The 57,405-nt window shown below is 62.6% G+C and carries 48 protein-coding genes and 1 other RNA gene (1 of these 49 only partly in view); 29 read left to right on the top strand and 20 right to left on the bottom strand.

Annotation, left to right across the window (positions count from 1 at the left end):
• Nucleotides 1-658, bottom strand: partial view of a transglutaminase family protein gene (locus AC07R0_RS24485; RefSeq protein ID WP_495106842.1) — the beginning only. It extends 2,918 nt beyond the left edge of the window; 658 of the gene's 3,576 nt are visible here — the first part of the coding sequence; it begins with the start codon at nt 656-658; its stop codon lies beyond the left edge, outside the window.
• 117 nt (nt 659-775) lie between these two features.
• Between AC07R0_RS24485 and AC07R0_RS24480 the strand changes: the two genes are divergently transcribed.
• The 4 genes from AC07R0_RS24480 to AC07R0_RS24465 all read left to right on the top strand — a co-directional run bounded on the left by AC07R0_RS24480 (nt 776) and on the right by AC07R0_RS24465 (nt 9,178).
• Complete coding sequence (locus AC07R0_RS24480) at nt 776-3,250, top strand: DNA internalization-related competence protein ComEC/Rec2 (RefSeq protein ID WP_495106841.1); 2,475 nt, start codon at nt 776-778, stop codon at nt 3,248-3,250.
• Between the two features lie 127 nt (nt 3,251-3,377).
• A complete protein-coding gene (locus AC07R0_RS24475; protein WP_495076571.1) occupies nt 3,378-4,883 on the top strand; it encodes a circularly permuted type 2 ATP-grasp protein in 1,506 nt (501 codons plus the stop codon).
• A gap of 32 nt (nt 4,884-4,915) precedes the next feature.
• Nucleotides 4,916-5,875 carry an alpha-E domain-containing protein gene (locus tag AC07R0_RS24470; RefSeq protein WP_495076570.1) on the top strand — a complete coding sequence of 320 codons (960 nt, stop codon included), beginning with the start codon at nt 4,916-4,918 and terminating at the stop codon, nt 5,873-5,875.
• 96 nt (nt 5,876-5,971) lie between these two features.
• The gene (locus tag AC07R0_RS24465) at nt 5,972-9,178 is read left to right on the top strand and encodes a bifunctional diguanylate cyclase/phosphodiesterase (protein ID WP_495106840.1); all 3,207 of its coding nucleotides are present in this window, start codon (nt 5,972-5,974) and stop codon (nt 9,176-9,178) included.
• A gap of 33 nt (nt 9,179-9,211) precedes the next feature.
• Here the strand turns inward: AC07R0_RS24465 and AC07R0_RS24460 are convergent, their stop codons facing one another.
• Complete coding sequence (locus tag AC07R0_RS24460) at nt 9,212-9,814, bottom strand: TIGR00645 family protein (protein WP_495106839.1); 603 nt, start codon at nt 9,812-9,814, stop codon at nt 9,212-9,214.
• A 150-nt stretch (nt 9,815-9,964) separates the two neighbouring features.
• On the opposite strand from AC07R0_RS24460, the gene acs reads away from it, so the two are divergent.
• Nucleotides 9,965-11,962, top strand: a complete 1,998-nt coding sequence (gene acs / locus AC07R0_RS24455) for an acetate--CoA ligase (RefSeq protein WP_495106838.1) — start codon at nt 9,965-9,967, stop codon at nt 11,960-11,962.
• A 116-nt stretch (nt 11,963-12,078) separates the two neighbouring features.
• Here the strand turns inward: acs and AC07R0_RS24450 are convergent, their stop codons facing one another.
• Nucleotides 12,079-12,399 (bottom strand): c-type cytochrome, encoded by a 321-nt coding sequence (locus AC07R0_RS24450; RefSeq protein WP_495106837.1) that lies wholly within the window; start codon nt 12,397-12,399, stop codon nt 12,079-12,081.
• Nucleotides 12,400-12,484: 85 nt separating this feature from the next.
• Here AC07R0_RS24450 and AC07R0_RS24445 point away from each other — a divergent pair, with 85 nt between their 5' ends.
• Nucleotides 12,485-12,727, top strand: coding sequence for a TIGR04438 family Trp-rich protein (locus tag AC07R0_RS24445; protein WP_495106836.1), 243 nt, complete (start codon nt 12,485-12,487; stop codon nt 12,725-12,727).
• Nucleotides 12,728-12,793: 66 nt separating this feature from the next.
• Here AC07R0_RS24445 and ilvD read toward each other — a convergent pair whose 3' ends face one another.
• A complete protein-coding gene (gene ilvD, locus AC07R0_RS24440; protein ID WP_495076564.1) occupies nt 12,794-14,488 on the bottom strand; it encodes a dihydroxy-acid dehydratase in 1,695 nt (564 codons plus the stop codon).
• Nucleotides 14,489-14,594: 106 nt separating this feature from the next.
• Here ilvD and AC07R0_RS24435 point away from each other — a divergent pair, with 106 nt between their 5' ends.
• From AC07R0_RS24435 to AC07R0_RS24420, 4 genes are all read left to right on the top strand, one after another.
• On the top strand, nt 14,595-15,497 hold the full coding sequence (locus AC07R0_RS24435) for a LysR substrate-binding domain-containing protein (protein ID WP_495106835.1): 903 nt from the start codon (nt 14,595-14,597) through the stop codon (nt 15,495-15,497).
• Nucleotides 15,498-15,624: 127 nt separating this feature from the next.
• On the top strand, nt 15,625-16,437 hold the full coding sequence (gene lgt / locus AC07R0_RS24430; RefSeq protein WP_495076562.1) for a prolipoprotein diacylglyceryl transferase: 813 nt from the start codon (nt 15,625-15,627) through the stop codon (nt 16,435-16,437).
• Between the two features lie 248 nt (nt 16,438-16,685).
• On the top strand, nt 16,686-17,999 hold the full coding sequence (locus tag AC07R0_RS24425) for a cyclic di-GMP phosphodiesterase (RefSeq protein ID WP_495106834.1): 1,314 nt from the start codon (nt 16,686-16,688) through the stop codon (nt 17,997-17,999).
• A complete protein-coding gene (locus tag AC07R0_RS24420) occupies nt 17,996-20,419 on the top strand; it encodes a sensor domain-containing protein (RefSeq protein ID WP_495106833.1) in 2,424 nt (807 codons plus the stop codon). Before AC07R0_RS24425 ends, AC07R0_RS24420 begins: the two co-directional genes overlap by 4 nt.
• Nucleotides 20,420-20,438: 19 nt before the next feature.
• On the opposite strand, the gene ssrS is transcribed toward AC07R0_RS24420, so the two are convergent.
• From ssrS to AC07R0_RS24405, 3 genes are all read right to left on the bottom strand, one after another.
• Nucleotides 20,439-20,618: non-coding RNA, 6S RNA (gene ssrS, locus AC07R0_RS24415), on the bottom strand.
• A 47-nt stretch (nt 20,619-20,665) separates the two neighbouring features.
• Nucleotides 20,666-20,986, bottom strand: coding sequence for a cell division protein ZapA (locus AC07R0_RS24410; protein WP_490593883.1), 321 nt, complete (start codon nt 20,984-20,986; stop codon nt 20,666-20,668).
• Entirely contained in the window at nt 20,983-21,228 is a 246-nt protein-coding gene (locus AC07R0_RS24405; protein WP_495076559.1) for a DUF904 domain-containing protein, read from the bottom strand. Before AC07R0_RS24405 ends, AC07R0_RS24410 begins: the two co-directional genes overlap by 4 nt.
• A gap of 150 nt (nt 21,229-21,378) precedes the next feature.
• Here AC07R0_RS24405 and cobU point away from each other — a divergent pair, with 150 nt between their 5' ends.
• From cobU to AC07R0_RS24355, 10 genes are all read left to right on the top strand, one after another.
• Nucleotides 21,379-21,960 carry a bifunctional adenosylcobinamide kinase/adenosylcobinamide-phosphate guanylyltransferase gene (gene cobU / locus AC07R0_RS24400; protein ID WP_495106832.1) on the top strand — a complete coding sequence of 194 codons (582 nt, stop codon included), beginning with the start codon at nt 21,379-21,381 and terminating at the stop codon, nt 21,958-21,960.
• Nucleotides 21,957-22,814 (top strand): ABC transporter substrate-binding protein, encoded by an 858-nt coding sequence (locus AC07R0_RS24395; protein ID WP_495106831.1) that lies wholly within the window; start codon nt 21,957-21,959, stop codon nt 22,812-22,814. Before cobU ends, AC07R0_RS24395 begins: the two co-directional genes overlap by 4 nt.
• An 8-nt stretch (nt 22,815-22,822) precedes the next feature.
• Nucleotides 22,823-23,818: a FecCD family ABC transporter permease gene (locus AC07R0_RS24390; RefSeq protein ID WP_495106830.1), complete on the top strand. Its 996-nt coding sequence runs from the start codon at nt 22,823-22,825 to the stop codon at nt 23,816-23,818.
• Entirely contained in the window at nt 23,815-24,585 is a 771-nt protein-coding gene (locus AC07R0_RS24385; protein WP_495106829.1) for an ABC transporter ATP-binding protein, read from the top strand. Before AC07R0_RS24390 ends, AC07R0_RS24385 begins: the two co-directional genes overlap by 4 nt.
• Before the next feature lie 5 nt (nt 24,586-24,590).
• Nucleotides 24,591-25,262 (top strand): 5,6-dimethylbenzimidazole synthase, encoded by a 672-nt coding sequence (gene bluB, locus AC07R0_RS24380; protein ID WP_495106828.1) that lies wholly within the window; start codon nt 24,591-24,593, stop codon nt 25,260-25,262.
• Nucleotides 25,263-25,267: 5 nt separating this feature from the next.
• Nucleotides 25,268-25,696, top strand: coding sequence for a GNAT family acetyltransferase (locus tag AC07R0_RS24375; RefSeq protein ID WP_495106827.1), 429 nt, complete (start codon nt 25,268-25,270; stop codon nt 25,694-25,696).
• A gap of 26 nt (nt 25,697-25,722) precedes the next feature.
• Nucleotides 25,723-26,103, top strand: coding sequence for a cupin domain-containing protein (locus AC07R0_RS24370; RefSeq protein WP_495106826.1), 381 nt, complete (start codon nt 25,723-25,725; stop codon nt 26,101-26,103).
• A gap of 4 nt (nt 26,104-26,107) precedes the next feature.
• Nucleotides 26,108-27,085 carry an adenosylcobinamide-phosphate synthase CbiB gene (cbiB, locus tag AC07R0_RS24365; RefSeq protein WP_495106825.1) on the top strand — a complete coding sequence of 326 codons (978 nt, stop codon included), beginning with the start codon at nt 26,108-26,110 and terminating at the stop codon, nt 27,083-27,085.
• 94 nt (nt 27,086-27,179) lie between these two features.
• A complete protein-coding gene (locus AC07R0_RS24360) occupies nt 27,180-28,133 on the top strand; it encodes an SAM-dependent methyltransferase (RefSeq protein WP_495106824.1) in 954 nt (317 codons plus the stop codon).
• A gap of 94 nt (nt 28,134-28,227) precedes the next feature.
• Nucleotides 28,228-29,187, top strand: coding sequence for an aminotransferase class I/II-fold pyridoxal phosphate-dependent enzyme (locus AC07R0_RS24355; protein ID WP_495106823.1), 960 nt, complete (start codon nt 28,228-28,230; stop codon nt 29,185-29,187).
• Nucleotides 29,188-30,832: 1,645 nt separating this feature from the next.
• Here AC07R0_RS24355 and AC07R0_RS24350 read toward each other — a convergent pair.
• A complete protein-coding gene (locus AC07R0_RS24350; RefSeq protein WP_495106822.1) occupies nt 30,833-31,885 on the bottom strand; it encodes a Gfo/Idh/MocA family protein in 1,053 nt (350 codons plus the stop codon).
• Between the two features lie 97 nt (nt 31,886-31,982).
• On the opposite strand from AC07R0_RS24350, the gene AC07R0_RS24345 reads away from it, so the two are divergent.
• A complete protein-coding gene (locus AC07R0_RS24345) occupies nt 31,983-32,909 on the top strand; it encodes a LysR family transcriptional regulator (protein WP_495106821.1) in 927 nt (308 codons plus the stop codon).
• Between the two features lie 9 nt (nt 32,910-32,918).
• On the opposite strand, the gene AC07R0_RS24340 is transcribed toward AC07R0_RS24345, so the two are convergent.
• Nucleotides 32,919-35,204, bottom strand: a complete 2,286-nt coding sequence (locus tag AC07R0_RS24340) for a coiled-coil domain-containing protein (protein WP_495106820.1) — start codon at nt 35,202-35,204, stop codon at nt 32,919-32,921.
• 327 nt (nt 35,205-35,531) lie between these two features.
• Here AC07R0_RS24340 and nosP point away from each other — a divergent pair, with 327 nt between their 5' ends.
• The gene (gene nosP / locus AC07R0_RS24335) at nt 35,532-36,689 is read left to right on the top strand and encodes a nitric oxide-sensing protein NosP (protein WP_495106819.1); all 1,158 of its coding nucleotides are present in this window, start codon (nt 35,532-35,534) and stop codon (nt 36,687-36,689) included.
• Nucleotides 36,682-37,821, top strand: coding sequence for a sensor domain-containing diguanylate cyclase (locus AC07R0_RS24330; RefSeq protein WP_495106818.1), 1,140 nt, complete (start codon nt 36,682-36,684; stop codon nt 37,819-37,821). Before nosP ends, AC07R0_RS24330 begins: the two co-directional genes overlap by 8 nt.
• A gap of 155 nt (nt 37,822-37,976) precedes the next feature.
• Here the strand turns inward: AC07R0_RS24330 and AC07R0_RS24325 are convergent, their stop codons facing one another.
• The 3 genes from AC07R0_RS24325 to aroQ form a co-directional block, all read right to left on the bottom strand.
• On the bottom strand, nt 37,977-38,939 hold the full coding sequence (locus tag AC07R0_RS24325; RefSeq protein ID WP_495106817.1) for an AEC family transporter: 963 nt from the start codon (nt 38,937-38,939) through the stop codon (nt 37,977-37,979).
• Between the two features lie 79 nt (nt 38,940-39,018).
• A complete protein-coding gene (locus AC07R0_RS24320; protein WP_495106816.1) occupies nt 39,019-39,852 on the bottom strand; it encodes a shikimate dehydrogenase family protein in 834 nt (277 codons plus the stop codon).
• 9 nt (nt 39,853-39,861) lie between these two features.
• The gene (gene aroQ / locus AC07R0_RS24315) at nt 39,862-40,311 is read right to left on the bottom strand and encodes a type II 3-dehydroquinate dehydratase (RefSeq protein WP_495106815.1); all 450 of its coding nucleotides are present in this window, start codon (nt 40,309-40,311) and stop codon (nt 39,862-39,864) included.
• 186 nt (nt 40,312-40,497) lie between these two features.
• On the opposite strand from aroQ, the gene AC07R0_RS24310 reads away from it, so the two are divergent.
• Nucleotides 40,498-41,352, top strand: coding sequence for an amidohydrolase family protein (locus AC07R0_RS24310; RefSeq protein WP_495106814.1), 855 nt, complete (start codon nt 40,498-40,500; stop codon nt 41,350-41,352).
• On the opposite strand, the gene AC07R0_RS24305 is transcribed toward AC07R0_RS24310, so the two are convergent.
• From AC07R0_RS24305 to AC07R0_RS24290, 4 genes are all read right to left on the bottom strand, one after another.
• The gene (locus AC07R0_RS24305; protein ID WP_495106813.1) at nt 41,349-42,236 is read right to left on the bottom strand and encodes a VOC family protein; all 888 of its coding nucleotides are present in this window, start codon (nt 42,234-42,236) and stop codon (nt 41,349-41,351) included. The two genes, AC07R0_RS24310 and AC07R0_RS24305, sit on opposite strands and share 4 nt — an antisense overlap.
• 210 nt (nt 42,237-42,446) lie before the next feature.
• A complete protein-coding gene (locus AC07R0_RS24300; RefSeq protein WP_495106812.1) occupies nt 42,447-43,496 on the bottom strand; it encodes a M48 family metallopeptidase in 1,050 nt (349 codons plus the stop codon).
• Between the two features lie 4 nt (nt 43,497-43,500).
• Nucleotides 43,501-44,679 (bottom strand): YjgN family protein, encoded by a 1,179-nt coding sequence (locus AC07R0_RS24295; protein ID WP_495106811.1) that lies wholly within the window; start codon nt 44,677-44,679, stop codon nt 43,501-43,503.
• Between the two features lie 152 nt (nt 44,680-44,831).
• On the bottom strand, nt 44,832-45,410 hold the full coding sequence (locus AC07R0_RS24290) for a DinB family protein (protein ID WP_495106810.1): 579 nt from the start codon (nt 45,408-45,410) through the stop codon (nt 44,832-44,834).
• Nucleotides 45,411-45,799: 389 nt separating this feature from the next.
• On the opposite strand from AC07R0_RS24290, the gene AC07R0_RS24285 reads away from it, so the two are divergent.
• The gene (locus tag AC07R0_RS24285; protein ID WP_495106809.1) at nt 45,800-46,741 is read left to right on the top strand and encodes a TIGR01777 family oxidoreductase; all 942 of its coding nucleotides are present in this window, start codon (nt 45,800-45,802) and stop codon (nt 46,739-46,741) included.
• Nucleotides 46,742-46,750: 9 nt separating this feature from the next.
• On the top strand, nt 46,751-47,422 hold the full coding sequence (locus AC07R0_RS24280) for a nucleoside/nucleotide kinase family protein (RefSeq protein WP_495106808.1): 672 nt from the start codon (nt 46,751-46,753) through the stop codon (nt 47,420-47,422).
• Between the two features lie 12 nt (nt 47,423-47,434).
• Here AC07R0_RS24280 and AC07R0_RS24275 read toward each other — a convergent pair whose 3' ends face one another.
• Nucleotides 47,435-48,082, bottom strand: a complete 648-nt coding sequence (locus AC07R0_RS24275; RefSeq protein WP_495106807.1) for a choice-of-anchor R domain-containing protein — start codon at nt 48,080-48,082, stop codon at nt 47,435-47,437.
• Nucleotides 48,083-48,114: 32 nt separating this feature from the next.
• Complete coding sequence (locus tag AC07R0_RS24270; RefSeq protein ID WP_495106806.1) at nt 48,115-50,322, bottom strand: phosphocholine-specific phospholipase C; 2,208 nt, start codon at nt 50,320-50,322, stop codon at nt 48,115-48,117.
• 146 nt (nt 50,323-50,468) lie between these two features.
• On the opposite strand from AC07R0_RS24270, the gene AC07R0_RS24265 reads away from it, so the two are divergent.
• From AC07R0_RS24265 to AC07R0_RS24255, 3 genes are all read left to right on the top strand, one after another.
• Nucleotides 50,469-51,389 carry a GGDEF domain-containing protein gene (locus AC07R0_RS24265; RefSeq protein WP_495106805.1) on the top strand — a complete coding sequence of 307 codons (921 nt, stop codon included), beginning with the start codon at nt 50,469-50,471 and terminating at the stop codon, nt 51,387-51,389.
• A 121-nt stretch (nt 51,390-51,510) separates the two neighbouring features.
• Nucleotides 51,511-52,971, top strand: coding sequence for a cobyric acid synthase (locus tag AC07R0_RS24260; protein ID WP_495106804.1), 1,461 nt, complete (start codon nt 51,511-51,513; stop codon nt 52,969-52,971).
• A gap of 90 nt (nt 52,972-53,061) precedes the next feature.
• The gene (locus tag AC07R0_RS24255; protein ID WP_495106803.1) at nt 53,062-55,356 is read left to right on the top strand and encodes a putative bifunctional diguanylate cyclase/phosphodiesterase; all 2,295 of its coding nucleotides are present in this window, start codon (nt 53,062-53,064) and stop codon (nt 55,354-55,356) included.
• Here the strand turns inward: AC07R0_RS24255 and AC07R0_RS24250 are convergent.
• Nucleotides 55,349-56,125, bottom strand: a complete 777-nt coding sequence (locus tag AC07R0_RS24250; protein WP_495106802.1) for an ABC transporter ATP-binding protein — start codon at nt 56,123-56,125, stop codon at nt 55,349-55,351. The two genes, AC07R0_RS24255 and AC07R0_RS24250, sit on opposite strands and share 8 nt — an antisense overlap.
• A gap of 18 nt (nt 56,126-56,143) precedes the next feature.
• Entirely contained in the window at nt 56,144-57,262 is a 1,119-nt protein-coding gene (locus tag AC07R0_RS24245) for a succinylglutamate desuccinylase/aspartoacylase family protein (RefSeq protein WP_495106801.1), read from the bottom strand.
• Between the last annotated feature and the right edge of the window lie 143 nt (nt 57,263-57,405).

Below are 57,405 nucleotides of genomic sequence, written 5' to 3'. Positions count from 1 at the left end.
CGCTGGGGCCGTCCAGGGCTTTCACGTCGGGGGTCAGCTGGATCAGGTAGCCAGATACGAAGCGTGCCGCCAGGCCGCAATGGCGCAGCAACTGCACCAGCAGCCAGCCGGAGTCGCGGCAGGAGCCACTGGCTTTCTCCAGGGTTTCTTCTGGCGTTTGCACACCGGGCTCCATGCGGATCAGGTAGTTGATGTCGTGCTGGACCTGTTGGTTGATGGAGACCAGAAAGTCATTGGTCGGCTGCTTCTCCAGATTCAGCTTATCCAGATAGGCCTGCACCAGTGGCGTGACAGGCTCGGTTGCCAGATAGGGAGAGAGTTCTTCCTTCAGGCCGTCCTTGTACTTGAAGGGGAAGTGCTGGGCCTCGGGCTCCAGGAAGTAGTCGAAGGGGTTGTACACCGCCATTTCGACCACAAGGTCGACGGTGACCTTGAATTCGGTGGTTTTCTCGGGAAACACCAGGCGAGCCTGGTAGTTGGCGAACGGGTCCTGCTGCCAGTTCACGAAATGGTTGGCGGGTTCGATTTTCAGCGAGTAAGAGATGACATTGCTGCGGCAATGGGGGGCAGGGCGCAGACGGATGACTTGGGGGCCGAGGTTGACCGGGCGGTCGTACTTATAGTGCGTAACGTGGTTCAGTGCGGCGTGGATCGACATGTATGTGTCTCTTGGTAGCTGGAAAGTTCTGGCCAGACAACGTCTTGGCCTGCCCGCATACTAGCAAGTCCTGAGCCACGAGAATGTGTAGATACTGTGGCAGTTCAACATAACTCTATGCAAAACCCATGGCCGTCTGAGATTAAACGCGTGGTGCTGGTGGCTCCTGGCTTGGCAGGCTGGGTGGCGGGTACGGCGTTGCAGCTCGGGCAGGCGCAGCTGTGGTCTTGGCAGGTTTATGTGTTGATCGTGCTGCTAGCGCTTGTTTTGATTGCGTGTGTAGCTATCAAAAGAATAGCTTTTGCAGCGCCTTGGATGCATGGGATGGCCCGATGGGCCTTGGCTTTTCTGGGTGCCTTGCTGCTGGCCTTTGGGTCGTGTGGCCTGCGCTGCTCGGCCTTTGTCCAAACCGCACTGGCCCCCGCGCTGGAGGGGCGAGACATCACGGTGGTCGGGATGGTGGCGCAGATGCCACAGCGTACCGAGTCGGGCCTGCGTTTTCGGCTGGAAGTGGAGTCTGCCCGCATGGGCAATGCGCCGGTTGCCGTGCCGCCGCGCATCGATCTGTCCTGGTATGACGGCGTGCTGGCTTTTGGCGCGGGTGGCAGTGCTACGCAATGGGAGCTGCAGCGCCAGCTGCCAGACCTGCGCGCCGCCCAACGCTGGCAGATGACACTGCGCTTGAAGGCGCCGCACGGCGGGCGCAATCCCCATGGATTCGACTTCGAGCTGTGGCTGTGGGAGCAGGGCGTGCAGGCCACCGGCTATGTGCGTGCCGGCCCCAATGATGTAGCGCCGCAACTGCTGGACAGCACCTGGTGGCATCCGGTGGAGCGGGCGCGCCAGGCAGTGCGTGACGCCATTTATTTGCATGTGGCGGACCGCCATTTGGCCGGCGTGATTGCGGCCCTGGTGGTGGGTGACCAGGGTGCCATCGAACGAACCGATTGGGATATGTTCAGAGCCGCTGGCGTAGCCCATTTGATGTCCATCTCCGGGCTTCACGTGACCATGTTTGCCTGGCTGGCTGCGGGCTTGGTGGGTTGGCTATGGCGGCGCAGCGATGTGCTGGGCTGGCGCGCCGGCCTGTGGCTGCCGGTGCCGCAGGTGGCTTTGGTGGGTGGGTTGATGTTGGCGCTGGTCTACGCGGTATTCAGTGGCTGGGGTGTGCCCTCGCAGCGCACGGTATGGATGCTGGCGACGGTGGGCGTATTGCGCTTGAGCGGCCGCAGCTGGCCCTGGCCCTCCGTGTGGCTGCTGGCTTGTGCGGTGGTGGTGGCGATTGATCCCTGGGCCTTGCTGCAGGCGGGGTTCTGGCTGAGTTTCGTCGCGGTGGCCGTGCTGTTTGCTACAGATTTGGGAGCTGCTGGCGCAGGTGATACCAGCGCTGGAGGCCGATTCCGCTCCATGTTGCGTGAGCAGTGGACGATTACGCTGGCACTCACGCCCTTGACGCTGCTGCTGTTCCAGCAGGTCTCGGTGGTGGGCTTGCTGGCCAATCTGCTGGCCATTCCCTGGGTGACGCTGGTGGTCACGCCCTTGTGCATGCTGGGGGTGCTGCTGCCGCCGGTGTGGCAGCTGGCTGCCGGCAGTATCGATGGCCTGGGCTGGGTTTTGCAGTATCTGGTGCAGCTGCCATTTGCTACGGTTTCGGTAGCTGCTCCCGCACTGTGGATAGGCGCTGCAGGCGTTTTTGGCGGTGTGGTGCTGGTGTTGCCGGTACCCTGGAGTGTGCGTGCGCTGGGTTTGCCTATGTTGTTGCCGGTGCTGTTGTGGCAGTCGCCGCGTCCGCCTGAAGGTCAATTTGAATTGCTGGCGGCCGATATCGGCCAGGGCAATGCCGTGCTGGTGCGCACGGCCCACCACAGCCTGCTATACGACACGGGCCCGCGCTGGGGCCAGGACAGCGATGCCGGTCAGCGGGTGCTGCTGCCTTTGCTGCGCGCCATGGCCGAGACGCTGGACACGGTGGTGGTCAGCCACCGCGACAGCGACCACAGCGGCGGCGCGGCCTCGGTGCTGGGGCTGCAGCCGCAGGCGGAATTGCTGAGCTCCATTGAATCCGGCCACCCTTTGCAAACGCTGCGCTCGGTCACACGCTGCGCCGCCGGGCAGGGTTGGGACTGGGATGGCGTGCGGTTTGACGTACTGCATCCCCTGGCGGGCGACTACGCCGGCCCCGCAAAACCGAATGCGCTGAGCTGCGTGCTACGCGTGTCGAACGGCGCACATACCGCCCTGTTGGTGGCCGATATCGAGCAACCCCAGGAGGCGCGTTTGGTGGGTGGGGCGGACACCCTGCGGGCCGATGTGCTGCTGGTGCCCCACCACGGCAGCAAGACTTCCAGCAGCCCGGCGTTTCTGGACGCGGTGCGACCCCGTTTTGCGCTGGTGCAAGCGGGTTACCGCAACCGCTTTGGCCACCCCGCGCCGCCCGTGCTGGCGCGCTACCAGAAGCGCGGCATCCAGGTGGTGGACAGCAGCCACTGTGGGGCGGCCACTTGGCAGTCGGTGGCGCCGCAGCGCGTGGTCTGCGATCGGCAGCAAGCGCCGCACTACTGGCAGCACCAGTTGGCGGATGGAGCGCTCTGAAATGTCGTTACGATGGATGCGGCGAACATAGGTCCCAGCGTTGTGCGCTTAATTTGTGCGAGTTGCGCATTTACACATCAACATGGCTCGTTACTTGCTATTCTTTGGTTTCAGGAGATGAAAACTTATGCAGAAATTTGACGAAATGTATACAGCGCTACCGTATGAGTTTTTCTCTAAGGGAAAGCAGATCCGGGATCACTACAAGATCTATGACGCATGGCTGGCCAAGCAGCCGGGCGACATGATGGCCAAGCGGCGCGAAGAGGCCGAGATGATCTTTCGCCGCGTCGGCATCACCTTTGCCGTGTACGGTGCCAAGGACGAGGACGGCTCGGGCACCGAGCGCCTGATCCCGTTTGACCTCATCCCCCGCATCATCCCTGCCCACGAGTGGGGCAGCATGGAAAAAGGTCTGGTACAACGCGTCACTGCGCTGAACCGCTTCATCCACGACGTCTACCACGACCAGGAAATTCTGAAGGCCGGCATCATCCCGCGCGAGCAGGTGGTGAACAACGCCCAGTTCCGCCCCGAGATGATGGGCGTGGACGTGCCGAACAACATCTACTCGCACATCTCCGGCGTGGACATCGTGCGCGCCCCCGATGCCCAGGGCAACGGTGAGTACTACGTGCTGGAAGACAATCTGCGCGTGCCCAGCGGCGTGAGCTACATGCTGGAAGACCGCAAGATGATGATGCGCCTCTTCCCCGACCTCTTCAGCAGCCACCGCGTGGCACCCGTGGCCCACTACCCCGACCTGCTGCTAGAGACCTTGCGTGCTTCTGCACCCGCTGCCACGGCCGACCCGACGGTGGTGGTGTTGACCCCCGGCATGTACAACAGCGCCTACTTCGAGCATGCTTTCCTGGCGCAGCAAATGGGTATCGAGCTGGTGGAAGGTCAGGACCTGTTCGTCAAGGACAACTTCTGCTACATGCGCACCACGCGTGGCCCGAAGCGGGTGGATGTGATCTACCGCCGCGTGGACGACGATTTCCTGGACCCGCAGGTCTTCCGCCCGACCTCCACCCTGGGATGTGACGGCCTGATGGCCGCCTACCGTGCCGGCAACGTGACCATCTGCAACGGCGTGGGTACTGGCGTGGCAGACGACAAGTCCATCTATCCCTATGTGCCCAAGATGATCGAGTTCTACCTGGGTGAAAAGCCCATCCTGAACAACGTGCCCACCTTCATGTGCCGCAACAAGGACGACCTGGCCTACACCCTGGCTAACCTGAAAGACCTGGTGGTCAAGGAGGTGCATGGCGCCGGCGGCTACGGCATGTTGGTGGGGCCGGCATCGACCAAGGCAGAGATCGAGGAGTTCCGTGCCGCGCTGTTGGCCAACCCTAGCGGCTATATCGCCCAGCCCACGCTCAGCCTGTCGAGCTGCCCGACTTTTGTGGAGTCTGGCATTGCGCCGCGCCACATCGATTTGCGGCCGTTTGTGCTGTCTGCCAAGGAAGTGCAGATGGTGCCCGGTGGTTTGACCCGCGTGGCCCTGAAAGATGGCTCGCTGGTGGTGAACTCGTCCCAGGGCGGCGGTACCAAAGACACCTGGATTCTGGAGGACGACTCCGTACCCGCGACCGTGCCTGCCGTGCACAGCCAATCCCAATCCTAGACACGTAGACACACAGAACAAGGAACGATCTCATGCTGTCACGCACCGCTGACCATTTATTCTGGATGTCCCGTTACACCGAGCGCGCGGAGAACACAGCGCGCATGTTGGATATCAACTACCAAACAGCGCTGCTGCCCCAGTCCAACGCAGTGGCCCAGGTGGGCCTGCAAGGCCTGTTGTCCATCAGCGAACTGTTGCACCCCTACACCGAAAAGCACGGCGCCATCACCTCCCAGTCGGTAATGGAGTTCATGGTGAAGGACGAAGAAAACCCATCCTCCATCATCTCTTGCCTGCGCGCGGCGCGTGAGAATGCCCGTGCGGTGCGCGGCACCCTGACCACCGAGGTCTGGGAGACGCTGAACACCACCTGGTTGGAAGTCAACCGCATGCTGAAGTCCGGCGAGTTTGAAAATGACCCGGCGCAGTTTTTCGAATGGGTCAAGTTCCGCTCGCATCTGTCGCGCGGCGTGACCCTGGGCACCATGCTGCAGGACGAGGCATTTCACTTCCTGCGCTTGGGTACATTCCTGGAGCGGGCCGACAACACTGCGCGCCTGGTGGATGTCAAGTTCCATGCGGTGCAAAGCGACTTCTTTGGCACTGCCAATGAGAAGGACCAAGAGTACGACTTCTACCACTGGAGCGCTATTTTGCGCAGCGTCTCGGGTTTCGAGGTGTACCGCAAGGTGTACCGCGATGTGATCAAGCCAGAGCGTGTCGCCGAGCTGCTGATTCTGCGCGCCGACATGCCGCGTTCGCTGCACGGCAGCTTGAACGAGGTGCTGAACAATCTGCTGCTGGTGTCCAGCGACCCGGGCAGCGAGACGCTGCGCCGCGCCGGCAAACTGCGTGCCGATTTGCAGTTTGCCCGTATCGATGAAATCCTGGCCACCGGCCTGCATGCTTTCCTGACCCAGTTCCTGGACCGGGTGAATGAGCTGGGCGCGTACATCAGCCGAGAGTTTTTGGTTCCTACCGCCAACTGAGCGGCGGAGAGCTGGCATCTTACTTAGCTCTACTGGAAAGGACTGCCCACCAGGGCAGTTCTTTCCACGTCTTGATTCCGGAGCCCGCCTAACGCCATGGCGTTGACCAACACGTTCACCCGTTGGCTAGGGCGCTTGAGCGTGGGGCGCAAACTTACGCTGATTTACCTGCTGGACCTGACCGCGGTCATTTATGTGTCCGGCATCCTGATCCACGAAAAGTACCTGTCCATTGATTTCACCCGCAAGGAGATCAGAGGCACGGCGTACAGCGTTGCGGTACGAGATGTATTGATGTTGCCCTTTCTGCCATCGCAGAGCGGGCAGAGTGACATTGCGTTGCAACGCTTTCAGCAATTGCGCGAAAGCCTGGACGAAGAGCTGAAAACCACCCAGGCCAGCCAGGAATTCATTTCCGCCTGGCGTATCGCCGCCCGAGTGGACGAGGTGGAGCGCCAAAATGCCTTGAAAGGCATGGTGCGGCAAGGCCGCGAGCTGCTCACCACGGTGGGCAACCAGTCGAATTTGATTCTGGACCCGGACCTGGATAGCTACTACGCCATGTCCCTGGTGGTGCTGCGCTTTCCCGAGTTGCTGGAGGTGCTGAACGACACGGTACGCATACTTCCCAAGGCACCCGCAGCAGACAAAATTCCGTCGGGCGTGACAGACCGGCGCACCGAGCTGTTGATATTGGCTGGCCGACTGGATGCCGTGGCCTTGGGTATTCGTTCCGACTACAACCAGGCATTTGCCGCAGGCACGCCGGTGCAGCGCGCAGCGCTGGAGAATGGACGCAAGCTGCTGGAGCAAAGGCTGGGCGCATTCTTGACTGCCGTGCAGGAGCTGGCCGATGGCAACTCTGATCCCCAGATACTTGCGCAGCTGGGCATCCATTACACCGAGACGCTGGATGCGATGAGCACGGCTTGGGCGAGCACGGCAACCGATCTGGACCGCCTGCTGCATGACCGCGTGGATATGCTGTTCAGTCGCATGTGGCTGGACCTGGGCACGGCACTGCTGCTGTTGTCCTGCATTCTCAGCCTTGTGTATGCGGTGGCCCGGCAGATCTCGCGGCCGCTGAAGCAGCTGGCTTTGGTGGCTGATGCCGTGCGCCAGACCGGCGACCACACGCGGCGCGCTGTGTGGCACAGCCGGGATGAAATAGGCCAATTGGTCACCGCTTTCAATGGCATGCTGGCGCAGCTGGACGAACAGCGCATGGTGCAGCAGGAGACGGCGGCCCGTACCCGTGCAGCCCAGGCGCAGCAGGCTTTGGTGGAGGCTATCCCGATCGCCCTTGTGGTGACTGCCGTACCCGACCACGAGGTACTGCATGCCAATGCACCGGCCCAGCTGTGGCTAGGGGGCAGCACCCGTGACCCCTGGGTAACAGGTCTGGAGCATGGCGTGCGTGCGCGTTTTTTTCAGCACCTGTCCGACCAGGGCAAGGTGGATGAATTCGAGGTGCGCTGGCAGGGTGCTGCCGAGCCGTCCTGGGCCGTGTTGTCAGCGCGTCGCTTGCAGTTTCAAGGGCGGGATGCGGTGCTGACGGCGTTTACCCCCGTCAATGTGCTGAAGGTGATGGAGAAGCGCCTGGAGCTGTGGGCCAAGGTGTTCGAGGCCTCGTCGGAGGGCATCATCATCATGGATCCCAAGCAAAAAATACTCAGTGTGAACCGCGCGTTTTGCCGCAGCACTTCTTACGATTTTTATGAGGTGATTGGTGAGCACTTGGGGTTTTTGATCGAAGGGCCGCAGGCCGCAACCTTGGGGCAACACCTGGATGGCTTTTTACAGGAGCGTGATGCCTGGCAGGGCGAGGTGAATTTTCTCAAGCGTTCGGGCGAGACTTATCCGGCCTGGCTGATGGTGTCGGCCGTACGGGACGGCTCGCGTCTGGGGGCGGTGTCGCAGTACATCGGCATATCCGTAGACATCACCGACCGCAAGCGTACCGAAGCCCGGGTGCAGTATCTGGCGCAGCACGACGTATTGACGGAGTTGCCCAACCGCGCCCTGTGCGTGCTGAGGTTGGAAGAAGCCCTGCAAGCAGCGCGGCGCGACGGCGATCGCGTCGCAGTGCTATTCATTGACCTGGACCGCTTCAAGATCATCAACGACACCTTGGGCCACCATATTGGCGATGGCGTGCTGCGGTCCGTGGCCAGCAGGCTGACACGGGTGGTGCGGGCTGGCGATACGGTCAGTCGGCTGGGTGGCGATGAATATGTGATCGTATTGCGCGGTATTGTCGAACGTAGTGAGGTGCAAGAGATGGTCGAACAGCGGCTGATACCGCTGATTCGGCAGACACACCATGTGGAGGGCAATGCCTTGCATGTGTCTTGCAGTGTGGGTGTGGCGCTGTACCCTGAAGACGGTACGGATCTGGATGAACTGATGCGGCGGGCCGATGCCGCCATGTATGTGGCCAAGAATGCGGGGCGCGATATGCTGCGCTTCTACGAGCCCGAGATCGAACAATTGGCCCAGCACCGGCTGGTATTGGAGCAGCACTTGCGCCAGGCGTTGGCATTGGGCGAGTTCAGCCTGCAGTACCAGCCCAAGGTGAATGCCAATACCCTGGACGTTGTGGGTGTGGAGGCTTTGCTGCGCTGGGACAACCCGGAGCTGGGGGCTGTGCCATCTGCCAGTTTTATTTCCTTGGCCGAAGAGACAGGCCTGATCCGCCCGATCGGAGTCTGGGTGCTGCAAGAGGCTTGTTCGCAGTTGGCACGCTGGCACGGGCAGGGACTGAGCAGCCTCAGTGTGTCGGTCAATCTGTCTGCACTGCAGTTGGCCGACGGCGATCTTGCCGAGCAGGTGCGCCATTGTCTGCAGCAGCACGGTGTCATGCCTGCGGCGCTGGAAATCGAGATCACGGAGTCCGTGCTGATGGGCAACACCAACCTGGCCGAGGAGCAGCTGGTGGCGCTCAAGGCTTTGGGCATCCAGCTATCGATCGATGACTTTGGGACGGGCTATTCCAGTCTGGCGTACCTCAAGCGTTTTGCGATCGACAAGCTGAAAATAGACCAGTCTTTTGTGCGCGACATGTTGACCGATCCGACCGACCTGGCGATTGTTCGCGCCATCATTGCCTTGGGCCATACCCTGGGCCTGAAGGTGGTGGCGGAAGGGGTGGAGGGGGAGCAGGTGGCCGGTCAATTGAGGGCCTTGGCTTGTGACGAACTGCAGGGCTACTATTTTGCGCGTCCTATGGCGGCTGAGGAGCTTGCGAAGTGGTTGATTGAGCGTAAGCAAGGGGCCGAGCGGCGGCGTAGTCTTCTTGTGTGAGCCCGCCCTCGGCGATCGTCAATATGCTTGGACTTAATGTCGAGCGTTGTGGGTGGCCGTCAGCAGCTTGTCGGTGTAGGCGATGGCCAGCGCGCTGAGTAGAAATACGGCGTGGATGATGGTCTGCCACATCAGAACTTTTACCTCGTAATTTGCCGCGTTGATGAAAGTGCGCAGCAAATGTATCGATGAAATACCGATGATGGCGGTCGCCAGCTTGACCTTCAGCACCGAGGCGTTCACATGGCTAAGCCATTCTGGCTGGTCAGGGTGGCCGTCCAGGTTCATGCGGCTGACAAAGGTTTCATAGCCCCCCACAATGACCATGATCAGCAGGTTGGAGATCATCACGACATCGATGAGCGCCAGAACGACCAGCATGATGATGGTTTCATTCAACGCAGTCGGAACGGTCGTGTTTTTGTAGCCCACGCTGGTAACGAGGATCTGTAGCGCATCCTGGTCGCCCAAAGTGGCCTGTATCAGATGCATTAACTCCATTAAAAAATGCACCACGTACACCGCTTGTGCGGCAATCAGGCCGAGGTAGAGCGGCAGCTGTAGCCAGCGGCTAGCAAAAATAAAGCTGGGTAAGGGGCCGAGCGGAGCGTTTTTTGAGGAAGTGGGTTCGGACATATGTGCGCAGAATATTGGTAACTTTACGGCTGGATTGTAGGATTGGGGATACTGTCGATCATTGCCTACTTTGCATGTCAGCGGCGTGTAAGAGCCAAGATTCACATTACCGCCCAGTACATACCAACTACACCCTGAGGAGACAAATCCATGACCAGTTCCAGCTCTGCGATCGAATCCGTGTTGATCGAGAACCGTGTATTCCCCCCTAGCGACGCAATGGTGCAGTCGGCCCGTATTTCAGGTATGGCCGGCTACAACGCTTTGTGTGCCGAAGCCGAGCAGGACTTCGAAGGCTTCTGGAGTCGCTTGGCGCGTGAAAACCTGCAATGGAGCAAGCCGTTCAGCCAGACGCTGGACGAGTCCAATGCGCCGTTTTACAAGTGGTTTGCCGATGGCGAATTGAACGCGTCGGCCAATTGCCTGGACAAGCACATGGGTACGCCCACCGAAAACAAAACCGCGGTGATTTTCGAGGCGGATGACGGCAAGGTGACACACACCAGCTACAAGGAGCTGCTGGCGCGTGTCAGCCAGTTCGCGAATGCGCTGAAGGCCGAAGGCGTTCAAAAAGGCGACCGTGTGCTGATTTACATGCCCATGACGCTGGAAGGTGTGATCGCCATGCAAGCCTGCGCCCGTATTGGCGCGACCCACAGCGTGGTGTTTGGTGGCTTTTCGGCCAAGGCCTTGAACGAACGCATCATCGACGCGGGTGCCGTGGCGGTCATCACCGCCAACTACCAGATGCGCGGCGGCAAGGAACTGCCGCTCAAGGCCATCGTGGATGAGGGTCTGGCTCAGGGCGGTTGCGAGTCGGTGAAATCTATCCTGGTGTACGAGCGTACCCCCACGGCCTGCAATATGGTGGCCGGGCGCGACAAGACCTTTGCCCAGGCAATTGCTGGCCAGAGCAGCGATTGCCCGCCCGTGACGGTGGGGGCTGAACACCCGCTGTTCATCCTCTACACCTCGGGCTCCACCGGCAAACCCAAGGGTGTGCAGCACAGTACCGGCGGCTACTTGCTGTGGGCCAAGCTGACCATGGACTGGACCTTCGACCTGCGTTCTGATGACGTGTTCTGGTGCACCGCCGACATTGGCTGGATCACCGGCCACACCTATGTGGCCTACGGCCCGCTGGCGGCGGGCGCCACGCAGATCATTTTTGAAGGCATTCCCACCTACCCGAATGCGGGCCGCTTCTGGCAGATGATCGAGCGCCACAAGTGCAGCATTTTCTACACCGCGCCTACGGCCATCCGCTCGCTGATCAAGGCAGCCGAATCCGATCCCGCCGTGCACCCGGACCGCTCCAACCTGGACAGCCTGCGTATCCTCGGCTCGGTTGGCGAGCCCATCAACCCCGAGGCCTGGATGTGGTACTACAAGAATGTGGGCCACGAGCGTTGCCCGATTGTGGATACCTTCTGGCAGACCGAAACCGGTGGCCACATGATGTCGCCCATGCCCGGCGCCACACCATTGGTGCCCGGTAGCTGCACCTTGCCGTTGCCCGGCATCATGGCTGCCATCGTGGACGAGGTGGGTAATGACATTCCCAACGGCACGGGTGGCCTGCTGGTGGTCAAACGTCCCTGGCCCAGCATGATCCGCACTATCTGGAACGACCCTGAGCGCTACAAGAAGAGTTATTTTCCCGAGGAAATGGGCGGCAAGATCTACCTGGCCGGCGATGGCGCCGTGCGCAGTGCAGACCGTGGCTACTTCCGCATCACCGGCCGTATTGACGACGTGCTGAACGTGTCCGGCCACCGCATGGGCACGATGGAGATTGAGTCGGCCCTGGTGTCGCACACCTCCCTGGTGGCCGAAGCCGCCGTGGTGGGTCGCCCGGATGATCTGACCGGGGAAGCCATCTGCGCCTTCGTGGTGCTCAAGCGCGGCTGCCCGACGGGTGATGAAGCCAAGCAGATCGCCAACGAGCTGCGCGCCTGGGTGGGCAAGGAAATTGGCCCCATCGCCAAGCCCAAGGACATCCGCTTCGGCGACAACTTGCCCAAGACCCGCAGCGGCAAAATCATGCGCCGTCTGCTGCGCAACCTGGCCAAGGGCGAAGCGGTCACGCAAGACACGTCGACGCTGGAGAACCCAGCGATCCTGGGGCAGCTGGGGCAAACCTATTAATTGACGTCGCTATATTTTATATAGCTGCTGGCGCAGGTGGTATCTGCGCTAGAGGCCTAAAATGCTTGAAAGCCCGCGCACATGCTGCGGGCTTTTTTTATGGCTGAACCGTTGCCTTATTTCAGTGTCAGCACCCAGGCTGCCAGTTTTTTGGCATCGGCCTCGCTGACGCGCTCATTCGCCGGCATGGGTAGTGGGCCCCAGTTGCAACTGCCAGATGGGCACACGCTGCCTTTGCGGATGGTGTTGGCCAGGCGGTCGGCGGCGGTCTTGTCGGCCTGGTATTTGGCGGCTATGTCTTTGAATGCTGGCCCTACCTTTTTTCTGTCGACGGAGTGGCAGCCCAGGCAGTTCTGGGAGGTGGCCAGCGCCAGGTCTGCCAGGGCCGGGCTGGCCACGCTGCAGGCCAGCATCAAACTGAGTAGTGTGCGTAGCATTGTCTGGTGTGGTGTTGGAGTAAAGTGCTTGGTGGAAATTGTAGGCAAGGTCGATTGCGGCATGTGCCCGTACCAGGAGGCGAAAATGTTGTTCTTATTCATCGGGGTAGTGACCCTGGTCATGAAGTATATGGAGTGGGCTCCGGTGGCCGGCTGGGACTGGTGGGTCGTACTGTCGCCGTTTGCCCTGGCCGCTCTGTGGTGGGCATGGTCCGATGCCAGTGGCCGTACCAAGCGCAAGGTCATGGAGCGCGAAGACAAGCGTAAGCAGGCGCGTATCGACAAGCACCGTGACGCCCTGGGCCTGCCGCCCAAGCGGCCTCGCTGAATCTGTCCGCGCAAGTAAAAAAGCCCAAGGCCGTGCGGCCTTGGGCTTTTTTATGGGGGCCAGTTTTTAGTACGCGTCCAACACCGCACCCTTGCTGGCGCTGGATGCATTGAAGGCGAACTTGGCCTGCACGCCACGGGTGTAGCGCGGCGCGGGCGGGGTCCAGCCTTCGCGGCGCTTGGCGATCTCGGCCTCGGGCACGTTCAGCTCCAGGATCAGCTTGTGCGCATCGATGGTGATGGAGTCACCCTCTTGCACAAAGGCAATGGTGCCGCCTGCAGCCGCTTCCGGTGCCACATGGCCGACCACCATGCCCCAGGTGCCGCCGGAGAAACGGCCGTCGGTGATTAGGCCCACGCTTTCACCCAGGCCGGCACCAATCAGTGCACCCGTGGGGGCCAGCATCTCGGGCATGCCCGGGCCGCCCTTGGGGCCTAGGTAGCGCAGTACCATCACGTCGCCAGCCACGATCTTGCCAGCCAGAATGGCCGCCAACGCGGACTGTTCGTCGTCGAACACGCGCGCCGGGCCGGTGATGACCGGGTTCTTCAGGCCGGTGATCTTGGCCACGGCACCTTCGGGCGACAGGTTGCCCTTCAGGATGGCTAAGTGGCCTTCTGCGTACATGGGCTTGTCGATCGGGCGGATCACGTCCTGGTCGGCGCGTGGCACATCAGGCACATCCTTCAGCACTTCGGCAATGGTCTGGCCGCTGATGGTGATGCAGTCGCCGTGCAGCAGACCGGCGGCCAGCAGCGTCTTCATCACTTGTGGGATGCCACCGGCCTGGTGCAGGTCTACCGCCAGGTACTTGCCGCTGGGCTTCAGGTCGCAGATGACGGGCACTTTCTTGCGCATGCGCTCGAAGTCGTCAATGCTCCATTCGACGCCGGCCGCATGCGCGATGGCCAGGAAGTGCAGCACCGCATTGGTCGAGCCGCCGGTGGCCATGATCACGGCCACGGCGTTCTCGATGGCCTTCTTGGTCACGATGTCGCGTGGCTTCAGATCCTTCTTGATGGCCTCGATCAGCACCTTGGCCGACTCCTTGGCCGAATTCATCTTCTCGTCATGCGGGTTGGCCATGGTGGACGAGTAGGGTAGCGAGATGCCCAAGGCTTCGAAGGCGCTGGACATGGTGTTGGCCGTGTACATGCCGCCGCAGGAGCCGGTGCCGGGGATGGCGCGTTTTTCGATTTCCAGCAGGTCTTCGTCGCTCATATTGCCGGCGGCGTTCTGGCCCACGGCTTCGAACACGCTGACGATGTTCAGGTCCTGGCCCTTGTAGCGGCCAGGCAGGATGGTGCCACCGTACACATAGATGGCGGGCACATTGGCGCGCAGCATGCCCATCAGACCGCCGGGCATGTTCTTGTCGCAACCACCGACCACCACCACGCCATCCATCCACTGACCACCCACGCAGGTTTCGATGCAGTCGCTGATGACTTCGCGGCTGACCAGCGAGTACTTCATGCCTTCCGTACCCATGGCCATGCCGTCGGAAATGGTCGGGGTGCCGAAGACTTGGGCGTTACCGCCGGCTTCTTCAATACCCGCGATGGCCGCATCGGCCAGCTTTTGCAGACCGGAGTTGCACGGCGTGATGGTGCTGTGGCCGTTGGCGACGCCCACCATGGGCTTCTTGAAGTCACCTTCTTCGTAGCCCATGGCGTAGTACATGGAGCGGTTGGGCGCGCGCGACTTGCCTTCGGTGATGTTCTTGGAGCGGGGGTTGAGGATGATGGGTTTGGTTTCCATGGTGTCTCTTTTCAGCGTGGGGAGGTGTTTTTTGCAGCGCTGAGTATGCTACGTGTGAAAACCAGGGTCCAATCTATTTTTAGATGCCTATTAATATGCTGTACATATGAATACGATTGAACTACGCCTGTGGAACCAGTTCGCCGTGCTGGCTGAGGAGCTGCACTTTGGCCGCGCAGCGCAGCGCCTGTTCATGACCCAGCCACCGCTGACCCAGGCCATTGCGCAGCTGGAGAAACGGCTTGCAGCGCGCTTGTTTGACCGCACCAAACGCAGCGTGCAACTGACGGCTACCGGCCGTGCCTTGCTGCCCGAGGTGCTGGATCTGCTGGCCCGTGCCCAGGCTTTGCCTGAGCACGCGCGGGCGGCGGCGGCGGGCGAGCTGGGGCGCTTGCGGCTGGCTTTTGTGTCCACGGTGGGCTTTGCCCTGCTACCCCAATGGGTGCGCGGCTTTCGGGCGTTGTACCCCAAGGTGCAAATGGAACTGGTCGAAGCCACGGGTGACGTGCAGCTGGAGGCGTTTACGCGTGGCGAGCTGGATGCGGGCTTTATGCTGCACGCGCCCGGCTTTGTGCCGCCTGGCCTGGCACGCCAGGTGGTCAGCCGCGAGGCGCTGGTGCTGGCTCTGCCCGAGCAGCATGCCCTGGCCGCGCAACCCAGCTTGGCTCTGGCCGACGTGCTGGACCAAGCCCTGGTGATCTTCCCGCGCCGCATCGTGCCTTCTTTATATGACGCGATCTTTGGCGTGTACCACGCCGCCGGGCGCCTGCCCGAGGTGGCGCAAGAGGCAATACAGATGCAGACCATCGTAAACCTGGTGTCCGCCGGCTTGGGCCTGGCGTGGGTGCCGCAGAGCGTGACCCAGTTCCAGCGGCCGGGGGTGGTGTACCGGGCGCTGGCTGATGCGGTTGGTGTGCCGGGCTGCGAAACCAGTCTGGTCTGGGCGGAGCAGGGGGCCGGCCCGTCGCTTGAGCGGTTTGTGGAGTTTGTGGGGCAGGGTGCTGTTTAGGATAGCTATATCTTTGATAGCTGCTTGCGCAGTTGTTATCTGCGTCAGAGGCATATTTTTCATGTAATTTCAAACCGGGCTCCTGGCTTTACCGGCCGGCAACATGGCTGCATGCAAAATAGCCGCCATGCTGATCCACCCCCAAATCAACCCCATCGCCCTGCAACTCGGGCCCCTGGCTGTCCATTGGTATGGACTGACCTATCTGGCCGCGTTTGCCTTGTTCATGTTTTTGGGTACGCGCCGCTTGCGGCATCCGCCCTTTGTCCATATCCAGGGTCCTGGTGCCTGGGCCAGCAAGGACGTGGAGGACATTTTGTTTCTGGGCGTGATGGGTGTGGTGCTGGGTGGGCGCATTGGCTACTGCCTGTTTTACAAGCCCGACTTTTACTTGAGCCACCCGCTGGAGATTTTGTACGTCTGGCAGGGCGGCATGTCCTTCCACGGTGGCCTGTTGGGCGTGATTGCGTCCATGGTCTGGTTTGCCCATTCGCGCAAACGGCCGTTTTGGCAGGTGGCTGACTTTGTGGCGCCTTGCGTTCCCACCGGCCTGGCCGCGGGCCGGGTGGGTAATTTCATCAATGGTGAACTCTGGGGGCGGCTGAGTTCACCCGATCTGCCCTGGGGCATGGTGTTCCGCGACGGCGGCCCGCTGCCACGCCATCCCTCGCAGGTCTACCAGTTCCTGATGGAGGGCCTGCTGCTGTTCATTCTGCTGTGGTTGTATGCGCGCAAGGAGCGTGCACAGGGCCAGGTGGCGGCCGCCTTCCTGTTTGGCTACGGGGTGTTCCGTTTTATTGCAGAGTTTTTCCGCGAGCCAGATGCTTTCCTGGGCTTACTCTCTCTGGGTATGAGCATGGGCCAATGGTTGTGCGTGCCGATGATCTTGGGCGGTGCCGGCGCATGGTGGTGGCTGGGGCGCCGGCGTAGGACGGATTAAGACGGCCTTTACCGCTTATTTTCGTTACATCTTTTGCTATTTAATTGGTAGCATTCGTTAGAGTTTTTTGGACGCTGTGGTGCTGTTCCTAGGGTTCTGCTCTATGAATTTGCGCAAATCCGCAACCGATAACAGGGGGGGGCGAGGGGATGTCGGTTTCAAGGAACTATTTCACGCCTGGTAACAAAATGTCACCCCTAGGCTGCATAATTAAACGATGCCACTTTTAGCTGTAGCCACATAAGACCATGGGAGAACGCGTCGCCAAATGGATTGATGTCGCGCAGCTGCGCCACGGCATGTTTATCCAGCTGGAGCTAGGCTGGATGGACCACCCCTTTCCCAAGGGTAGTTTCAAGATTACTTCGGACGACCAGATCAAGACGATTCTTTCCTTGGGTCTGAGCCGCGTTCGTTATTTCCCCGACCAGAGCGACGAGGTTCCCGAGGTGCCTGATGGGCCTCAGCATGAGCCTGTGTCCGATCCGTCGGGGCTTTTTAAGCCGGAACATGAGCCGGTAGCCCCGTTGCACTCAAGTGGGCAAGACCGTGTACGTGATCTGCGTCGTGAGCGTCTGGAGGCGCAGCGGCGCAGTCTGGCCTTGTGCGAACGGCGGTTTGGCGAGGCCACGCAACAATACCGACGTTTGACCGAACAGGTCGCCCAGCGGCCTGTACAGCTGCATGACGAAAGCCGGGCGCTGGTGGGGCGCTGTGTGCAGGACTTGCTGGCCGAGAGCGAGTCTGCCATCCGCCTGTTGTCCGAGGCCATGGGTGAACGCAGTGCCGTGCACCCCGTAAATGTGATGGTGATTTCCATGCTGCTGGGCAAAGCATTGGGCCTGCCATCTGCGGCGCTGGCCGACCTGGGCCTGGCCGGGCTGCTGCACGATCTTGGCAAGATCCAGATGCCTGATCGCCTGCGCTCCGCAGATCCGGGGTTTTCAGCGTCCGAACTGCAGGCCTACCAGGAGCATGTGGACCTGAGCCTGGTATTGGCGCGGCGCATGGGGGCATCGGAGGATGTTTTGCGCGCCATGTCGCAACACCACGAACTGGCCGACGGCAGCGGTTTTCCATCGGGCCTGGTGGGCGCAAACATGTCGGACATGGGCAAGATACTGGCCCTGGTCAACCGTTATGACAATCTGTGCAACCCACCCAGGCTGGTGAATGCGCTGACGCCGCACGAGGCCTTGTCCCTGATTTTTGCGCAGATGAAGTCGCGTTTCGACGCGGTTACCCTGGGCGCTTTCGTGCGCATGATGGGTGTGTATCCACCGGGTTCGGTGGTGCAGCTGGTGAACGACGGCTATGCCATGGTGGTGTCGGTCAATTCCAGCCGGCCGCTGAAACCCAGTGTGATTGTTTTTGATGCCAGTGTGCCGCGCGACGAAGCGCTGATCGTCAATCTGGAACATGCGCCCGAGATGGGCATTCGCCGCAGCCTGAAGCCGTCGCAGCTGCCGCGCGCGGTGCAGGACTATCTGTCTCCGCGTCAGCGGGTAGCGTACTACTTCGAGCAGATGCCCCATTACGAGAGGCCAGGTAGCGACACATGACGGCTTCCGTGTTGGGGACGCTGATCGAGGGCTTGCCAGAAGCCGTGTGGATTGTGTCGGGTGCAAATTACGCCGTGATGGAAGTCAACGTCGCCGCGCTGGATTTGCTGGGCATGTTGCGGCAACAGGTGGTAGGCCAGCAGGTCACGGTGTTCCTGGCGGCGCTGGAAGATGTTTTTTTCTGGAGCGAATTAGAGCAGGGTGGTTCACAGCGTATACGCTCCGAAACCACGTTGCGCTGCGGTAATGGCAACAGCCGATCGGTGGAGCGCTCTGTCAACCCGGTGCTGTTGCCGGATGGCAGCTCTGTCTACGTGGTGGGACTGCGTGATCTGGGGCCGCTGCGCCAGGTTGAGGGCCAGCTGGAACTGGTGCTGGCCGAGATGCAAGCCACGCTGGAGTCCACGGTGGACGGCATATTGGCCTGCAACCTGAATGGTGTGGTCACAGTGTGCAACCAGCGCTTTTCGGAGTTGTGGGCTGCACCACACGCGCTTTTACAGGGGCGCAATAGCCAGGCCTTGTACGCGCATATGTCAGAGTCCGTGCACAACGCCGCGGTATACCGCCGGCGCATGGAGCACATTGTTGCGACACCGCTCTACCAGGGAACAGACATCGTCTTGCTGCGCAACGGCCGCGTGCTGGAGCGCGTGACCCGGCCGCAAATGAGCCAGGGCCGAGCCATCGGGCGGGTGTATTCGTTTCGCGATATCACCGATCGCGTCGAGTCCGAGGCCAAGCTGCAGCTGGCGGGCAAGGTCTTCGAGGCCAGCCTGGACGCGATTTTCATCGCCGATGCGCAGCACCATGTGGTGGCCATCAATCCGGTGTGCATGCGCTTGAGCCGCTGCCTGGAATCGCAATTGCTGGGTCGCTACATTCCAGACCTTTTTCGGGATACCAGCGGCACTGCCTTGTTCTCGCGCATCCAGGGCGGCTGGCAGCGTGACGGCCACTGGGATGGCGAGGCCCTGCATACCCGGGGTGATGACAGCGTCTGTACTGTTCACCTGTCCTGGATTGCCGTGCGTGACGCCCAGGGGCAGATCGTGCAGAGCATAGGTTTCTTCAAGGACTTGACCGAAAAGAAGGCCAACCACCAGCGCATCGAGCAGTTGGCCTATACGGATGTGCTGACCGGCTTGCCAAACCGTCTGATGCTGTCTCAGCGGGTGGACTTTGCGCTGCGCCTGGCGGAGCGCGATGGAGGCGAATTCGCCATCCTCATTCTGGACCTGGACCGCTTCAAGAACATCAATGACTCCTTGGGCCATTTGTTTGGCGACCGGGTGCTGGTCGAGGTCGGACGCCGCATGGCGGCCTGCCTGCGCCAGGTCGATACGCTGTGCCGCCTGGGCGGGGACGAGTTCGTCATGTACCTGCACCAGGCCGATTCGGAAGGCGCAAAGATGGTGGCCGAGCGGGTGCTGGAAAGCATGACCGAACCCTTCCATATGGACGACATGGACTTTTCGGTGGGTTGCAGCATCGGCGTGGCCATGTACCCTTCTGATGGGCAAAACCTGGACGACATGATCAAGGCGGCAGACACCGCCATGAACCGTGCCAAGGAGCGAGGGCGTGGCCATTTCCGCTTCTACCAACCGCAGATGAATGTGGCCCTGCTGTCGCGCATGAAGATGGAGCACCGCCTGCGCCTGGCGCTGGATGCTGGCCATCTGCAGCTGTACTACCAGCCCCAGGTCAACCTGGGCGATGGCGAGGTGCTGGGGGTGGAGGCCTTGATACGCTGGTTCGACCCCGAACTGGGCCAGGTGTCGCCGGCTCACTTCATTCCGCTGGCCGAAGAGTCTGGCTACATCACCACGATTGGCTCCTGGGTGCTGACCGAGGCCGTGCGCCAGGCTGCGGTCTGGCAGCGCGCGGGAACGGCGCGCACTGTATCGGTGAATGTCTCGGCTTTGCAGTTCCAGCAGGCCGATTTTGTGGAGCGGGTGGCCGGTGTTTTGCACCAATTTGGGCTGGACCCTCGGCTGCTGGACCTGGAGCTTACCGAGTCCATTTTGGTGCAGGACGCGGAAGAGGCTTTTGCGCGTCTGCAGGCGCTGGCTGCGCTGGGCGTGGTGCTGTCGATTGACGATTTCGGTACCGGCTATTCCAGCCTGGCGTATCTGAAGAAGTTTCCCATCCACAAACTCAAGATCGACCGCTCATTCATCCGCGGGCTGCCGTCGGACGAAAGCGATCTGGCTATCGTCAGCGCCATCATCCAGATGGGCCGTGCGCTTAAGCTCACCATCATCGCGGAGGGTGTGGAAACCATAGCCCAGCGCCAGGTACTGCAGGGCTTGCGTTGTGAGCAGTACCAGGGGTTTTTGTATTCGGCGGCGGTGCCGAGTGGCGATCTCGACAGCGTGATCGACGATGCGGTCGGAAGGTTTGCCGAGGCCCGATGAAAGGGGCGACGCAGGGTAGAGGGTGTCTGCGAATGTCACCGGACCGGCATCCTGAACCGGGGTTCAGGTGGGCTAGGTCACCCTGAAGTTGGGTTCATCTAACGCGAGATGATCACGCTCCCCAGGGGATATTCCAGGCCCGGGCTCATAGAGCATTGGTTCAAGGAAATATAAAGCCCAGCATACATCGCAGACAACCCGATTCTAGGCGATTCAGCGCAGCGCCAACGTACCGGAAGTAAAGTTCTAGAGCAATTGCCCGTCGTCGCCCAGGGCCAGGTCGAGCTTGGTGATGAGGGCTGCCAGCGCGGGGTCGCCGTCCTCTGCGGCTTCGGCGCGGGGGCTGAGCGGTGCGGCGGCCGGGTTGTTGCGGTCGGACAGGTCGAACGCCAGGTTCAGCGCGGCCAGCACGGCAATGCGGTCGCGTGCCTTGATCTTGCCACCATCGCGGATGGCGCACATGGCTGTGTCCACCATCTTCACCGCATCCAGCAAACGGGCTTCACCGTCCTCGGGGCAACCCAGGCGGTAACTTTGGCCCAGGATCTGTACTTCCACTTGCTTCATGGCTGGTCCTTGCGGGGGGCTGCGCGCACGGCTGGCGGGCTGCTGATTTCTGGCAGGCGTTCCAGCAGGGCGTCGATGCGGGCACGCGCTGCGCCCAGGCGGGACTTCAGCGAGTCGCGTTCCTGGGCCAGGCTGTTGACCTGTTCGGTCAGCAATTGGTTGGTGCGTTGCAGCTCGCGGTAACGCAGCAGCAGGCGCTCGGTGCGTTCAGCAATGTGTTCAATTTGGGTGGGGGAGGCCATAAGCTCTGTGATTGTAGTGGTGCGCTGCGGCGCGCGTAAAATCATAGACCCGCCACGCGCAGCATGGTTCACGCGCTGGCTAGCCCGGGCCTGCGGTCTGCAGACCACAGCTTCCATCCTCTGTTTCCACGCACCAGCTTATCCAGGACCATGCCCGTCCACACCTTTCGCAGTGAACTCATACTCGGCGGCCAGAAAAGTGGCAAGTCGCGCCGGGCCGAACAACTGGCCGCCGACTGGCTGGCCGCATCGCCCGCACACCGCGCTGTTTTCATCGCCACCGCCCAGCCCTGGGACGACGAAATGCGTGTGCGCATTGCCCGCCACCAAAGCGACCGGGCCGAGCGCGTGCCCGGCATGGCCACGGTGGAGGAGCCGCTGCGCCTGGGCGAGGCCATAGCTCAGCACAGCCGAGCCGACACCCTGGTGGTGGTGGACTGTCTAACGCTCTGGTTGACGAACTTGCTGATGCCGCCAGACTTTGAAGAAAAAAGGCCTGCAGCGCAGGAAGTACCAGCGCCAGTAGCTATATTTTTGGAAGCAATCACGCAGGCACCCGGCCCGCTGGTGCTGGTGGGCAACGAGATCGGCCTGGGCGTGATTCCGCTGGGGCGCGAGGTGCGCGCCTTCGTGGATGCGTTGGGCAGTCTGAACCAGCAGGTGGCGCAGCGCTGCCAGCGGGTCACCTTGATGGCCGCTGGTTTGCCCCTGAGCCTGAAGGGTGCTGCTTGAAGCTGCCCGATCTGTTTCTGTGGCTGCTGCTATGCCTAGCTCTGCCAGCCCAGGCGCTGCAGCTTACCGACGACCGAGGCACGCTGGTGCAGTTCAGCCAGGCGCCGCAGCGCATCGTCAGCCTGCTGCCGTCCTTGACCGAAAGCGTTTGTGCGCTGGACCAGTGCCAGCGCCTGGTGGGTGTGGACCGCTATTCCAACTACCCGGCCAGCGTGCGCGGCCTGCCGCAGGTGGGTGGCGGGTTGGACCCGAATATCGAGGCCATCGTCGCCCTGCGGCCCGACGTGGTGGTGCTGGCCACCGCCTCGCGCGCCAGTGCGCGGCTGGAAGCGCTGGGCCTGAAGGTGGTGGCGCTGGAGCCGAAAACCTCGGCCGATGTACGCCGCGTGCTGGACAAGCTGGGCCTGCTGCTGGAGGTGCCCGATGCCGCCCGCATCTGGCGCAACATCGATGCCGGCGTGGCCGCTGCTGCGCAGTCGTTGCCCGCCCGGGTCAAGAACACGCGGGTGTATTTCGAGGTGAATGCGGCGCCCTATGCCGCTGGCACTGCCTCCTTCATCGGTGAAACCCTGGCCCGCCTGGGCGCGCAAAACGTGGTGCCGGCCGCGCTGGGGCCATTCCCCAAACTGAACCCCGAATTCGTGGTGCGCGCCAACCCGGACCTGATCATGGTGGGCGACCGCAACGCGTTGAATATGGCGCAGCGCCCCGGCTGGGCGGGCATACGCGCCATCCGTGAAAAGCGCGTTTGCGTCTTCACGCCCGAGCAGTCGGACACCCTGGTGCGCCCCGGCCCGCGCATGGCCGAGGCGGCCCGCACCATGGCCGCTTGCCTGCAGGACAAAGCGCCTTGACAGGCCCCGTGCACCTGCGTAAAGCTTGGCCCACGGGAGCGGCATTGCTGCTGTTGTCCCTGGCCTTGTTGCTGGTCGGCGCCAGCATTGGTAGCACCGGTCTGGACAGCCTGCTGGCCGCGCGCCATGACCCGGTGGCGCTGCAGATCTTGTGGGACATCCGCCTGCCGCGCACCTTGGGCGCCTGGCTGGCGGGGGCCTTGTTTGCATTGGCTGGTGCTGTGGCCCAGGGGCTGTTTCGCAATCCGCTGGCCGACCCGTATCTGCTGGGCAGTGCGTCCGGGGCTTCGCTGGCGATTGCCGTGGCCCTGGCGCTGCTGGGCGTGTCGCCGGCCGCTACCGCCTGGCTGGTGCGCCTCGGGCTGACGGGCGCGGCCTTCGCCGGCGCGGTGGGTGGCGTGCTGCTGACCCTGGTGCTGGCGCGTGGCGTGCAGCACACACTGCGCCTGCTGCTTGCTGGCGTGATCGTCGGCGTGGTGCTGGGCGCCGCCAAAGACCTGGTGCTGCAGGCCGCGCCCGAGATCTTGAGCGCCAGCGTGGGCTTCAACCTGGGCACCACCGGCTTCATAGGCTGGAGCGCCTGCGTGCTGATGGCCGGCGTGTGGGCGCTGTGCCTGTTGGTGGCCTGGGTGCTGGCGCCGGTGCTGGACGGCCTGAGCCTGGGCGAGGCCACCGCGCGCAGCCTGGGCCTGCCGCTGCTACAGATGCGGGCCGCGTTGATTGCGGTGCTGGCACTGGCCACCGGCACGGCCGTGGCGCAGAGCGGCATGATCGCCTTCGTCGGCCTGGTGGCGCCGCACCTGGCGCACTCTCTGGTGCCCACCACGCATGGCCGCTGGATGATTTTGTCCAGCCTGACCGGCGGTGTGCTGCTGATGGCGGCCGACATCCTGGCACGCTGGCTGACCGCGCCTCAAGAGCTGCCGGTGGGCGTGTTGACGGCCGCACTGGGCGGTTGCTATCTGCTCTGGCGCATGCACAAGCGTACCGCGGGTGTGCTATGAATAATATAGCTATCTACGCAAATGGAATCTGCGCTAGCCTTGGAAATATGCCTGTATTGCATGGCGTTGACCTGGCGCTGGGCGCAGGCCGCTGGACCAGCATCGTCGGCCCCAACGGCGCCGGCAAATCCACTTTGCTCAAGGTGCTGGCCGGCTTGCTGCCCTGCACCGGCCGCGTCGAGCTGCTGGGCCAGCCCTTGGCCGCCTTATCGGGCCGCCAGCGCGCACAGCAGTTGGCCTGGCTAGGGCAGGGCGAAGCCAGTGCAGACGATTTGACGGTATGGGACGTGGCCATGCTCGGCCGCCTGCCGCACCAGCCCTGGCTGGCCGCACCCAGTGCCGCCGACCATGCCGCCGTAGAGCAGGCCCTGCGCGCCACCCAGGCCTGGGACTGGCGCGCCCGCAGCCTGGGCCAGTTGTCCGGCGGCGAGCGCCAGCGCGTGCTGCTGGCACGGGCCCTGGCGGTGCAGGCACCCGTGCTGTTGATGGACGAACCCCTGGCCAACCTGGACCCGCCGCACCAGACCGATTGGCTGCTGCTGGTGCGTGCGCTGGTGGCGCGCGGCCATACCGTGGTCAGCGTGCTGCATGAGGTGTCCATGGCCTTGCAGGCCGACGACATGCTGGTGCTGGCCCAGGGCCGGGTGCTGCACCAGGGCGCCTGTGGTGACGCCGCCAGCCACCGCGCGCTGGAAGATGTTTTTGACGGACGTATCGCCGTCCACCGCATCGCCAATCAATGGGTTGCGCTACCAAAACTAGAGTGAACAGAATGAACGACCACGCCTTCAGCGCGCCCGAGCGCCAAGCCGTCTACCGCGCCATCTACGAGCGCCGTGACATGCGCCACTTCAATGGCGGCGAGGTCGCGCCCGAGCTGCTGCGCCGCCTCTTGCTGGCCGCACACCACGGCCCCAGCGTGGGCTTCATGCAGCCCTGGCGCTTCATCCGTGTCTCGGCGCCAGCGCTGCGCCAGCAACTGCACACGGTGGTAGAGGTGGAGCGCATCCGCACCGCCCAGGCCATGGGCGAGCGCGAGGACGACTTCATGCGCCTGAAGGTGCAGGGCCTGCTGGACGCCGCCGAGCTGTTGGCCGTGGTGTTGCCCGATGGGCGCGAAAAGCACATCTTCGGCCGCCGCACCCTGCCGCAGATGGACCTGGCCTCCACCTCCTGCGCCATCCAGAACCTGTGGCTCGCTGCGCGCGCCGAGGGCCTGGGCATGGGCTGGGTGTCGATCTTCGACCCGCTCACCGTGGCCGAGGTGTTGGGCCTGCCCGCAGGCGCCGAGCCGGTGGGCCTGCTGTGCCTGGGGCCGGTGGCCCAGTTCTACGACCGGCCCATGCTGGAGGAAGAGAACTGGGCCCGCCGCGAGGCCCTGGCCGACCTGGTGTTCGACGACCAGTGGGGCCAGGCATCCACCTTGTTCGCGGAGGGACAATAGCCTTTATGCAGATCCGTAGCTACCAAACCTCCGACGAAGCCGCCGTCGTCGCTCTGTGGCAGGCCTGCGGCCTGACCCGCCCCTGGAACGATCCCTACAAAGACATCGCCCGCAAGTTGCAGGTGCAGCCCGAGCTGTTTCTGGTGGGCGAGCTGGACGGTCAACTGATCGCATCGGCCATGGCCGGCTACGACGGCCACCGTGGCTGGGTCAACTACCTGGCCGTGGCGCCTAGCCACCAGCGCCGCGGCTATGCGGCCCAATTGATGCAGCACATCGAGCAACAGCTGCTGGCGCTGGGCTGCCCCAAGCTGAACATGCAGGTGCGCACCAGCAACAGCGCCGTGCTGGCCTTTTACCGCCGCCTGGGCTACGCACAGGACGAGGCCGTGAGCCTGGGCAAGCGCCTGATACCCGACGGCCCTGCGCAGTGAGCGCTCTGATCAAACCAAGGATTTCCATGACACCCATCAGTTCCCCTGCCGACATTGCCGCATCGCTGACCGAGCATTGGTCGCCCCGCGTGATCGCCGAGCTGGATGATTCGTACATCAAGGTCGCCAAGGTGCTGGGCTCGCTGGCCTGGCACAGCCATGAACACGAGGACGAGCTGTTCATGGTGCTCAAAGGCCATCTGCGTATCGAGCTGGAAACCGGCGTGGTCGATCTGTGCCAGGGCGAGATGTATGTCGTGCCCAAAGGCACGCGACACAACCCGGTGGCGGAGGAGGAATGCCACATCATGCTGATCGAGCGCAAATCGACCCTGCACACCGGCGACGTGGCCACTGAAAAAACGCGTTCACTCGCAGACCAGTTGCGGCCGCTCGCCCGTGCTTGAAAGCATGCTGCTGATTGCTGTCGTCCTGTTGATTGCGCTCGTGGTGGACTGGCGTCTGGGCGAGCCGCCCAGCTGGTGCCACCCGGTGGTGTGGATAGGCAAGGCCCTGGGTTGGGCTGGGCGCCGCGTGGCACCACTGGACGGTCCGGTGCCCGCACCCGACCCGGATTACAAGTCTTTTTGGCTGGGGGCGCTGGTTTGGTGTGCGGGGGCAGCTATGGTTTGCATAGCAGCTGTGGCGGCGCAAAAAGGCTTGCTATGGCTGCCGCAGCACTATCAAAGCCTGTGGGCCACGGCGCTTTCCGTGGTGCTGCTAGGCCTGTTGCTCAAGCCGCTGCTGGCCTGGGCCATGCTGTACAGCGAGGTGCAAGCGGTCGAGGACGCGCTGGCCCAGTCACTGGACGCAGGCCGGGAACGCCTGTCCTGGCTGGTCAGCCGTGACGTCACGCAGCTCAGCGAGAGCGAGGTGCGTGAAAGCGCCATCGAGTCGTTGGCCGAGAACCTGAACGACTCGGTCGTCGCGCCCATCTTCTGGTTCTTGCTGCTGGGCTTGCCCGGCGCGGCGCTGTACCGTTTCGCCAATACCGCCGACGCCATGTGGGGCTACCGTGGCGTGCGCAACGGCCAAGTCTGGGAGTGGGCCGGCAAATGGGCGGCCTGGGCCGACGACGTGCTGAGCTGGTTGCCCGCGCGCATTACCGCCGTGCTGTTGCTGCTGGTCTCTGGCGGCCGCGGTTGGCGCGCGCTGGTCACACAAGCTGCCTACACTCCCTCTCCGAATAGTGGCTGGCCCATGGCCGCCATGGCTTTGGCGCTGGATGTGCGGCTGGGCAAGCCGGGTGTTTACATCTTGCATCCTACCGGCAGAGCACCGGGCGCGGTGGATATGTACCGGGCCGGTATCCATGCGCGTAATGCACTGCTGGCGCTGGTTTTGCTTGCGCTTCTTGCTCTGTTTTTTGTAGCGAAATGGGTTCCCTGAGATATTTATAGTCGGCGGCACCAGTGCTTTCGATAGAGCACCGCCAACGACAAGCTCTTCAACAACACTTCCGTGTACTCGCAGAAAAAGACGAATGAAAAATCTTAACGAAACCTTGTCATCAAGGACCCGCCAGGACCAACTCATTTCCCACGGTGCCGGTCCACGGGACGGCGACAGTGATCTGTTGCAATCCATCCGGTCGCGGCTTCATCAGGCGGGCGACCTTCCCGGCGCCACGGTGGACCAACAAATTCAATTGCTAGAGGCTTTGTCCGCATTTGCGTTGGGGCGGTTCCTGCTGGAAAACCGGGGCCTGAACGCCTACTGGACGCACCAATTGGTAACTTACCGTCCTGGTAGCACTGCTACACATGCGATGACCGCTCTGGAGCATCGGATATTTGAGAAGTTGCCGGCGGTGCTGGCAACCCGGGAGCGGTTTGGCATATTTCAGCAGCAATTGCAGGCCTTGCTTCGGCCTGGGCTGGTGCTGGCGTCGGTCCCTTGCGGTTTGATGGGCGAATTGCTGCTGCTTGATTACGGCCAGCACCCGGACGTGACTCTGGTGGGCATCGATCTGGACCAGCAGGCTTTGAACGGCGCGTCAGAGCTGGCGCGGGATCGTGGGCTGACAAAGCGTTTGTCGCTCCACCTCGAAGATGCATGGACGCCGCAGCCGAACGCCACGGTGGACGTACTGACCAGCAATGGCCTCAATATCTATGAGCCAGACCACGTCCGCGTAACGGCTCTATACCGGTCGTTCTTCGATATGCTGAAGCCGGGTGGCACGCTCATCACCAGCTTCTTGACGCCGCCGCCCGCCTTGTCCGCTGAATCTCCGTGGAACATGGCGGAAGTGGACTCGGAATCGTTGGCGCTGCAGCATGTGATGTTTGTGCGTGTCATTGAGGCAAAGTGGAGTGCCTTCCGTACCCATGCACAAACGATGGTCCAGCTGCAGGATGCCGGCTTTGCCGATATCCGCTTCATCGATGACCGCGCCCGGATGTTCCCCACCGTGGTCGCGCAGAAGCCGCTCTGACGATGCTTGCGCCGGCCATTCGTCTGGTCATTCAGGTAAATTTACCTTTCACGTCTATTCCATCTGCGCAGCGTGCTATATATTTGATAGTGCAATGACTTCGCTATTCACCCACGGCGGCCCGGATGCGTTGGGCGTACCACGTTGGGATTTTTCCACCAACAGCAACGCCTGCGGTCCGTGCCCGCACGCCCTGGCCGATCTGCAGCAGGCTGACGCTACGCGCTATCCGGACCCGCACTACACGGCCCTGAAAGAGCAGCTGGCAGCCTTTCACGGCGTGGGCACGCAGCGCGTCCTGCTGGCAGGCAGTGCCAGCGAGTTCATCCACCGTATCAGCGCTGTGCATCAGCGTCAGCGCGTGTACCTGCCGAAGCACCATTACGGCGACTATCTGCAAGCCGCCCAGGCCTGGGGGCTGATACAGGCCGATGCGCAGCAAGCCCAGCTGCTGTGGACCTGCGAGCCATCCAGCCCCTTGGGCCAGGCCCACCCTGGTCTGGCGGAATTGGTGGACGGCTTGCGGCCCGACCAGCAGCTGGTGCTGGACTGCGCCTATGCCCCGCTGCGTCTGGACGGTGCCCCGAGCCTGGATGCCACCCAGCGCGACCGGGTCTGGCAGATGTGGACGCCCAACAAGGCCCTGGGCCTGACAGGCATACGCGCGGCTTACGTGATCGCGCCGCTAGGCGCGGATGTGCAGGCCGTGTCCATGCTGTGCCCGTCCTGGCCGGTGGGCGCGCACGGTGTGGCCATGCTGCAAGCCTGGTGCCGCCCGGCTAGCCAGCAGTGGCTGGCGCAGAGCCTGGTAAAGCTGCGGGCCTGGAAGGCCCGGCAGATCATCCTGTGTCGCACCCTGGGCTGGGAATGCCTACCCAGCAGCGCGAACTTCTTTTGCACCCGGCCCAGCGGGGACGATTTACCGCTGCGCCTGCAGCGCCTGCGCGCGCGTGGCATCAAGCTGCGGGACGCGGCGTCTTTTGGCTTGCCGGGTTATGTGCGGCTGGGGGTGCTGCCGCCGTTGGGGCAGGATGCGTTGGCGGCGCCGGGGTAGGGGTGGGCGGAGCGGCAGTCTTTGGGGCTGCGGCATAGATGAACCCGGCTACTAGGAAACTCAGGAAGAGTAGTGCTTGTAGAAGAGCAAACATGCCCTGCCATTGCAGCGCCTTAATGACAGGCAGGTACCCGACTTGTGGATTGTTCAGGTGCTTTTTGAGTTGTCGAGTTACAAGCCAGGCAACCCAACGAGGAAATGGAATGAAGTACTCGCGGAGCACTCGCTCAAGGCGAATACCTGTCTCCAGCGTAATACCCCATATGCTCGCACTCTCCTCAATCTTCTTCTCTTCGTCTTGGTGCCTTGCAAGATGCTCAGTAAAAGTTTTGCGAACCGCTGCTCCTGTTTCTATTTGGATCTCGCACCGTAGGGCGTATAGCCTCGAAATCAGGCCAAAAAGGCAAGAGACGCAAAGGAGCGCGCCGCAAGTAAGGTACCCGACTTGAGTGATGAAAGGTAGTAGCTTGTCAGCGTTTGTGATGAAGAATGCTGCGACGGTAGCAGTACCGACTAGGAGCCACGTTGAAAACTCAGCGATTGGTTTGCTTGCTTTGAAGCTAGCCTCGAACATAGAAGACACGATCGCGTTTTCAGCGTTTTGACGCGCGAGACGGTTCCACTCGAGGAGAGGTGTTGTTCTGGGATCGGCGGTCATTTAAATCTAACGAATGAAAGGAGCTTCCCCATCCCAAGCCAATTGCATCTCTTGGGGTTGCAGTGATCGGCCACAAAATGCCACGATGGAGAGGCCCAGCTTTTCATCAAAGTACTCGCTTGAATGGAGGAAGTTCATGGCCATCGTAACCGTAGGCATCGCTCTGGCAAGGAGCGTTTTTGTCGGCACAGTGTGAAAACTGCGTGCATAGTCGATTTGTCGCGTGCCGAAGTCTTGCGCGCTGACTCGCCTAATCGTTATGAGTGCCTGCTTTGCTCGGACAGGCTATGCGGCTCTCGGCCGGGATGTGCGCCCGGCGGCGCAGTAACTTTTCTTTTGCGCAAAAGAAAAGTCACCAAAAGAAAGGCGCCCCCACTGTCTGCGCCCTCCGCTGGCGCTACGGGAACCTGCGGTGCTCGCTTTGTGCGGGGTCTGGCTAAACTCGCTGCGCTCAAACAACGCCAGCCCTGATCCGCCCAAAGCTGTGCTCCTCGGCCCATACAGAGGGGGACCCCGGGGATCGGGATCGGTGGCGCTGTGCGCCACATCGCGCCTAGGGCGCGAGGCTGCTGCAGCCCGGCTGCGCCGGGCTGGGTATTGGCTGTTGGTATCTGGCTGTTTGGCTGTCCGCTCCCACGCCGTGTGGCGTCGGCGAGTAGCGCAGGGCTGGGCGGATCAGGGCCCGCGATTGTCTGAGGCCGAAGGCCGAGTTCGAGCGGGACCCCGACCAGACCGAGCAACGCAGCGTGCCCGGAGCGCAGCGCAGGGACGACGACTTCGGCTCGCCTTTCTTTTGGGTACTTTTCTTTGGCGAAGCAAAGAAGAAGTACCTCGCCCGCCGGGGCGAACTCCCGGCCGGGGATGCCAGTGGCGCCAACAAGCACAAATAAGCTACAAGCCAAATCGACCGCCGGCGCACAAGATAACTGCGCAAACAGCTGCGATTTCAGTAGCAAATGAACCGGGCGACCAGAAGGCGTAGACAGCCTAAACCTGCACCACCAGCCCCGTGCGGGCGGCTTCCGCAATGGCTTCGGTCACCCGCAGGTTCTGCACACCGTCGCGGGCGCTGACCAGCGGGGCGGCTTTGCTTTCTATGACGTCGGCGAAGTGGTTCATTTGGTGCTTCAGCGGGTCGTCGCGCACCATGCCGATGGTGCCTACCTCAAACTCCTTCCACCACGAGCGGTCTTCCGGGCGGGGGTAAGTTTTGATGCGCATGGTGGGTACGGCCAGGCTGCCCTGGGTGCCGGCGATGTGGTAGCAGTCTTCGTCGGTGTAGGTGGTGTAGGCCTTGTTTTCCTGGCTGGTTTGCTCCCAGCTGCGGGCGCTGGCGGCGGTGTCGGACAGCATGAAGCTGCCCAGCACGCCGTTGGCAAAGCGCAGGTTGATGGCCACCGTGTCTTCCACCGCGAAGCCGCGCGTAGCGTTGCTGGAAAAGGCCTGTACGGCGCTGATGTCGCCGCACAGCATGCGCAGGTTGTGCACCTCGTGGATCAGGTTGATGAGGATGGGGCCACCGCCGGCCTGGGTGCGCCAGGGGCCGTTGGCAAAGTAGTCGTCGGGTTTGTAGAACTGTGCGCTACCGGTCACGCTCACCAGGCGGCCCAGTTGGCCGCTGTCCACCACCTGCTGGGCCTTGGCCATGATGGGGCTGTGGGCGCGGTGGTGGCCTATGAGCACCCGGGCCTGCGTGTCTTCCACCACTTTTTGCAGTTGCAGCCCTTCGGCCAGGGTGGTGGCAATGGGCTTTTCCAGCAGGATGGGCATGCCGGCGGCGATGCATTCCAGCGCCTGCGGCACGTGCAGGTGGTTGGGCGTGGCCAGCAGCACGCCGTCGGGCCGGGCCTGGGCCAGCAGATCGGCCAGCGAGGTGAACAGCGGCACGCCGGCTTGCGTGGCGATGGCGACTCCGCCGGGCGAAGGGTCCACGATGGCCGACAGCACGCAGCGCGGGCTGCGCGCTAGCACGGCGATATGGGCCATGCCGATCATGCCGGCGCCGGCCACTGCGATACGGAGCTTATGGGAAGAAGTCATGTTATTTCTAGTGCGGGAATGCGGCATGCTACTCACAACCCATCTATTTGTAATTAGCGTTGAAATTGATTCACAATTAACGAATGGTGAACAATCAATGGTGAACATGCAGTGGGAGTTGATCGACCTGCGTGTTTTTTGCTGCGTGGCGCGGCGCAGCAGCTTTAATGCGGCGGCGGTGGAGCTGGGCATTTCCCCAGCCTATGTGAGCAAACGCGTGGCCGGGCTGGAGCAAGCCCTGGGGCTGGCGCTGTTCCACCGCACCACGCGCCGGGTGTCCATTACCGACGAGGGTGAAACTGCGCTGCTGTGGGCGCGCAAGGTGCTGGACACGGCCGACAGCCTGAGCCAGGAGGTGGGCCGCACCCGGGTCACGCCTTCGGGCACGCTGCGCATCAGTACCAGCCTGCGCCTGGGCCGCAACCATGTGGGCCACATCCTGGCGCAACTCAAGCGCCTGTACCCGGCGCTGGACATCTGGCTGGAGCTGGTGGATCGCCGGGTCGACGTGCTGGGCGAGGGCTTTGACGTCGACATCCGCGTGGGCGACATCAGCGAACCCTATCTGGTGGCGCACCCTGTGGCCAACAGCGTGCGCGTACTGTGCGCTGCGCCCAGCTACCTGGCGCGGCGCGGCACGCCCAAGACCCTGGCCGACCTGGCCCAGCACGATTGCCTGCTGTTCCGCGACCGCGACCAGGCCTACGGTGTGTGGCGGCTGCAAGGCCCGCAGGGCGCAGAGTCGGTCAAGGTCACCAGCACCCTGGGGTCCAACCACAGCGATGCGGTGCACAACTGGGCCGTCGACGGGCATGGCATCGTGTTGCTCTCCAGCTGGGATGTGGCTAGCCGGCTGCGCGACGGCAGCATGCAGCGCGTGCTACCGGCCTACCACCAGCAAGCGAATGTGTGGGCGGTGACGGCGACGCGGTTGGGCAATTCAGCCAAGCTGAAGGTCTGCGTGGACTACCTGGTGCAGCAGCTGCAGCAGGGAGAGTTTGCGTTGGAGGTGTTTGGGGCTTGAGGCTGCTGCTCAATACAGCCGTATCGCCATGTCGAAGTACCAGGTGCGGCGGATTTCGATCACGTCGAACTCGCGGGCCAGGGCAGGTTGGAAGGCCTGGTAGTTCGCCTGGCCGTAGATGATGCGGCGAATTGCCTCGTCGATGGCCGGCACGCCGCTGGAGATGACAAAGCTTACCGACTCCACCGAGCCATCGCTTCGAACGGCCACCAGCACCAAGGGATCGGCATGGGGTTGCTTGACGACTTGGCGGACTGCTGCGTCATAGGTCATGTTGAGCTCGATTTTGCGGGTCCAGGCTTCTGCGTAGCGCACCATTTCCTCGTTGGCATCGCTGCGGCCGAAGATGCGGCCTCGGCGCGCGCTACTCCAGGACGATGGCAAGGAAGAGGATGCGCGTGCGGCATCTGCAGCCGCGCGCTTATCGGCTTCTTCGTTCAGCTGCCGTCCTATGGCCTTGAGTTTTTCTTCGCGTTGTTCGGCCGCCAGGCGTTTTGCCTCTTGCTTGGCGGTCTCGGCCTGCGCGGCTTCCTGGCGGGCTGCGTTCTGGCGGTCGGCTTCAGCCTTTGCTGAGTTAGCGGCGTTGGCCGCTTCCTGCTGGGCAGCTTCTTGGCGCGCCGCCGCCTGCTTCGCGGCTTCCTGCCGTTCTGCCTCTTGTTTAGCCTCTTGCTTAGCGGCTCCGGCCCTTGCCGCCTCTTGCTGCGCCGCTTGGCGTTCTGCCTCGCGTCGCGAGGCTTCTGCTTTGGCGGCCTCCTGGCGTGCAGTTTCCTGCTTGGCCGCTTTGGTACGTGCTGTCTCTTGTTTGGCTGCCTCGGTCCTTGCCGCCTCCTGGCGCGCGGCAGCTTGGCGTTCGGCCTCGGCGCGGGCGGTTTTGGCCGCTTCCTGCTGGGCGGCCTCTTGCTTTGCCGCGTCCAGGCGCTCGGTTTCCCGCCGTGCGGCTTCTACCTTGGCGGCCTCCAGGCGGGCCGCCTCTTGCTTGGCAGCCTCGGCCCGGGCGGCTTCTTGCCGGGCTGCGGCTTGGCGCTCGGCTTCCCGCCGCGCAGCTTCAACCTTGGCGGCTTCCAGGCGTTCGGCTTCAGCCTTGGCAGCGGCCTGGCGTTCTGCCTCCCGGCGCGCGGCTTCGATCCTGGCTGCCTCTTGGCGCGCGGCCGCCTGCTTGGCGGCTTCCATGCGCTCGGTTTCTTGCTTGGCTGCTTCGGCCCGCGCAGCCTCCAGGCGTGCAACTTCTTGGCGTGCAGCGGTTTGGCGTTCGGCTTCGGCGCGTGCCGCCTTGGCGGCATTTGCGGCCTCTTGTTGGGCTGCCTCTAGCCGTGCGGCGGCTTGTTTGGCTGCCTCCAGTCGTTCGGTTTCCTGCTTGGCGGCCTCGGTCCTGGCCGTTTCTAGTCGCGCAGTATCCTGGCGTGCGCTGGCCTGGCGCTCGGCCTCTTGGCGTTCACGCTCGTGCTTGGCAGCTTCGACTCGGGCGGTTTCCAAGCGCTCGGCTTCGGCGCGGGCGACGGTCAGGACCTGTTGTTGCGCCTCGGCCTGCCGTACGGCCTCGGCCTGTGCGGCTTCCTGGCGGCTGGTTTCTTGCCGTATCGTCTCCTGGCGCGTGGCTTCGGCCCGGGCCGTTTCCTGGCGGAGGGCGTCTTGGCGCAAGCTCTCTTGGCGTTCTGCTTCCTGCCTGGTCGTTTTGGCGCGCGCGGCCTGGGCTTCTTCCTGTTGTGTGGCGGCGAGGGCGGCGGCTTGTTGCGCAGCCTCCAGGCGTGCGACTTCTGCGCGGGCCGCCTCCAGGCGAGCCGTAGCCCGACGCTCGGCTTCCTTTTGCCGTACCTCCTGTCGAAGGGCCTCGGCTACCGCAGCGGCCTGGCGGGCAGCTTCTTGCCGGGCGAGCTGGGCGGCTTCCTGCTGCTTGGCTTTCAGGTGTTCCGCCTCTTGCTGCACCGTCTCTTGTGCGGGCGTAGGCAGCGCGATCCAAGTGGCGCCGTCGGGGGGTGTTGATGCTGTTTCGATTGTGTCTGTGGGCTCAGGGGGCGGTGTGGGCTGGTTATCCGTTCGTGGGCTTTCGGCTATGGCAGCACTGCGGGCGAGTGGTGCCACAGGTGTTGTACCTGCGGGCTCCGCGGTGCTGGCCCCGGTGTCCTGTGGAGGCTCTGTGCTAGAGGGCTCCGCCGGATCGAGCACGATGCGCAGTGCTGGTACCGCGCCGCGTCGTTCTTCCCAGGGGAAACCGAAACCCGGTAGTCCGTCTTCCTGGCCGTCGAAGGTCAAGCTGAGTAGCAGCGCATGGAACAGCAAGGAAATCAGCAGGCCCATGGGTAGCCGCGCGCGCGCATGCGTGCTGGGGCCTAGCCATTGCTCATCTATTGAAATAGGTGCTGCTTCTATTGACACGTGTTGATTGGCCCTACAGCTGTGCAAGGGCTGCCGGAGATATGCTGCAGCGGTGAATGTAGCCGGTGCAGCCGGCCCAAACACGATGTTGTGGAAACTTTGCTGGTGGGTATATCCAATGAGAGGCTATTCGGCCAAGCTTCATCCATGCTTCCACAGTTCGAAATAAATCACCAATCAAAATCATGACCTCAACCATAATGGGATGCGGTTAGAAATGTGATGGAGACAACGAAGGAGCCTGGACAAATGGGCATTCAAACCAGCATCCGCAGGGCGCAGTCCTGTGCTGTAGACGCGGTCGAGGCTGTGCGCGAATTTCATCAGGCCGTCGTCCAGGAAAACATTGCGCTCGTTGTTTTCTTTTGCTTTGGTACTTACGACTTGGAGGCGATTGCCGCAGAAATGCGGCGGCTGTTTGACGGGATTCAAGTCGTGGGGTGTACCACTGCGGGTGAAATTGGGCCCCAAGGCTACCGCGAGCGTAGCCTGAGCGGGGTGAGCTTTTCTGCCAGCGAATTCCATGCTGTCAGTGGTTGCATTGACCGCTTGCAGCAATTCACCAGTAGTACTGGATATTCCACTGTACAGACCTTGCTGCAAGCATTGGAAGCCCAGGCTCCACATGCGGACGCGAGCAACAGTTTTGCCTTTATGCTGATTGATGGTATGTCGGCACGTGAGGAGCTTGTGACCCATACATTGCAGAGGGCCCTGGGTGATATTGCGTTGGTTGGCGGTTCTACAGGCAATAACCTCAAATTCCGCAACACGCATGTTTATTTTCAGGGGCAGTTTTATTTGGACAGCTCGGTGTTGGTGTTGGTAAATACGCTGCTGCCGTTCAAGCTGTTCAAGACGCAGCACTTTGTCGCTACCGACGAAAGAATGGTGGTCACCGAGGCCGACCCCGCGCGTCGTTTGGTGATGGAGATCAACGGTTTGCCAGCGGCGCAGGAATATGCCCGCATGTTAGGGATTGATGCGAATGACCTAACTTCCGCCTGCTTTGCCGCCAACCCTGTGGTGGTGGTGATCAATGGAGCAAACTACGTGCGCTCCATCCAGAAAGCAAATCCCGATGGCAGTCTGACCTTCTTTTGCGCCATAGAAAGTGGCCTTGTGCTACGAACGGCGAAGGGCATAGATATTGAGGAAAACCTCAAGCAAGCCTTTGCGCGGGTACGCAGCCAAATCGGTCCACCGCAACTGGTTCTGGGTTTCGACTGCATATGGCGCAGACTGGAAATGTCACACGAACAGAAAGATCGCATCAACGAAGTCCTGGTGGACAACCATGTCATCGGCTTCAATACCTATGGTGAGCAATACCATGGTGTGCATGTCACCCAAACTTTTGTCGGTATTGCCATTGGCGCCAATGAGCATGGGAGCACCGATGCCTGACCAAGTGGCAACGCAGACGGGTTCTGGCGACGATGCCTTGAGGGGGGAAATTGCACGCCTGAACAAAATCATCCGTGCGTTGATGGACCGTGCGGAACGTAGTGCCAGCACGCTTGGCTCCGACTACGGCTTGTTTCAGAACACGGTCATGCTGGAGGAATTGGTGCATAGCCGGACGCAGGAACTGGAGCTTGCCTTACGCGAAAATGAGAAGATCAATCGCGCCCTGCGAGTGTCGGAGACACTATTTCGTGGTTTAGTGAACATGTCTTTGGTGGGCATTGTCATTGTCGAGGACGGAGTCATCAGCTATGCCAATGCCAAGTTCGCTGAAATTTTTGGCTATTCGGAAGACGAGGTTGTGGGATTGGCCCCCACGAACTTTGTGGTCGAACAAGACCGCCCTTTGGTTGCAGAAAACGTTCGGAAACGGCAGTGTGGAGAAGTTGACCGTGTTCACTACACATTCCGTGGCTTGCGCAAGGACGGCGTTGAAATAATTGTCGAAAACCATGGCAGCGGGATGGATGTTGGTGGGAAACGGCAGCTCATCAGCGTGCTCATGGACATCAGCGAACGAACCCGTGCTGAAAGCAATCTTCGGGCTTTGCAGGAGGAGTTACGCGAGCTGGCCATTCATGATCCTCTGACCGGTCTATATAACCGTCGCTACCTGGAGACAGCCTTGGAACGTGAACTTGTCGCGGCCCGGCGCCATGCGTATTCCGTCAGCGTGGTCATGGGAGACCTGGACCATTTCAAGCGTGTCAATGACCAGTATGGACATTTGGCGGGTGACGAGGTGCTGAGGATCTTCGGCAATTTGATGAAGCAACATGCTCGGGGTAGCGATATTTATTGTCGATACGGCGGGGAAGAGTTTTTGCTGGTCATGCCAAATACGGCGCAGGGTTCCGCAGTAGATAGAGCCGAGCAACTGCGCGGTGCGATGGCAGGTGCGCCAGTACCTTATGCCGATTCTCTGATTGAAGTCACTGCTTCATTTGGAGTCGCCACGTTTCCCCGCGATGGTGACAGCGGCGAAGCTTTAGTGGGTGCCGCTGACCGAGCGTTGTATGCGGCCAAGGCGGCCGGCCGCAATTGCGTCATGGTCGCGGACAAAGAGGATTAGCCAGCCCCCTCTCAAGGGTTGTTTTGTCTGTAGCCTGCCTAGGATCTTCAGAGTGGCGCTGCCAGGCTGGCGAGAGGTGCGTATTGTTGCTACGCAGCGGCCGTCCATTCGCCCAGAACGAATGGGTTATGTAGAGGCCGATTTAGCGCCCAAGCTCAGGCCACCCAACCCAGCAGATGGTGCATGGCCCACAGCAAGCTGCTGATGGTGAAAAACGAGCTGACGGTTGCCACCAGCAGGGCGGCGGCGGTGAAGCCTTCTAGCCCGTATTTCTGTGCGACCACCGGGTAGATGCTGAGCATGGGCATGGCGGCGAATAGCACGGCGGCGATGCGTAGCTCGGGCGCCACAACCAGCCCGGCGGGCAGCAGCCACAGCATGCTGAACACGGCCAAGGGGTGCAGCAGCAGCTTGCCGCAGGCCACCCAGGCCAGGTCGCGGCGCACACCGGCCAGCTTCAAACCGACCAGGCTGCCGCCGATAACGAACAGCGCCACCGGGCTGGAGGCGGTGGCCACGATTTGCACGGTTTGCGCCAGCACGGCCGGCAGTTGCAGGCCCAAAAGCGAGAAGCAAAAGCCGGCCAGTATGGCCAGCACCAAGGGGTTTCTCAGCAGGTTGCGTAGGCTGTTCAGCAAGGCGTGGTGCCAGCGCTGGGCGGCGTCCTGGCCTTCGTTGTCGGCCATGGCGAAGCACAGGGGTAGCACCAGCAGGTTCTCGACCAGCATGGTCAGGGCCAGGGCCACGCCTGCCGTGGGGCCCAGCAGCTGCAGCACGATGGGGTAGCCCACAAAGCCGCTGTTGGATGCGGCCATGCCCAGGCTTTGCATGGTGGCCAGCGGCATGCTTTGGCGGCGCAGCCGCAGCCCGACTAGCATGCCGATCAGCACTACGGTCAGTGAGCCGGCGGCGTAGGCCAGCAGGTAGGGGCCGTTGAGCACTTCGCCCAGCGGGCGCTTGGACAGGGCGTTGAAGATCAGCGCCGGCAGGCAGAAGTTGACGACGAAGCGGCCCAGCACCCGCATATCGGGCTTGTTGAACAGGCCAAAGCGCACAGAGAGGAAACCCGCTGCGATGATCAGGTAGATCGGCGTGGTGATGGCCAGGATTTGCAGCATGCTTGGTGTGATGTGGCGGTAGGGGACGTACGGGCCGGGTCTGTCAAAAAATAGACAGACCCAGCCTGTGCAAGGGCGTTCAGTACTTCAGCGTGGCGACTTCGCGCAGCACCTCGGCCGTGGTACTGGGCAGGCCGAAGAATTCCAGATAGGCCGGGATCTGCTCGAACAGCATGTCGGTGCCCACCTGCACCCGGCAGCCTCGTGCCTGGGCAGCGGCCAGGAAGGCGGTGGTTTCGGCCTTCATCACCACTTCGCCCACAAAGGCGGTGGGGGCGATACGGTCTACGTCCATGGGCAGCGGGTCGCCCTCGTTCATGCCCATGGGCGTGGCGTTGACCACCAGGTCGCAGCCGGCTGGGTCGTTGGAGCCGGTTTCCACCAGCAAGGCGGGGTAGTGCTGGCGCAGGCGGCTGGCCAGGCCTTCCATGGACGGTGTGTAGGCGTCGAACAGCTGCAGCGTGCTGACGCCGGCTGCCGCCAGCGAGGCCGCGATGGCCGAGCCCACGCCGCCGCACCCTACCACCAGGGCGCGGATGCCGGTCAGGTTCTGGCCCTTGCGCAGCACGCCGCGCACAAAGCCTTCACCGTCGAACATATCGCCGACCAGGCGGCCGTCTTCGGTGCGGCGCACGGCGTTGCAGGCGCCGGCGATCTGCGCCGTAGGCGAGACCTCGTCCAGCAGGCCGGCTGTGGTGACTTTGTGCGGCATGGTGATCAGCGCGCCGCGGATATTCTGCAGACTGAACACGGCACGCAGAAACGTGGGGTAGTCCTCGGTCTTGCAGCCCATGGGTACGACCACGGCGTCAATGCCGGCCTGGTCGAAATAGGGGTTGTAGATCATCGGCGCCTTGAAGGCGTGGGTGGGGAAGCCGATGTGGGCGATGAGCTCGGTTTTGCCGGAAATCATGGCGCGTCCTCAGGCCTTTTGTGCTGCCTGGGCAGCGGATACACCGGCACGTAGGCCCAGCAGATAGCTCTCGGCGCCAAAGCCGCAGATCTGGCCCTTGACGATTTCACCGAACACCGAGTGGTGGCGGAATTCCTCGCGGGCGTGGATGTTGGACATATGCACCTCGATGATGGGGCAGGGCAGGATGGCTAGCGCATCGCGGATGCCGTAGCTGTAGTGCGTCCAGGCGCCGGCGTTGATCAGTACCGCGTCCACCTTGTCGGCGTAGGCCTGGTGGATGCGCTCGCACATGGCGCCTTCGTGGTTGGTCTGGAAGTGCTCTACCGTGGCGCCCAACTCCTGGCCCAGGGTCACCAGGCTGGTGTTGATCTGGTCCAGCGTGGTGGTGCCGTATTGCTTGGGGTCGCGTTTGCCAAACATGTTCAGGTTGACGCCGTGGAGTACGAGGATGCGCATGGGAGTTCCTTGGGTTGAGGGGCCGGACGAGCGGAGGTGGATGCGGGTGTTGAACCCTGCATGTTATCGCTAGAATGACCAAAAATGTACTAAATGGTTCATTTTCAAAATAAAGGGTTTTCCCTTGGTTCTCTCCAAGCTCCCAGGCCAACCCCGCCACACACTGTCCGGTGAAGGAGATGACTTATGACTACAAGCCCCGCCAACCCGTTTGCCCAGCCCAAAGTGGACTGCCATGTGCATGTATTCGACCCGGCGCGCTTTCCCTTTCAGCCCGACACCGCCTACCGGCCGTCCGGCCAGGAGCTGGCCACGGCCGAGCAGTTGGACGCTGTGCTGGACGCGCACGGCGTGCAGCATGCGGTGCTGGTCGGTCCCAACTCCGGCTACGGCCTGGACAACCGTTGCCTGCTGGACGCGCTGGCCCGGGGCCAGGGACGCTATAAGGGCGTGGTGGTGGTGCGCAACGACGCCAGCCTGGGCGAGCTGCAAGACCTGCAGGCCCAGGGCGTGGTCGGCGTGGCCTTCAACCCGGCGTTGCTGGGGGTGGACTTCTACCAGGGCATAGGTCCCTTGCTGGAGCGCTTGCGCTCGCTCGGTCTGTGGGCCCAGGTGCAGGTGCAGCAGGACCAGCTGGTAGCGCTCAAGCCCATGCTGGTGGACAGCGGCGCGCGCCTACTGTTCGACCACTGCGGCCGGCCCAACCCGGCGGCGGGCGTGGGCCAGGCCGGATTTCAGGCCTTGCTGGGCCTAGCCGAAACGGGCCGCGCCTGCGTGAAGCTTTCCAGCCTGGTGAAAAGCTCGGGCCAGGCCTTTCCGCATGCGGACATGTGGCCGTTTGTGCAGGCGCTGCTGCAGGCCTATACGCCGCAGTTCCTGGTCTGGGCCTCGGACTGGCCGTTTCTGCGGGCCCCGGCGCGGGTGGACTACGGCCCCTTGTTGGCCCTGTTCGACAAGCTGGTGCCCGACGCGGCGGCGCGCCAGGCGCTGATGTGGGACACGCCCCGCCGCCTGTTCGGCTGGGACGCAAGCGCGGGTTAATTCGCGGCGGTGGGTGGCAGCCGCAAGGTGGCTTCCTCGTAGCCGCCTACAAAGTTGTCCGGGCCGTTGTCCAGGTTACGGTTTACCAGACGGCGCGCATACATGGGGTGGCGCATGCTGCGCACCTCGTGCTCCAGCGTGGCCAGCACCCGGCCGTTGTCCAGGTCAATGATGTCCTGGAAGCGGTACTGGCTCTGATCGCTTTCCTCCGTCACCAGGCCGCGCGCCAGTAGGCGGCGGTGCACCCCTGAAAAATCCGCCACGCTGACCTGCACATGGTGGCCGTCGTAGGGCGGCAGGGTGCGCGTGGTTTCGCGGAACACCAGGCTCTCGGCCAGACCGATGGGAATGCGCACAAAGTTGCCGTCCGCATCCGTGCCCAGCGTCGCCGGCGCGGCCAGCACCTCGGTGTAGAAGCGGGCAATGCCGGCCACCGTACCTGGTGCGCAGTCCACCTCCACATAGGGCATGCCCAGGCGCAGCGGGCCGAAGCGCGTCGGGTCCGGGGCGTGCACGCGGATGCGGTTGCCCCAGGGGCAGACCGTGTCCACCACATCGCCGTGCCGTTCAAAGCGGAACTGCGTGCCCTGCAGCAGCGGGGCCACGGCCTGCAGCCGCTGCACCAGGCTGTCCAGCTCCGGCAGCACCAGGCCGACTACGCCACGCAGCACCTCGGGCTTGCCCACCGGCAGATGGAACTGGCAGCTGCCTACGTTCATCCAGGCATTGCTGATGCCGGTGCGCTGGTAGGGGTCGCGGGTCAGGCCCAGGCCCATGGCGTAGAAGATGATGGCCTGCTGCTGGTTGGCCACGCGCACATTCACGTGGCCAAACTCGACGATATTGCCCACGTCTTCGGTGGCACGGTTGTAGGTAATGCTCATGGTGGGGCGCTTGGACGGAAGGACACACATTTTGGCAGTGTTTGCGTGCCGCCGTGTGGTCCGGGCTTTTATATGAAATGAGGCTCTGGCGTAGGTGCCAGCTACGCAAGAAGCTATGTTTTGTGTAGCGGTGGCTATGGCCTGGTGCTATGGATTCAGTAGCTGCTGGCGCAGGTATTTTCTGCGCCAGCGGCACTTTTCTTGTAAATGCTAAGGCCGTGGTCCGGCCTGCTGAAAGAAGCGTACGCGCTCGGCATCGGGTGGGTGGGACGCGAAGGCAATGCCCAGCCAGTTGTCTACATCGTCCTGGTCGGTTTCTTTGCCGTCGGCGCTTTTCTTCTGGTTGCGGGCGGCGGTCAGCTGGTCGAACAGGGTGACCATGCTGGCCGGCGGTATGCCTGCGGCTTGCAGCAAGCGGACGGCGGCAATGTCGGCCTCGTGCTCGGCGCTGCGCGAGTAGTGCGCCTGGCCCAGCAGGGCGGTGGTGCCCGCCAGCAGGCTGCTGAAGTCGCCCAGCAGCAGCGAGCCCACGGTGCCCAGGAGCGTGGTTTGCACCAGCATGCGCACGCCGTCGCGGTGCTGCAGATGGCCTAATTCGTGGCCCAGCACGGCGGTCAGCACATCGGTATCGCGGTTCACCAGATAGACCAGTTCGTCGGTCATGATGATGGTGCCGCCCGGCAGGGCCAGCGCGTTGGGGCCGATGCGGCTGGAGCGGAACACCAACTGCCATTCAGGCACATCCTCGGCCGGCAGATGGGCCACGGCCTGCGCAAATGCGGCTTGCACGCGCGCCTGCTCGGCCAGCGGCAATTGGCTGGGTCGCATCAGCTGCGTATCTATCGTGTGCAGCGTGACCTCGCCCAGGCCGATGTCCACACTGTGCGGTAGCACCAGCAGCGAAGCCTGCGCGGCCAGAGGTAGGCCCCAGACGTGCAGTGCGCCCAGCAACGCTAGTAGTGTGAGCAGGCTGGCGACTACGCCACGCCAGCTTTGCTGTAGGCGCACGGTCAGCGATTCGGTCAGGCCTTGTTGCCGGCTCCAGGCATCCCAGGCGGCGGAGTCGGCGCAGTGCAGTTCGCCGCCTTCGGCCAGTTGGGTGACGCGCATGCCGTGGCGGGTGCGCTCGGGCCAGCGCACGTCTGTCAGCGCAAGGCTGCGCTGGATGCCGTCGCCCTGGATGTGCAGCTTGCCATCGCCCACCAGCAACGTGACCGGGTGGGCGCGGGCGTGGATACCGTCAAAGTAGTCTGCCTGCATATGGCTACAGCCCGATGTCTATGCCCAGAAAGTCGCCCGCTGCATCGCCCACCGCCGCGCTGCCGCTGCCGACGCGCTGGCCCACCAGGGTGTCCGGCTCAATGCGGCTGGTGATGCTGGCGGCCTGCAGCCGCATGCGGGTCATGGCCACGGCCGCAAACGGCCAGTAAAACCCGAGGGTGATCAGCACCAGCAGCCAATTCTTCAGCGTGAGCCAGAACATGGGCTTGAAGCGTAGATCGCTGTGAAACTGCAGGTCGTTATTGCCGGTGTGGTTCCACACCAGGTTTTGCGAGCGGGCGACGGCATAGGGTTTGATGGCGATCAAGAGGCCTAGCATCACCAGTAAAGGTAACAGGCCTAACAAGGCAGCCTGGAGCGGGCCTTTGTTGAAGTGTGGCTTGGTGGCGAAGAACACCGCCACGCCGACCAATGGCAGTGCTAAGGCCGCCAGCATGCCCCAGCCAAACATCTTGCCGCCCAGCTTGTAGAAAGCACCAGCGGCAGCGCTGAAACGGGTTTGCAGTTGGGCCAGAGCGTAGTGCGCGTGCTGGTACTGCTTGAATTTCCAGAACGACCACGGGAACATCAGCAAGGTCAGCAGAGCCAGTCCCAACATGCTGAAACCTATCCATAAAGGTGGTTTATCGGAGTCTACTTCCGGCGCAAACACCGTCAAACCCAGGATCAATATGGTGGGTACATACAGCGGCAGCACAGCCCGGTAGGCATCTGGCATGTTCCCTTTGAACTGAAAGCGCAGGCCGCGCCAGCTGGTATTGGCCAGGCGGAACTGCAGCGAAGCCCGCAGCAGCGCGGGCATGACGGCCGCCAGCAGCAGCAGGGCTACCAGCCCGGCCACTTGCGAGAAGCGGCCAGCCACCGAATACAGGCCAAACAACACGGCCACGAGCAGTGTGCCCTTGAGCATCTTCTTGGGGTTGCCATGGAAGTCCAGCGCAGCACCGTCTACCAGGGTGTTGCCATAGAAGTAGCGCAGGCGGCGCACCTTGGCCCAGGGGTAGTACAGGCCCAGCGTGACCAGGGTGAGCAGCAGGTTGACGATCCAGATGCGCAGGTATTCGCTGCCGGAGCCGGTGAAGGCGATGCGCAGTTGGCGTGGTTCGGGCGCTGGCGGCAATGTGGAGTGGGGATCGAAGGACGGTTCGATGGTTGAGGTCATGGAGGATGCTTACGTTTGGATACGTTCAATGTAGCGTCGAAATGCCCACCCTTTACATTTCATTCATACAAATGAATGAGGTTCCAGCGCAGTAGCTGCCTGCGTAAGCTGCTATCAAAATTGGGTGGGTAGGCCTGCCGAAACTGGTTGGGCTAGACCAGGCTGATCAGGTCTGTATCGCCCACGTCCACACCTTGCTGCGACAGCAGGGTGGTGATCTGGCCACGGTGGTGGGTCTGGTGGTTGAAAAAATGCGTCAGGGCCTGCCACATCGGGTGTTGGCGCTGGGTGCCCGATGTGTTGCTGTAGCGCATGGTCCAGCCGGCCATGTCGGGCGGCGCGCTGGCCAGCCAGGCCTCGATGGCTGCGTCCAGCACCTCGCGCCGGGCCTGAAGCGTGGCCCAGTCGTCGTACAGCGGCTGGTTCAGCCGGTAGCCGGGCGGCAGGTGGATGGCGCCGCTCAGTGCGGGCCAAGCGGTGGCGTGGTCGGCGCCGCATTGCACAAAGCGCTGCAGCCAGACCTGGTCGCCCACCAGCACGTGGTTCAGCGTGCGGTGGATGGAGCCAAAGAATGCACCACTGTCTTGCTTGCGTGTGGCATCGCCCAGGCCGCCGCAGCAGGCGTACAGGCGTTGGTTGAACCAGCGGTTGTAGCGCGCCAAAAATCGGTAGTTGTCCATCATGCTGTTGTCCATGGAGGCATGGTGCCACACGCGGGGGGGTGTTTTCAACGCCAGTAGATGGCCGTCGGCCGGGTCTGCGCATGGGTCTGGCAGGCCGCGCCTATGCGGTGCTGGGCATCATCCGGGGTGGCTGGGGCGGCGGTTTGGAGGGACATGGGGCTAGTGTGGTGTTGCGCGCTATCTGGAACATTTAAAGCCGCGTCTTTTTACCCATGATGTCGTTGCAAATCAGCGCCATAGCGGAGCTATGGCTGTGGTTTGCGCCTAATCCTGGTCAAAAATCCATCGACTTTATTCATTCCATCAAGCACGCAACACCATACTAGGACTCTCGTGCAATCGGTGCGGCGCGCCACAATCGTCGCCAGTCCCTGTCCGTTCCCTTCTGGAGTTGTATGCCGACCACCCCGCACAGTTCCACACTTGGTGCCCCGCCTTTGCATATTCTGCTCACTGGTGGCACCGGCTTTCTTGGCCAGGCGCTGTGCCGAGCGCTGCTGCTGCAAGGCCATAGGCTCACACTGTGGGTACGCAGTGCCGAAAAGGCCGAGGCGCTGTTTGGCACGGCGGTGCGCCATGTGACCAGGCTGGCCGACGTGGCGCCGGACGATATGCCGGATGTGCTGCTGAACTTCTCGGGCGAGCCCATATTGGGCCCGCGCTGGTCGCCGCAGCGCAAGCAGCAGCTGCATGCCAGCCGCAGCGGTGTGACCCAGGCCCTGGTGGATTGGGTCGCGGCCTCGGCGCGCAAGCCGCGCCTGCTGCTGAGTGCTTCGGCCATTGGCTACTACGGCATACAGGCGCCGGGCGACGCGGCCGCGCTGGGCGAAGATGCGCCGCCTCAGCCTATCTTCATGTCCGAGCTATGCCAGCGCTGGGAGCACGCGGCCCAGGGCATGGCCACCCATGGTGTGGCCGTGGCCTGTGTGCGGCTGGGCGTGGTACTGGGCCTGAAGGGGGCACTGCCCGAGATGCTGCGCCCATTCCGCTTGGGGGTTGGCACGCGCATGGGCCGGGGTGACCAGGTACTGACCTGGGTGCATCTGGACGACGTGGTGGTTGGCGTGCTGCATCTGTTGGCCCAGCTCCACCAGTCGCCCCATACTCCCTACAGGCCGCCCAGCGGGGCCTACAACCTGACCGCACCTTACCCGGTGAGCCAGCAGGAATTCACCGACACCGTCTGCCGTGTATTGCACCGCCCGCTGGCGCTGCCCGTGCCTGCCGCGTTGTTGCAGCTGATGCTGGGCGAGCAAGCCAGTCTGTTGACCGAAGGCCAGCGTGTGGTGCCGCGGCGCCTGCTCGCAGACGGCTACCATTTCCGGTTTGAGCGCCTGGAAGCGGCGCTGCAAGATCTGGAACGCAAAAGAAAGATGTAAGCGAGATATATGGCGACTTTGGACAATGCACCCCCCGTACTCAACGACCCCGTGGATCAACTGCTGCAGATGCTGCGCGTGCCGGGGCCGCGCCGCCGCATCGTCGGTCTGGTGGGGCTGCCGGGCTCGGGCAAAAGTACCTTGGCCGACAAGCTGGTGGCGGCGGTGAATGCCGAGGCCGGTGCTGGCGCTGCAGTGGTCTTGGGCATGGATGGATTCCATCTGAGCCGGGCGGCCCTGGCGCGCATGCCCGACCCGGATGCGGCTCTGGCACGGCGTGGCTCACCCTGGACCTTTGACCCGGCCGGCCTGGCCGACCGCTTGCGCGCCGTGCTTAACGCGGCTGACGATGCATCCCCTGTGCCCTGGCCCGGTTTCGAGCACAGCGTGGGCGACCCGGTGGAAGGCGCGGTGCAGATAGGCCCGGCTGTACGCCTGGTGTTGGTGGAAGGCCTGTACCTGCTGCACCGCGACCATGGCTGGAACCTGGACGGTCTGCTGGATACCTGCTGGTACCTGGATGTGCCCATGGATGTGGCCCTGCAGCGACTGGTGGCGCGCCACCAGGCAGCCTGGGGTTTCAGCGTGGCCCAGGCGCAGCACCGGGTGGCGCAGAACGACCAGTTGAACGCCGAGATCGTGCTGCAGACCCGCGCGCGGGCCGACGCGCTGGTGGCCTAACTAAAGCCAGGCTCAGGCCCGGCGGCGCACCACGACCAGCCCGACCAAGCCTAGGCCGATCAGGGCCAGCGAGCCGGGCTCTGGTAGCTCGACCGCCATCTGGTAGGGGCCGAAACCGGCCAGCGCAGCCGTGTCGTTGGGGCTGACGCCAAACGCCGCGCTGTAAGAAGATTCACCAGCCACGCCGAGTCCGGACAGGTCGGACGAATACGACCACTGCACCGCATTCGGATCGGCTGCCGCAATCTCGATCCAGTAGGTGGTGTTGGCCGCCAGGCTGTAGCCGGATGCCAGCGAGAAGCGGTAGGACTCAAACCCGCTGGATGAGATGCCGGCGCTGGACAGGCTGCCAAAAGTTGCCAGCAGGCTGCCCGGCGCACCGCTGTTGCTGGACAGCAGGCTGACCTGCAGATTGGAGCTCAGGTCCGGGCCCAGGTTCATCAACAGCGCCTGGATGCTGTTCAGCGTGCCGCCATAGGTGCCGGTGCTGAACGAGTTGGCCAGCGGGCCGGTGCCGTACACCGCGTCAGAGCCGCTTTGTACGGCGTCAATGTTGTTGTAGACCACGCTGGCTTGTGCGGGCACGGCCATGGCGATGCACAGGCAGGTGCCAGCCGACAGGGCCGCCTGGCGGAAAGACATTTTCAATTTGGAAAACATGGAGGTTCCTGACATCAAGAGGGTTTGGGGGCTCAGAGCAGCGGGTCGCTAACGCCGTGCTTGCCGGTTTCCACATGGCCGGCGCATTGGCAGACAAAGCTGGCGTCGGTGCTGGCCGTCACCACCAGGTCGTACCAGCGCGCGCTGGTTTGCAGCGTCCAGTCCGAGCGGAAGCTTGCGCCGGGGGCTACCGTCTGGTGCGAGGCGTTGTTCATGTATTTGTCAGTCACAGTGACGCTGGTGGGCGCGGTGCCGATATTGGTCACCACCAGCGAAATGCCGCCGGCGACGGTGTCGTACACGGTCTGTACGGTCAGCTTGGCTGCCGATGCGCCTGTGCTGCCCGCGAATTTGCGGAGGAAGCCATTCGGGCCGTACACCGACAGGTCGTAGGCGCTGGTGCCCGCGGCGGGCGTCCAGGTGTCGGCCAGGCTCTTGCCAGCTTCCACCGTATAGCTCCAGGGGCCGGTGCTGCCGCCGGCCACGGTGCCGTTGGCGGTGCGCACATGGAACCAGGCGCCGGCACTGCCGGTGTTGCTGAAGCTGATGCCGAAGCTCTGGCCCGCCGCATTCGCCACGCCCAGGGCCTGCAGCTGGTAGGGCAGGGCACGGGCCAGGCGGGCGCCGGGCTCTTGCGCCGGCATGGTTTGGTTGGCGGGTGGCGTGACGGCCAGGTTGGGGTAGGTCTTGCCGCTGGTGACGTCGGAGGCGGGTGGCACATAGGCGGCGGTGCTGGGCAGGCGCGAGGCGGTGGCGCTGGCGATCGAGAAGTCCAGCGTCGAGCTCAGGTCGCCGCAGACGGTACGGCGCCAGGGCGAGATATTCGGCTCCATCACGCCAAAGCGTTTTTCGATGAATTGCACGATGGAGGTGTGGTCGAACACCTGGGAGTTGACCCAGCCGCCCTTGCTCCAGGGCGACACCACCAGCATGGGGACCCGTGCGCCCAGGCCGTAGGGGCCGGCGGGGTAGCTGGCCGTGCCGTTGCCGGGGTAGATTTCATTCACGGTGCTGACGGTGGATTTGCCCTGCGCGGCCGTCATGGGCGGGGTGGGCGGCACTACGTGGTCGAAGAAGCCGTCGTTCTCGTCGTAGCAGATGATCAGCACGGTGCTGGCCCAGACGGCGGGGTTGGCGGTCAGCGCGGCCAGCACATTGTTCACGTACCAGGCGCCGTAGTTGGTGGGCCAGTTGGGGTGCTCGGTATAGGCCTCGGGTGCGGCAATCCAGGACACCTGGGGCAGGGTGTTGTTCAGAACATCGCTGCGCAACTGGTCGAACAGGCCTCCGTTGTTGAAGGCGCCGTTGTTGTAGATGTTGGTGCCGCTGCGGGCGCGGTCATACAGGGGCTGGCCGGGTGTGGAGTTCTGGTACTGGGTGAAGTACAGCAGCGAGTTGTCACCATAGTTGCCAATGTAGGGCTGGCCCGTCCAGCCCCAGTAGCCTTCGGCGGTGAGGCCCACGCCGATGTCCTGGTAGATCTTCCAGCTGACGCCGGCGTTTTGCAGGCGCTCGGGGTAGGTGCGCCAGTTGTAGCCGGCTTCGGCATTGGTGACCACCGGGCCGTAGGGCGGCACGCCATTGCCATTGCTGGCCAGGGCCACGTTGCCGGGGGTGTTGCCGGTGGCGTTGCCGTCGGGCGTCTGTGTGCCGTTCTGGCCGGCCCAGCCTGTCCACAGGTAGTAGCGGTTCGGGTCGGTGGATGCCATGATCGAGCAGTGGTAGGAGTCGCACACGGTGAAGGCATCGGCCAGCGAGAAGTAGTAGGGGATGTCCGAGCGCTGCAGGTAGCTCATGGTCTTGCTGGTCTTGTTCGGAATCCACTTGTCGTAGAGGCCGTTGTTCCAGGCGCCGTGGGCGTCTTTCCAGGAGTGCGCCAGGTCGGCCAGAAACGCCATACCCAGGTCGGCGCCTGCGGGGCGGAAGGGCAGCAGCGTGGCTGGGGTTTGCGTCACGCCCGCCGAATTCACATTAGGCTGTTGGAACACCGAGTTGCCAGAGCCGTAGAGGCGCACGGCGCGCGGGTCGTTGAAGCCGCGCACGCCACGCAGCGTGCCGAAGTAGTGGTCGAAAGAGCGGTTTTCCTGCATCAGCACGACGATGTGCTGCACGTCCTGGATGGTGCCGGTGACCGCGTTGGCGGGAATCGCCAGGGCCTGCTTGATGGCATCAGGGAAGACGGTGGACAGGCCGACGCCGGCCGCACCTCGCAACAGGGAACGACGGTCTATGGAAGTCATGGGGATATCCTTCTTTGAGGGGCCTGGTGGAACGTTTGCCAAGCGAGAAGCATCTTCCGCCGCAGGTGTGACATCTGCATGTCAGCCTTCGCCTCAGGGGCCGGATTCACCGCTCTTTTCACCCGCGTGTCTGTATGATGGTTCGCATGCTGCACCTTGCTTGCACCGACCCGATCGCGCAACAGCTGCTGATGGCGTATGCCGATTCGCCATTGCTGGTTGCGCTATTGGATGCGGACGACCAGTTGCGCTTTGCGAACCCCGCATTCCGCAGCGCCTATGGCCTGGATGACGGCGAGCTGCTCAGCTGGTCCGCGCTGATGCGCCGTAACCATGCGCAGCGCAAGGGCGCTTACATAGAGACCCACGACATCGAAACCTGGTTGGCCACCATCCGTTCACGCCGTGGCAAGCTGCCGTTTCGTGCCTTCGAGGCCGATCTGTGCGATGGCCGCTGGATCTGGATGACCGAGACCTTGCGCGCCGATGGCTGGATGCTGTGTGTAGCGTCCGACATCACCGTGCTGAAAAGCGGCGAGCGCAGCATGCGCCAGCAGCGCGATGTGGCCTTGCGTGCCGCGCAGACAGACGGGATGACCGGCATCAGTAACCGCGCGCACATCATGGATCTGCTGCGTGACTCCATCGACGAGCGGCAGCACCGCGCTGCGCCGTGCGGCGTGGTATTGCTGGACCTGGACCATTTCAAGCGCGTCAACGACAGTTATGGCCACCCGGCGGGCGATGCCGTGCTGAAGGACTTTGCCCATACGGTGCAGCGCTCGTTGCGGCGCGACGATGGTTTTGGCCGTTTGGGGGGTGAGGAGTTTCTGCTGCTGTTTCGCGGCATGTCACCCAAGAACCTGGGCAGCGTGGTGTCGGTTTTGTTGAATGTGGTGCGCCAGCGCCATCCGCTGCCAGCGCACCCGGAATTTGGCTACACCTGCTCGGCCGGCATGACCGAGCTGCGACTGGGCGACGATGTGCGCAGTGTCTACAAGCGCGTTGATGAAGCCCTATACCAGGCCAAGGGTGCCGGCCGGGATCGTAGCATGTGGGCTATTTAGGTTGCTATTTAATTGATAGCTTCTGGCGCAGATAGAATCTGCGCTGGAGCCATTTTTTATTCATAACATGGGTGCGCGGTTCGCACCGTTTGCAGCCACCCCCAATGAAGTATTTCTGCGCATGAGCCTCGCCGTCTGCACCATGGTGCTGGGCACCACCAGCGGGGCCGGTAAAAGCTGGCTGACCACCGCGCTGTGCCGCTACTACGCCCGCCAGGGGCTGAAGGTCGCACCCTTCAAAGCGCAGAACATGAGCAATAACGCGCGTGTTGTTGCACAGGGGGAAATTGGTAGCGCCCAGTACTTCCAGGCGCTGGCGGCCAGAATTCAGCCCGATGTGCGGATGAACCCGCTGCTGCTCAAGCCCGAGCGGGATACCCACAGCCAGGTCGTACTGCTGGGCCAGGTCAGCCCTGAGTTGAGCGGCCTGGACTGGCGCAGCCGCAGCGCCAAGGTCTGGCCGGTGGTGGCCCAGGCGCTGGATGCATTGCGCGCCGAAAACGATGTGGTGGTGATCGAGGGTGCAGGCTCTCCTGCCGAAATCAACCTGTACGACAGCGACATCGTCAATATGCGGGTGGCCCGCCATGCGGATGCGCGCTGCCTGCTAGTCACAGACATCGACCGTGGCGGTGCCTTTGCCCATTTGTATGGCACCTGGGCCCTGCTGCCCGAGGCGGACCGCAAGCTGCTGCGCGGTTTTGTGCTGAACAAGTTCCGCGGCGATGCGCGGCTGCTGGCGCCGGGGCCACAGCAGTTGCAGGCTTTGACCGGCGTGCCGCTGGTGGCCACGCTGCCCATGTGGTGGCAGCACGGCCTGCCCGAGGAAGATGGTGTGTTTGATGACCGCAGCCGCAGCAATGGCACGGTGACGCGCACCATCGCCGTCGTGGCCTATCCGCGCATCAGCAACCTGGACGAATTCCAGCCCTTGAAGAACGTGCCCGGCGTACGCCTGGTGTGGGCCCGCAGCCCGGCTGAGCTGGCAGGTGCCGACTGGGTCATCTTGCCCGGCTCCAAGCACACCAGTGGCGACCTGGCCTGGCTGCGCCAGCAAGGGCTGGACTCGGCGGTGGCGGCCCATGCCGCGCGGGGTGGGGCCGTGCTAGGCATTTGCGGCGGACTGCAGATGCTGGGCGAGGCCTTGATAGACACCCACGGCATAGACGGCAATGCGCCCGGCCTGGGTCTGCTGCCTTTGGTCACGCAGTTTGAAGAGCGCAAGACGGTGCAGCACCGGCAGAGCCGCTTTGCAGAACGTATGGCTGGCCCCTGGGCCGCCTTGGCCGGGGTGCCCGTGGCAGGCTATGAAATCCACCACGGACAAACGCTGCAGCACAGCGCCATGGCCCAGGCCGGCGATATCGCCCACGCCGTGCTGCCCGACGGCCTGGGTTGGCAGAACGCCGCCGGCAATGTGTTGGGCTTGTATCTGCATGGCATGCTGGAGGACCCGGCGGTGCTGCGGACCCTGTTTGGTGCCAGCGTGCCCACGCTGGACGCGGTGTTTGACGGTCTTGCCGACTATTTGGAGCCACATTTCGAGCCGGGTTTTCTACAATCGCTGGTCGCCAAGCCCTGATTACACTGAGATATGCAATTTCAGCATCTTGGCCCATATGTTTGGGCCCATATACAGGCGTGGCGTGATGCGTCTCTGTCTCCCGAGCTGGTGGCGGCTTACCGCGGACGCCAGTTCCGGGCCGTACTGCGGCGCATTCCCTTCAGCAGCGTGGGCAATATTTCCACCGCCGTGGCGCTGCTCCTGGCCTATTGGCACCAGGCCGACCACGCAACGTTGCTGGGCTGGGCCGCGCTGGTGATTTTGCTAGGGACGTCCAATCTGCTGCTGTGGTGGCGCCACCAGTCGGTGCCGGAAGCGACGGTCGTGTCCATGGCCAAAGGCTGGTGGTTTGCCATCGGCATCGCCGCCGCGGCTGTGCTTTTCGCCTGGATCATCTGGTATTTGTTTGACCTGGGCGATGCTGACGGGCGGCTGTTACTGGTGGGCACCGTGACCTCCTTTATTGGTACCGGTAGCTGGATGTTTGCCTACCTGCCCTGGGTGGCCATGGCTTGGACGCTGATTTTGTGTGTAGGCACTGGCCTGGCTTTCGCCGGGCGGCCCGAACCTGCATACAGCTATATGACAGGCCTGCTGATTCTTTACGGCTTTGTGATGGCCGCCACTATCCTTGTCACCTGGCGCATGTTCCGCGACGGCCTGAAGGCTGAAACTGAAATCGAACGGCAAAAACAGTTGGTAGGTTTGCTGTTGAACGACTTCGAGGAAAACGCCAGCGATTGGCTGTGGGAAACAGACTCCAATGGCCGACTGCGCCATGTGTCCGTGCGCCTGGCCGCCGCCATGGGTGTGGCGCCTGCTCTGCTGCATGGGCGCAACCTGGTCGAGATGTTGTCGACCCAGTTTCCTCAACTGCGTGACGAAGAGCAGGCTATGTTTTTGCACTTGCAGGCTTGCATGGCCCAGGACACGCCTTTCCGTCAAGTGGTGGTGCCCGTATTGGTCGGAGAGCAACTGCAGTGGTGGTCCCTGACCGCCAAGCCTTTGCTGGGTCCTACGGGGCTGCTGCAGGGCTGGCGCGGTGTGGGCTCGGACATCACAGCAGCTCGTTTGCGTGAGATGGAAATGGTGCGCCTAGCCCACCAGGATGCGCTGACGGGCTTGGCCAACCGCCTGCAGTTTGGCAATGCGCTGGAGGCTTATTTTTCCCCTCAGGGCTGTCGGGCTGCCTGTACCTTGTTGTTGTTCGACTTGGACAACTTCAAAACCGTGAATGACTCTCTGGGCCATGCCGTGGGTGATCAGCTGTTGCAGGAGGTGGCCAGGCGCCTGAAGGCCGAGGTCGGGCCACGCGAGCTACTGGCGCGCCTGGGTGGTGACGAGTTTGCGCTGATCGTACCGGGCCTGCTGCCGCGCGCGCAAGCCCAGGCCTATGGTGAAAGGCTGCAGGCTGCGTTGGGCCAGGCGTGGTCGGTGAACAGCCACCGCATCGAGGTGCGTGCCAGCATCGGCATAGGGTTTTCGCCGCAGGATGCGCACAGTGCGGAGCAGCTGCTGAAGGTTTGCGACATGGCTTTGTATGCGGCCAAAGCGGCCGGCCGCCACACCCTGTGCTTCTTTGAGCCGGCCATGGATGCGCGTGCACAGCAGAAGCTGAATATTTTGAGTGATCTGGGCAACGGCCTGGAGCGTGGCGAGTTTGTGCTGCATTACCAGCCACAGATCGATCTATTGAGCGGCACTCTGGTGGGGTTTGAGGCCCTGGTGCGCTGGCACCATCCCCAGCGGGGACTGGTGTCGCCGCTGGAGTTCATTCCGGCAGCGGAGGAGAGCGGCTTGATCGTGCCCCTGGGTACCTGGGTGTTGCGCCAGGCCTGCGTGGATGCTATGCATTGGCCGCACCCACTGCGGGTGGCGGTGAATTTGTCGGCTGTACAGCTGGCGAATGCCGATGTGCTGTCCATGGTGGACGAGGCTTTGCTATACAGCGGCTTGCCCGGCAATCGGTTGGAGCTGGAGATCACCGAGTCCACCTTGATGCAGGACAGCCAGACTGCGCAGGCCATTTTGCATAACTTCCGGCGCAAGGGTATACGTATCGCACTGGACGATTTTGGAACCGGGTATTCCTCGCTGTCTTATCTGCGCAGTTTCCCTCTGGACAAGCTGAAGATTGACCGCTCGTTTGTCAGTATTCTGGATGCGGCCGAGAGCGATGCCAGCGCGGTGGCCATTGTGCAGACCATCATTGCACTGGCCCAGGCTTTGGCACTTGAAACCACGGCGGAAGGCGTAGAGACTCCGGCCCAGCGCAGCATTCTGGAGCGCATAGGCTGTAGCCAAGGCCAGGGCTATCTTTTTGCCAAACCCATGGGGGCCGAGCAGGTGGGGTCTTTCGTCACCCTGTGGGCGACGAACAAGCCGTTTGCCTTCGTTATTTGAGGCTGCCCGACAAGAACTGCTGCAGCCGCTCGCTTTTGGGTTGGCCCAGCACCTCGCGCGGCACGCCTTGCTCTTCGATCTGGCCCTTGTGCAGAAAGATCAGGTGGTTGGCCACCTCGCGGGCAAAGCCCATCTCGTGCGTCACCACCACCATGGTGCGGCCTTCCAGCGCCAGCTTCTGCATCACCTTCAGCACCTCGGACACCAGCTCCGGGTCCAGCGCGCTGGTGGGTTCGTCGAACAGCATCACTTCGGGCTCAATCGCCAGGGAGCGCGCAATCGCCACCCGCTGCTGCTGGCCGCCACTCATGTGCGCCGGGTAGCTGTCTTCCTTGTTCTGCAGGTCCACCAGCTTCAGGTACTTGCGGGCGCGCTCAATGGCTTCATCCTTGGGCACACCCAGCACATGCACCGGCGCTTCGATGATGTTCTGCAGCACTGTCATATGCGCCCACAGGTTGAAATGCTGGAACACCATGGCAAGCCGGGTGCGCATGCGCTGCAGCTGCTTGGCTTCAGAAGCCACCAGCTCACCGTGCTTGTCGGCCACCAGCTTCAGCTCCTCACCGGCGACGATGATGCGGCCCGCATTGGGCTTCTCCAGCAGGTTCATGCAGCGCAGAAAGGTGCTCTTGCCGGAGCCGGAGCTGCCGATGATGCTGATCACATCGCCGGCGCGGGCTTCCAGTGAGACGCCTTTGAGCACTTCGTTGGAGCCGAACTTCTTGTGGATGTCTATGGCCTGGAGTTTCAGGGGTTGGGTGGTCATAAGCGGTATTCAGAAAAATTAGGCACCCAGCAGATTGCCGGTACGGAAGGGGACAGCACCTGCAATATTGGCCAGGTCGTCGCCCGGCGTGGCGTAGCGCTCGTTGGTACGTGCATACATGACGCCAGGTACCTCGGCGCGTAGGGCGTGCACGGTGTTGCCAATAGGGTCTATGACTTCGCACACCAGGTCGCCCAGCGCCAAGCGGTCGCCAGGCTTGGCTGCAAACACCAGTACGCCGGGCACGGGTGATTTGATGAACTGGGCACCGGCCAGCGGTGTGGCCGCGCAGGCCAGAGCGGGCAGGGCAGGCTTGGTGCCGCCAATCACATCCAGATACTGCAGATACGCAAAGATGGCATCGGCATCGGCCTGGGCCCAGGCGTGGCCAACCTCGGCTTCACCGCGCAGCTCTACCGTAGTGCTGCAGCAAGCTTGCGGAATCGGATAGGCATTGCCCAGCTTGTCGGCCAGTTGCCACCACAGCCCGGACATGCACTCGTCAAAAGACAGGCCGCCAGAGTTCTTGGCCAATAGAACGGCCTGGGTGCCTAGCAGGCGGGCCAGCGGCTCCAAGGTGGGCCAGCAAGGCACCTCGGCGTACATGTGCATGATGGCTTCGCAGTCGCAGTGCAGGTCCAGCACCACATCGGCATCAAAGGCCATGCTGGTCAGAATTTTGCGCTGGCTTGCAAGCTCGGTTTCGGGTACCCAGTTTTGCAGATACTGGCCGGCAGCCTGGCGTATGGCGCGTACATTGTGCGCGGCATCGGAGCCGAGCTTGTCTTGTACCAGCGGCAATACGGCAGCGCAGAAGTCGGGGTAGTGGCGGTTGAAATTTTCCGAGGTATTCAGCTCGAAGCGGCCCATGGGCTTGTGGTCCAGCCGTTGGGCCAGTCCCATGGGGTTGGCCACCGGTACCAGAATGATCTCGCCCCGGATCTGGCCTTGCGCTTCGGCCTGCTCTAGCAAGCGGCGCAAGTGGTAGGCCGCCAGCATGCCGGGCAGCTCCTCGGCATGCAGGCTGGCCTGGATATACACCTTGGGCCGGGCTCCCGGCGTGCCAAAGTGGAAGCTCGTCAGGGTTTTCTGGCTACCCAGGCTTTGGGTGCGCAGGAGGTGGTCTTGGCGTTGCATCAGTGTCTACGGGGTGCCAGATAGGCCAGAAACTTGCGTTCAGCCGCGCGGAAAGCCGCAATCAGTGCAAAGGTACCGACCAGGTACAGCGCCGCAGCAAACAGATAGGCCTCGAACGGCAGGTAAAAGTCGGAATAGATGCG

Source organism: Rhodoferax sp. GW821-FHT07F03 (assembly GCF_059418745.1).
Note: the sequence above shows the minus strand (reverse complement) of the source record. Positions and strands in the feature narration are given on the sequence as shown.

Coding starts and splice junctions, on each gene's coding strand:
- AC07R0_RS24410 (WP_490593883.1), bottom strand. CDS start 20,986: ATGAAGCAAGTGGAAGTACAGATCCTGGGCCAAAGTTACCGCCTGGGT.
- ilvD (WP_495076564.1), bottom strand. CDS start 14,488: ATGGAAACCAAACCCATCATCCTCAACCCCCGCTCCAAGAACATCACC.
- cobU (WP_495106832.1), top strand. CDS start 21,379: ATGCCCGTCCACACCTTTCGCAGTGAACTCATACTCGGCGGCCAGAAA.
- AC07R0_RS24355 (WP_495106823.1), top strand. CDS start 28,228: ATGACTTCGCTATTCACCCACGGCGGCCCGGATGCGTTGGGCGTACCA.
- AC07R0_RS24420 (WP_495106833.1), top strand. CDS start 17,996: ATGACGGCTTCCGTGTTGGGGACGCTGATCGAGGGCTTGCCAGAAGCC.
- AC07R0_RS24295 (WP_495106811.1), bottom strand. CDS start 44,679: ATGACCTCAACCATCGAACCGTCCTTCGATCCCCACTCCACATTGCCG.
- AC07R0_RS24470 (WP_495076570.1), top strand. CDS start 4,916: ATGCTGTCACGCACCGCTGACCATTTATTCTGGATGTCCCGTTACACC.
- nosP (WP_495106819.1), top strand. CDS start 35,532: ATGGGCATTCAAACCAGCATCCGCAGGGCGCAGTCCTGTGCTGTAGAC.
- AC07R0_RS24305 (WP_495106813.1), bottom strand. CDS start 42,236: ATGAGCATTACCTACAACCGTGCCACCGAAGACGTGGGCAATATCGTC.
- AC07R0_RS24345 (WP_495106821.1), top strand. CDS start 31,983: ATGGTGAACATGCAGTGGGAGTTGATCGACCTGCGTGTTTTTTGCTGC.
- bluB (WP_495106828.1), top strand. CDS start 24,591: ATGAACGACCACGCCTTCAGCGCGCCCGAGCGCCAAGCCGTCTACCGC.
- AC07R0_RS24360 (WP_495106824.1), top strand. CDS start 27,180: ATGAAAAATCTTAACGAAACCTTGTCATCAAGGACCCGCCAGGACCAA.
- acs (WP_495106838.1), top strand. CDS start 9,965: ATGACCAGTTCCAGCTCTGCGATCGAATCCGTGTTGATCGAGAACCGT.
- AC07R0_RS24425 (WP_495106834.1), top strand. CDS start 16,686: ATGGGAGAACGCGTCGCCAAATGGATTGATGTCGCGCAGCTGCGCCAC.
- lgt (WP_495076562.1), top strand. CDS start 15,625: ATGCTGATCCACCCCCAAATCAACCCCATCGCCCTGCAACTCGGGCCC.
- aroQ (WP_495106815.1), bottom strand. CDS start 40,311: ATGCGCATCCTCGTACTCCACGGCGTCAACCTGAACATGTTTGGCAAA.
- AC07R0_RS24330 (WP_495106818.1), top strand. CDS start 36,682: ATGCCTGACCAAGTGGCAACGCAGACGGGTTCTGGCGACGATGCCTTG.
- AC07R0_RS24475 (WP_495076571.1), top strand. CDS start 3,378: ATGCAGAAATTTGACGAAATGTATACAGCGCTACCGTATGAGTTTTTC.
- AC07R0_RS24405 (WP_495076559.1), bottom strand. CDS start 21,228: ATGGCCTCCCCCACCCAAATTGAACACATTGCTGAACGCACCGAGCGC.
- AC07R0_RS24250 (WP_495106802.1), bottom strand. CDS start 56,125: ATGACCACCCAACCCCTGAAACTCCAGGCCATAGACATCCACAAGAAG.
- AC07R0_RS24435 (WP_495106835.1), top strand. CDS start 14,595: ATGAATACGATTGAACTACGCCTGTGGAACCAGTTCGCCGTGCTGGCT.
- AC07R0_RS24445 (WP_495106836.1), top strand. CDS start 12,485: ATGTTGTTCTTATTCATCGGGGTAGTGACCCTGGTCATGAAGTATATG.
- AC07R0_RS24270 (WP_495106806.1), bottom strand. CDS start 50,322: ATGACTTCCATAGACCGTCGTTCCCTGTTGCGAGGTGCGGCCGGCGTC.
- AC07R0_RS24480 (WP_495106841.1), top strand. CDS start 776: ATGCAAAACCCATGGCCGTCTGAGATTAAACGCGTGGTGCTGGTGGCT.
- AC07R0_RS24385 (WP_495106829.1), top strand. CDS start 23,815: ATGAATAATATAGCTATCTACGCAAATGGAATCTGCGCTAGCCTTGGA.
- AC07R0_RS24265 (WP_495106805.1), top strand. CDS start 50,469: ATGCTGCACCTTGCTTGCACCGACCCGATCGCGCAACAGCTGCTGATG.
- AC07R0_RS24350 (WP_495106822.1), bottom strand. CDS start 31,885: ATGACTTCTTCCCATAAGCTCCGTATCGCAGTGGCCGGCGCCGGCATG.
- cbiB (WP_495106825.1), top strand. CDS start 26,108: ATGCTGCTGATTGCTGTCGTCCTGTTGATTGCGCTCGTGGTGGACTGG.
- AC07R0_RS24465 (WP_495106840.1), top strand. CDS start 5,972: ATGGCGTTGACCAACACGTTCACCCGTTGGCTAGGGCGCTTGAGCGTG.
- AC07R0_RS24300 (WP_495106812.1), bottom strand. CDS start 43,496: ATGCAGGCAGACTACTTTGACGGTATCCACGCCCGCGCCCACCCGGTC.
- AC07R0_RS24370 (WP_495106826.1), top strand. CDS start 25,723: ATGACACCCATCAGTTCCCCTGCCGACATTGCCGCATCGCTGACCGAG.
- AC07R0_RS24325 (WP_495106817.1), bottom strand. CDS start 38,939: ATGCTGCAAATCCTGGCCATCACCACGCCGATCTACCTGATCATCGCA.
- AC07R0_RS24280 (WP_495106808.1), top strand. CDS start 46,751: ATGGCGACTTTGGACAATGCACCCCCCGTACTCAACGACCCCGTGGAT.
- AC07R0_RS24460 (WP_495106839.1), bottom strand. CDS start 9,814: ATGTCCGAACCCACTTCCTCAAAAAACGCTCCGCTCGGCCCCTTACCC.
- AC07R0_RS24310 (WP_495106814.1), top strand. CDS start 40,498: ATGACTACAAGCCCCGCCAACCCGTTTGCCCAGCCCAAAGTGGACTGC.
- AC07R0_RS24340 (WP_495106820.1), bottom strand. CDS start 35,204: ATGGGCCTGCTGATTTCCTTGCTGTTCCATGCGCTGCTACTCAGCTTG.
- AC07R0_RS24450 (WP_495106837.1), bottom strand. CDS start 12,399: ATGCTACGCACACTACTCAGTTTGATGCTGGCCTGCAGCGTGGCCAGC.
- AC07R0_RS24320 (WP_495106816.1), bottom strand. CDS start 39,852: ATGATTTCCGGCAAAACCGAGCTCATCGCCCACATCGGCTTCCCCACC.
- AC07R0_RS24375 (WP_495106827.1), top strand. CDS start 25,268: ATGCAGATCCGTAGCTACCAAACCTCCGACGAAGCCGCCGTCGTCGCT.
- AC07R0_RS24245 (WP_495106801.1), bottom strand. CDS start 57,262: ATGCAACGCCAAGACCACCTCCTGCGCACCCAAAGCCTGGGTAGCCAG.
- AC07R0_RS24260 (WP_495106804.1), top strand. CDS start 51,511: ATGAGCCTCGCCGTCTGCACCATGGTGCTGGGCACCACCAGCGGGGCC.
- AC07R0_RS24275 (WP_495106807.1), bottom strand. CDS start 48,082: ATGTTTTCCAAATTGAAAATGTCTTTCCGCCAGGCGGCCCTGTCGGCT.